Here is a 57,671-nt window from a genome sequence, read left to right as displayed (position 1 = left end):
GGTTGATTGATACGGAGAAGGTTGCGGCCGTTGGAGCTGTTCAGAGTCAGGAGACAACTAGCGTAGCCGCTGTTCAAGCCGTTTACCAAAATGATTTGGACCTGCTTAAATCCAAACAGGCCCGTGAGATTGGTGGAACTGCATACCAGACCATTCTCGGTTTTCCGTGCCCACCGTCCTTGGAGGTAAAGGCGTGGGATGCAAAGGACAATACAAACGGAGTTCCTGATGGATTCACTTTTGCTCGTGCGTCAAGCGCAACACAGGTTAATGCCGTTGGTCAGATTGAGACAGTTGCCAACGATGTTTTGCGCCATGATTATGGCCCTGAAACGGGAGAGTACAAGGGCTTTTTGATTGAGGAACAGCGGACGAATTTGCTTACTTATTCGGAGCAATTTGACAATGCCGCGTGGTCTAAAGTCGATGCATCAATTTTAACTGACGCCGTGGTTGCTCCAGATGGGTCATCATCCGGTGTCAAGTTAGTAGAAAACACAAATACAAGCGTCCATTATTGCAGGCAGGACGCAACTGCCGTTAGTGGAAATTACTATACCTCTTCGTTGTTTGCAAAAGCGGGAGAGCGTGACCACTTGATCATCATCATGTCGTCCTCTGGATTCGGAACAAACGTAAAAGCTGTTTTTGATTTGGTTAACGTAACAGCAACCGTGGAAGTAGCGGGAACGAATACCAGTGCTAACATAAAATCAGATGGAAATGGTTGGTTCCGTTGCTGGGTTACATCTCAAGCTACCGCATCGGCTGGTTTTATACATAGATACGATCTGAACAACGGAGAGACAAACACGTATAAAGGGGACGGCGTATCTGGGATCTATCTTTGGGGCGCACAATTCGAACAAGGATCTTTCCCCACATCATACATTCCCACCACAACCGCAGCAGCTACACGGGGGGATTATACTCTGAGTATTGCCACTGCTGACTTCCCTTACAATCAGAATGAAGGGACTATTTTTGTTGAGTTTATAGCTGACGTACCTCCCAATGGTAGAATTGTATCTTTCTCTTTAGGGGGTGATTTAATTGAGTTGAGAACGTGGGGGGATGGGGGCTTACGTGGTTCTATATATAAGTCTGGAGCTTACGAGGTAAACCTCTCCGCAGGCTTACAGACTTCGGAGACAGTGAAGATTTCTTTTGGATTTAGCCAAAACGATGTTGCTCTTGTGCGAGACGGGCAGTTGAAAGCGGAAGACCTATCTGCATCAATTCCCGTTATGTCGTCTTTAACCGTAGGCAGCCGAAATACAGGATACCAATATATAAATAGCAACATTAGACGAGTGTTATATTTCCCTCGCCGACTCTCAAACGAACAACTTCAAGCTCTTACGAGGTAAGCCATGAACTACACAGACCATTATCTTAAATTTACCGATGAAGCGGAAATGCTGACCGTCTATCAGCTTCCAACTGACGAAAGCGAAGGCATTACCTACCCCGGCTGCTCAGTCGATGTCGTGGGCATGATTGTCCATACCCCGGCAGAGATTGACGAGGACGGAAATGTCATTACCGAAGCAGTTTTTTCCGAAGGCTGGCACGTAAATGTGCGCAGTGAGGGGGAGTTGCCCGAAGCTTTGAAGCCGTTTGAAATTCCATCCCCTGAAACTCCCGCGAGGGTTTGGCTATGATTATCGTTCCCCTCTTCCGTGGAACTCAACCTCGAATTTCTCCAAAGCTTTTAGACAGCACAAACTCTCAGACTGCCATGAACTGCAATCTGAAGCGTGGGATACTCTCTCCGCTCATGGACTTGCAGGGGCAGGCTCCGAATCCAATCCCTAAGGCCGGGAATCTGCGTAGTATCTACAAGCTCCGTTCCGGTGATTGGCTTTACTGGCCCCATGTGGTGGACATTTGCGAAGCTGCGGCAACGGACAGTAACAGCCGTATTCATTTTACTGGCGACGCTTATCCTAAGCAGACTGACGCTGCGATGGCGACTTCCGGTTCTGTTTCCACATATCCGACTAAAACCAGACGGCTTGGTTTACCAAAACCTGATCAGCCGCTTACAGTGCAGCTTGCTCCGGCTTCTGTTGATGAAGATGCCGAGATCGAGCGGTCTACATCATACGTTTATACTTATGTGACAGACTGGGATGAGGAATCAGAACCTTCTGACCCCACAGGCTCAATTGACGTCAAAACAGCTCAGGAATGTGTACTGACTAATTTCCGTTTGCCTACATTGGACGGGGTAACGGTTAAGTCATTTCGCATCTACAGACTGAATGCAGGTGATGACTCTGCTGAATCTCAGCTTGTGCCATATTCAAACGAGACAGCAGACATGCCTTCAAGTGCTGATACCTTCACTGACAACGTGGCCGACTCCGATCTTTCCGGAGAAGTGCTGCCTACCGAGAATTGGAACCGTCCCAAGGATGATGTTTCCGGGCTGATTCATACCGGGAACGGCATGTTCTTCTGCTTCCGTGGCAAGGATATTTACGTTTCCGAGTCATTTGTTGCTTACGCTTTCCCGTGGAATCTTGCTTTGAACGTTCCGCATGATGTGGTTGCTCTGGGCTATTTTGATCAGACTGTGGTGGTGCTGACCAAAGGTCATGCCCACCTGATAAACGGTGTTGACCCTGAGTCTTTGTCTATCGATAAGCTTTCCTACAACGAGGCCTGCGTATCTAAACGTTCCGTGGTCAACTCTCCTGCAGGTGTGATCTATGCCTCACCGGATGGACTGGTGCTGATAGGTCCTAACGGTATGTCCATGCTTACCAGCTCTCTCTACACTAAAGAACAGTGGCGGGATCTTAACCCTGAAAAACTGATTGGGTTTTATCAGGACGGTCAGTACATCGCCTTTTTTGAAGGAACCGGGACCGGAATCATTTTTGACTTTGAGATGCAGGATATCGTTAATGTGTCCCTGACCGGAAAGCAGGTCTACGGCGGTCATGTGGATACTGAGGACGATGCCTTGTATTTGCTGACCTATGACACCACATACCGCATTGAGAAATGGGAAGGTTCAAGTTCTACTTTAAGTTTTGTATGGAAGTCGAAAGACTTCTTTTCCTCACGTCCGGTAAATATGGGTGCGGCCCGGATTATGGGCGAACAGTCCGAAGCAAGTCCGGTGCAGTTCAAGACCTATCTGGATGGTGAGCTGGTTGATTCTTGCGTCATCACTGATGATGAACCGTTCCGCTTATCTGCGGGCATGAAGGGACGTGACTGGGAATTTCAGCTTGAAGGCACTGCCGAAGTATTTGAAGTGCGTATGGCTCCCGGCATAGCGGAGTTGCAGTATGGCAACTAAAGGAAAGAAGTCCACCAACCTGCCTGCTGTTCCAGCTGGCGTGGACAAGCAGACCCGTGATTTCCTGACAGCTCTCAAAGAAACGGTGGAAACTATGCAGGGCAAGAGGCGCAACTCCTTTATGGATTCCGTGGTTACTTTTCGTGATTTACAGAGCATGGGCCTGAAGGTTTCAAACAAGGTCGGCACTGAGGCTGATTATGATTTCACCCGTTTTTTACGCTCTGATAATCCCCCGAATCCCCCGCGTAATCTGGTGGTTGAACAACAGATTTTTGCTAATAAGCTCACATGGGAGAATCCATCTGACAAGGACTTGTCCCATATTGAGGTCTGGTGTTCAGTTGGTTCTGATTCTCTGTCTGATTCTGAGCGGATCGCAGTCGTAACCAAGCCTGTTGCTGAATACACTCATTCCGGGCTTAATACTCGCACCTCTCATTACTACTGGATTAGGTCTTTCAACTGGGCTGGCAAATATTCTGTATGGGCTCCAAAGCAGGGCGGATATTTGGTCGAAGCCTCTCTTGATACAGCTCGTGAAGAGTCTCTGCATGTTTTGCAGAACAGCATTACCGAGGGGCAATTGTATGGCGATCTGAATAGCCGAATTGATCTTGTTGATGGTCCAGAATCTTTGCCTGGATCAGTAAATGCGCGTGTTAAAACAGAGGAAACAGCCCGTACTGATGCCGATGGTGCGTTGGCAGCACAAGTCCAAATAGTGCAGGCCAATGTTGACGACAACACCGCTGCTATACAAACCGAAGCGACAGCAAGAGCTGATGCCGATGGGGCGTTGGCTGCCGAGTATTATATAAAGACTGATGTGAATGGCTATATTGCCGGGTTTGGTGTTGCTAATGACGGGGCGACTTCAGAAGCTGTCTTTCTTGTTGATAAATTTGCGGTGATAACACCGGGCCAGACTCCGAAAGTTCCGTTTGTCATTGCTCCGCTTGACGGAGTGCCTACAGTCGGCATTGACGGCAATATGATTGTTGACGGTTCTATTTCAGCAAGAACTCTGGATGCTGAAATAATTACCGGAGCTTTCCTAGCTGCTTCCGCTCAGATTCAGTTGGGCCTTAACGGTCTGCTGCGTATGCAGGAAGGTGCAAAGCTTTTTGCCGGAGCCGGGAACTTGTTGCTGGATACATCCGGCAATAAAACTCGCTTAATGATAGGACAGGACGGTGCTTTGGACGTTGACGGTAACGTTGCTGCCGAAATGGATTACATGGTCCTGTTTGGCGGGGATATACAGTTTTATCGCTGGCTGGATAATGACCACCGTATGTACAAGGCGCTCAAGCGCTGGGAAACCGGATGGGCTAATAACGGTGAGTGGGTTGAAATCCCCGGATACTGGTTAGCCCCACCTAAAATACAGCTTAGTCCGCGTAATCTCACTTGCTATGACCATGCGTCACCAACCGTAAATCAAGCTTTAAATACCAATGTTACAGAGATTGATTTAATAGAAGGGTATAACAACAGATATAAATTTAAAGCCAATGCCAGACTCGTTATCGCTGCGGGATCGTCAGATTTTAATGTGGGGCTTTCCGATCTGGTTACAACCGATGATGATTTTGCAAGAACCTCAGCTTATACCACTCCGAACTATTGCACTGCCGCATCAATAAAATGTTATGTGCGAAGTAAAAAACCAACCGAAATAATAAACACATATCACAAAAGAAATGTTCTGATTGAAATTTATGTAGATAATGAGAAGAAATCAGAACAGCTGGTTGAAATAGGCGAGACTCTTGGTCCTAAAGAAGTCATAACTTTTATTTCAGGTCTGAACTCAGGTATTCATAAAATATATTTAAAGGCTACAGCCAGTGATTCCGAGGGAACTTTTGTTACTGCGGACGGTTTGAAGTATGATGAAAGGACCATCAGCGGGTACACTGAATACACTGATCCAGAAGCACATGCCTCTGCTTCTGCCAACTCCTATCCTTCAGGATCTGATTCCGACAGTGACTATGACAGATTCCCTGTTCCCTATCCTTCAGCCGGGGATGGATGGGAACGTGTAAAAGCTTTTTATACTTTCACCTATTCAAAAAGAACAACAGCGACCGATCTTGCCAGTGCAAGTGCTGGATTTTCTTTGAGGGGCGGCCTTTCTGATGGGCAAAACATTGTTGACACTGTTGAGATTACACCGCCTGTAAGTTCTGCAAAAGTATCGGCCTCTGCTTCTGCTTCGGCTCATAAACCTGAAGAATATGGGTCTGCATATGCTTCCATACAAGTCCATTCCATAAGTGTCTCTATGACGGTCAGAAAACCAAAGGCCTCAAATGATATGGCTGAAACAGAAATAATTTTTGATTCAGCCACATTGACTCTTACCGGTGCAAACCCTCTTGCAGAGGGAACCGTAAACTATATTGCCATAGGAGAATAATCCTTATGCCTGAAAATAAATTGGCACTTATTGCCTATTTTGAAAGTGACGGCGTGCGGAACATGCCCGACTCATATGTCGAGAATCTGTACCTCAGGGCGGAGGAAGAGGGGCTTACTCGTATTACTTTCATGGATGGCAGTCTGAATGATTCCCGGCTGTTTCTGGAAGATATGAAGCATGGCTCACATCTCTTTGTCATTGCCTCAGGCCCTGAAGTTGCCGGGTTCTGCTGGGTTAATCATGTTCAGCAGAAAAGTGCATATTTTCATTTTTGCTTTTTCAGAAAGTTTTGGGGCCATAAGGCTGAGGAAATAGCAAAATTTGCTTTGAATTATATTCTGAACATTGAAGACGGCCACGGAGGATATTTGTTCGACATGCTTATAGGCAATACGCCGTTAAAGAACAGGGCTGCCTGTAGAAGAATAAGGAAAGCCCCTTTTCTGCATGTTACAGGGGAACTTCCCTTTGGATATTTTGAAGCAAAGACGGGTAGATCTATTCCATCTCTGTTTTCTTATGTAACCCGTGAAACTTTAAACTAGGAGGATGATATGGGCGGAGGCGGCGGTGAACAAAAAATTGATTATGCATATAATAGGCGTATGGCCCAAGTTGCCGAAAGACAACAGGATATTGCTGATTACTACACTGATTTCTGGAAAGAAAATAATGCTCCATTGGAGCAGCAGAAGATAGCGGCGAATATGCAGTTGCTTCCTAAAATGACTGAATCAGAAGAAAGCTCTCTGGATTTACAGACAGCTCAAAATAAAGCCGGATTGGGCCTTCTGCCACAGCAGACGGAAGCGCAAAGGAGTTCTTACGAGTTGCAGGCAGCGCAGAATGAAGCAGGTTTAGGTCTTTTGCCAAAACAGACTGAGCTTGCCGGGGCTCAATTGGATAGCAGACTGGGGCTTTTACCTAAGACAACTAAGGCAGCAGATAAGTTTCTTAATCAATCTTTAACTGGTGTGAACGTTGCTGATCGCATGGGGCAGGCCACTGCTTCTGTTGCACATCAATACAAGGATGCGGCTGCTTCCACTGCCCGGCAGATGGGGCGCATGGGCAGCAATCCCTCGTCTGCACGCATGTTAAATACAATGGGCAATATGAATATGCAAAGGGCTAAAGCAACAGCATTTGGTAAAGAGACCGCACGCAGAAATGCTGAAGATGAAAATTATAACAGATTGTCACAGGCTACAAGTTTTGGACTTGGGCTAACATCATAGGAGGTCGCTATGCCGGGACTCGGACTTTTCCCTACTGAAGATGTGTCAGAGAAAGCTATGCAGGGTTACGAAGGTGCATCCAGAAGCTATGCAGCCATGCAGAAAAAGCAATATGCGCCGCCTAAAACTGCTGGAGGGGCTTTGGGAGCAGCTGCCGGATTGGGAATAGCCGGCGGGAGCCTTGGAGTCGGAATGGGAGGAATGATTCCGGGGGCAGCGGCAGGAGCAGCAGGAGCGGCAGGAGCAGCAGGAGCAGCAGGAGCAGCAGGAGCGGCAGGAGCAGCAGGAGCGGCAGGGACAGCAGGAGCGGCAGGAGCAGCGGGAGCAGCGGGAGCCGCAGGAGCAGCAGGGACAGCAGGAGCAGCAGGAGCAGCGGGAGCAGCGGGAGCCGCAGGAGCAGCAGGGACAGCAGGAGCAGCGGGAGCCGCAGGAGCCGGAGCTGGTGCCGCCGCAGGATCATGGGCCGGACCTATCGGGGCCGTGGCTGGAGCAACTATCGGGCTGGCAGCTTATCTTTTATCATAATCAGGAGTTTTTAGATGCCGGATAAATGGGGAAGACCTACTTTTGATGATGGGATGAAATATGCCAGCCAAGGCATGGGCCTTCTGAATCAGATGAATAGAAATCAGATGTATTCAGAGCAGCTGGGCAGGCTTCAGGAAGAAAACGAAAACCGCAGGCAGATAGGATTAGGATTGCAGGCTCTACAAAATGGTCAAGAAATTCCTGAGAATGTAGCCCCTATAAACAGAGTAAATGCCAAGGGTCTTTATTCGCAGTCACTTGGGTATGACAGCCAAGCAGAAGCTTTAAAGCGTCAAAAGAAAGAGATGGAAGATTACCAAAATGCTTTTCAGCAGACATGGAATTCGGCCCAGACTGGTGGAACTGATTCTGTCATCATCAGGCCGGGAATGTCCTTGTCAGCTGTTCAGGGGATGAATGAAGCTTTTTCTCAATACAAAAAGACTAAAGATGGAGCTGTTGCCGCAAAGGAATCCAATAACAGATTTATAGCACAGAATGCTGCTGAATTTACCCCGATGGCTAGGAATGCACTTAACTTTTATTCATCAGGGAATAAAGATCAGTGGCAGGTGTGGGCGCGAGAATCGGCAAAAAAACTTGGGCTCCCATATCAACTTGGGAAGTATGAAGAAGGTAAAGGGTTTCAACTGTTATTCAGGTCAGATAAAACAGGGGATTTCTCTGCTACTGGTGATTATTTAAGTGATGATAAAGCAGCGTCTATGCTGAACCGGACATTATCCGGCGATGTTGCAGCTTTTGATGTGAACGGCCAGAAAGTACCTGTGAATAAGAATCTTGCCGGATTTCTGCTTTCTGCCAGAAAAGCCACCGGAAGAACAAATGAAAAAAATATAGCAGACAGCTCAACCCATAAGCATTTTATAGATGAAAAGGGTAAAAGGCTGACTCTTGTTCCTCAAAGCCCCTTGAATGATCCTGAGTCTAAACCAAACTATCTGGTATTTTCAGATGAAGGACTTTTGGAAACAGTTACAGATTTAAAACAAACGGCTAAAACCAGAGGTTGGAAACTGGAAAATATAACAAGAGAAGGGCAGCTTCAGTCCCTGGCAAATGCAAAACAGGCAGGAGCTACATCCAGAGCGAAAGAACAGCTTTATGAGAAGCAAAGGAAAATCGCCGGGGCTAAAAAGCCAATTAAAATTTCACTTGGGGATCAGCAGACTGTTTATAACAAGTTGGCTTCATCATTAAATCCTAAGTTAAAGGTGGATCTAATTACCGGCAATGCGCCTTCTGACCCTACCATGGAAAAGCTGACTAAAGCCGTGCTTCATGAAATGCAGAGTGGGATTCCATTTTTGCAAGCCAGAGATATGGCTCTTGATGAAATTAAAAGATCCGGACAGCCGGAACCGGCAAAGGGCCACCCTGCAAATGGAAGAGTCAGCGGTCCTGATACAAAAAGTTATAATTTTGGTAATCGTGTAGATGGAACGAAGAAAGGACTTGGCTATTTCGGACCATTGAAAACTCCTGATGGGAAGGTTGCAACTGAGCTATCAATAGGTGTGGATTTTGATGGTAGAGAAGTCGAAATTCCGTCTATTGTGCCAACACTAACTAGAGATGAAATAAATCATCTAATTAGCGGTGGAGATGTAACGGATGAAATTGCAAAGAAAGCTATAGATTACGCTAAACAAAGGATGAAGCAGGGGAAAAGTCCCTTCGCCGAAGACGGTGAGCAGGGATCTTTACCCTCTATACGGGAAAAGCAAAATAAGGGGCTCCAAACAGCTAAAAAACACGCTCCTTTTTTAGGAGGTTTAAGTGCCCTTTGATAGCAGTACTCCTTACGGAACAGAAGATTCATTGAAATATATGGGAGGTCGCTAATGGCTGTTGCTGATGTTTTGTCTCCACAGGATATTGATTTATTATATGATAATTTATTTACAGTCAGAAATAATCCTGAAACTCAAAAATTGCAGGAAGATGATGTCTCTGCGGCTGGAGCAGTATGGGACGGTTTAAAACGTATCCCCGGCGGGATCGTAGACTCTGTGGGAGAAGTGTGGAGAGGTGGAGAAGATGAGTATGAGGATAGGCTTAAAAGGTCGCAAGAACCTCAGGATGAATATTTAGAAAAATACGGCAACAGTAATAAAGAAGTAGGTCTAGGACTCAAAGTTAAAGACTTTGCCGGAGCAATGAATAGCTTGCCCTACTCATTGCTGAATTCTGGCGTTGGGTTGGCCACTGGAGCAGGGACAAGTTTCGTGGCTGGTCCGGGAGCTGGATGGGTGGCTGGAACCAGTTCTGCAGGGGTAACTGCTTACAGAGGAACAAAAGAGCAGTTTGTCCAAGACTACTTTAACGCTCTTAATAATGACTATATTCAGAAAACCGGCAAGAATATTTCTAAAGGCTCGTGGGTAGAAGCTAGAAAAAAATTGGAAGATAAGGCTTCAGAGTACGGACTTTGGGAAGCTTTACCGGAGGCAATAGGCGGTGCTGTTGGTGTAGCTACCGTCATTGGTAAACTTAACAAATTTTTACCCAAAGGTTTAGTGAGCAGACTTGCAGCGCAATGGGGGCTGTCTCAGGGAGAAGAACAGCTCACAGAAACCATTACAGGCTACGGTCAAGGTAAAGTTGAGGCCGAGACAGGATTAAGGGAGGAGGCTCCTACGGTTTCTGAAGCTTTTAAAGCTCAGGCTCCATCAACTTTTCTTATGACAAATATAATGGGAGGCGGGACCAAGGCCGGACATAAAGTTGTTGACCTCTTAAGAGGGGAAAATCTTAACGCTGAGTCTGAATATGATGATAATCCTAGCGACCTTGAAAGTAGCCTTGCGGGAGATTTTGAGGATGATCAGTCTGCAAAAGAGTCCGAAGAGACTTCTAAGGCTGATGATTACTATGATGAGGATAAAGTAAACAAAAGGTATGATGAAAATATTTATAATGCTAGAGAGGAAGGAGCTGCCCCTTTTGATTCTGCCGAGGATGTCTTTGGGATGGACAGTCCTGAAGTCACTCCAAATAAAGGCAAGCTACAGCCTGAATTAGCCGGACGTATTCCCGCTAATGCGTTGCCTCTAGGTAAAAATAATATCCCTCAGCCATCAGAACAAACAGCTTATGATGTTATCCCATCTGGAGATGGTGAGAATTTTGAAGCTATCCCTAGAGGAGAGGCCCCTCTGGAGCTTCCGCAAGCTGAAAATACATATCCTCCAATCGAAATGGACTCACCAAGGAATACCAATCCTATTCCTGCTTATGGGCAAGATCCGAATTTTGATATGGTTTATACTCCTGACTTCGAGACAGTTCCTGATTCAGATAGGAAAGACCTACCTGTCCTGTATGATCCGCGCAAAACAAATTTACCCGTTCCAGTGAATGTTATGTCCAATGGCAGGCCTTATTCCAAGAAAGGAATTGACGCACGGATTAAGAGTTTCAGTAAGCAAGGTCGCAATGTTGAAGCGGTACAGTTAGACAATGAGGGGAAAAAATGGGGTTGGAAGGAACAGGATCAACCATCATCTAAAAATCAAGAGATAAAGGACATTCCGCAGTCGGGAGTTGAACACTCTTCTTCATTTCAAAGACAGCAAGGTGAAACTTCTCCCTCTTCAGAATTAATTCTAAGTGCTTCCGGGCAGCCTTTTAAAGCAAAAGGGGTTAAAGCCGCAGCCATAAACCGTAGTCGACGGACGGGTAAACAGTATGAGCCTGTTGAATTTGCTCCCGGTAAATGGGGATTGCGCGAAGTTAAGGATGAAGATCCCAAATCTCCTAATAGTCCACGACTTGAGCCTAGTGCCCCATTGGATAGTGGTGAATTAAAACCTAGAGGACGTTCTGATTTTGAAGAGCGAAAAGAAAACAGAATTGAAAGACTTCAGTCCAGAGCTGCTAAGGCGAGTGAAAGATCTCATCAACTCTATGAGGACTCTGATTTAAGTGAAGAAAAATCAGGTATCCCATTTGGACAACCTATTCTTGTAGGACATCATTCTGAAAAGGCTCACAGAAGAGCTTTGGAGCGTGCTCATAGAAAGATGGACCAATCAATTGAAGAAGATAAGAAGGCAAAAGCTTACGCTCAAAAAGCAGCCGCAGCAGAAAAAAATAATGCAATTTCTTCTGATGATCCTGAAGCTTTAGTAAAATTGAAAGATAAAATTTCTGAGCTCGAAAAACATCATGAAATGATGAAAGCAGCTAATAAGGTTTTAAGAAGCAAAAAACTAACTGAAGGTGAAAAAATTGAAAAACTTGTTGCTCAAGGCTTTAAAGAAAAAGTTGTTAAAGAGCTTTTAAAGCCTGATTATCTCGGTAGAGTAGGTTTTGCTCCATTTTCTCTTCAAAATAACTCAGCAAATATACGTAGAAATAAGCAGAGACTTGCTTATCTGCAAAGACAAGATGCAATACCCGGTAGTGAATCTACCTTTGAAGGTGGTAAGATTGTTGATAGCGTTGAAGAAAATAGAGTCCAAATCTTTTTTGATGGAAAACCATCTCAGGAGATGCGAACTAATTTGAAAAAATCTGGTTTCCGTTGGGCTCCTAAAGTGAAAGCATGGCAGAGGATGCGTAATGCCAATGCGTTAAGAGTTGCTAAAGATGTGGTTGGAATTAAAGAGCCAGATTTAAAAGTTCGGGATAATGAAAAGACGTTAGATTCTAGTGGAAAAGATATTCAGTCATCATTAGAGTCTTCCAAAAAAGAGGAAATACTTGATGAGTCAGAAAAAACTAAAAGAGATGCAGAAGCTGTCCCAGTTCTGGGAGAACGCAACAGCAGAGGAAGGGGCTCAGGAGATGATAAGGTTGAGGAAAGCAAGCGAAGCGGAGCGGCAGAAGAAAGAAGCAGAGAGGAAGATAAAAACAGCTACAGACGTCACCAAGGCTCCTCAGTAGAGGACTCAGCTAATTTAAAAACTGAATTTTCATTTTCCAATAAAAAAAACAATGGCATGCCGTTAGCACAAATAGAGCCTGCGATTGCTGAACTGGAAAAAAAAGCAATAAATTCTGGAAAGACAGTTGTTGTTCAGTCTGTTGAGGATCTGCCTGAACACATCCAGGAAGCGTATAAATCACAGGGAAATGGAGATATTGAAGCCGCCTATTCTGGAGGCATTACATATTTTGTTGCTGACAATATTAGCTCACCTAAGCGCGCTGTTGAATTATGGATGCACGAACAAGGTTTGCACCATGGTATCAGAAATTTCTTTTCTCCAAAGGAAATGAAGAGATTATTAAATCATGTTCATTTAAGTGCAGCCCATTCTTTAGGTTATAAAGATATTGTTAATATGTATGGATTAGATATGTCGAAGGAGGGTGATCGGCATATTGCATCTGAAGAGTATCTTGCCCGTATTGCTGAGAAGGTCGGGGCAGGTGAGTCGTTACAGGGCAGAGATAAAACTATCTGGCGTAAGCTGATTGATATGTTTAAGAAATTCTTTAAACAATTGCGCTTCAGTAAGTCTGCTGACCTTAGCTATGCAGATATTGAAAAGATTGTCTCTGATATTGTCTCACATACAATACACGGACAGAAATCCTCAGAACATTTTGAGACTGAACCGGCTGTAGCCTTTTCCAAAAAAGATGCTAAGGATTCTGTCAAGCCGGAGTCCTCTAAAGAGGATGTAAGATTGTCACTTCGGAAAGCCTCGTCCAAAGAAATGATAGATTCATTAAATGATCCCAAAGTTCGTAATTTTATTAACATTAAGGACTTGGGATTGCTGCAGGAAGTGGGAGATTTACCTCATTGGATATCAAAAAGTTTTCCTGAATTTAAAAAAATATATGAACGGCAATTAGCAAGGATGGATGAAAGATCTTCCATGTTCAGCGATAGCTTGAAAGAAGTTAAAGACTTTTTTTCTGGTATATCTGATTCAGAATTGAAGGAAGTTTCACAACTGATTTGGGCTCTTGATGGGAAAAATCTTAAGGAAGTAAAAGCTTCAAAATTCCTTGAGGTAAAAGATGATAAGGGTCGACCTGTTAGAGAAAATGGCCGGGTAATATTAAAATCTAATCCTGAACATTATGAAGAACTTAATAAATGGCTGAAAAAGAAACCTGTTTCTGGAAAAGCTAGAAAGGCTTTCCTTGATATCAGAAAATCTTTGGATAACGATTTTCTGAGAGCCTATGACGCAATGCGTCAAATGTCAGAAATTGATGACAACACAATTGATGAATTCCGCAAACAGATTAATCACGTCCAGAACTATTTCCCACATCACCGTTATGGAAACTATTATGTTGCCGTATATGGCAAAGGCAAGGATGGTAAAAGGGAATGTATATATCGTGAACATTATGATGCAAAGACAACACTGCAAGCAAATAAAATCGGAGATGCAAAGCTCAGGGCTTTAAAGAAAAAATATCCTGACGCACTTAATTGGGATAAGGGAAAGAATAAAAAACTTCCTGATGAAGTCTATGGCGTTCCGATTGATACCAATGCCCTTGAGCAAATCGTAACCAGTGCTGCTTCTTCAATTGCCGATCCTGAGAGGGCAGGAGAAATTAGGACTCAATTATCTCAAGCCGTCTCTGACGTTCTGAAAACTAGGGGATGGGGCAGCCATGCTATTGGACGGCAAGGTATTCCCGGACATGAAAAAGCTGATATTCGTAAAGTGCTTTACGACTATAAGGCCGGGCTAACCGGTTGGCTGACCAAGATGGAAGCGTCAAGGGATTTTACAAAAGCTGTGGGTGAGATTGACGCTAGAAAAAATCCTAAATTATATAAATACGCTTTGACCTACGTGCGTAATATGCTGCGCAATTCAGATTCAATTGATAGAGCCGTAGGGAATTTTAAAGCTTTAGCCTTTGCCTGGTACCTTGGGGGAAATGTAAAAACTGCCGCGCTTAACCTTACCCAGAATATCATCACCGGGGCTCCAAGACTGGGTATGGAAACCGGTGCTAGTGGGGTTAAAGTTTTGAAAGCCGCAGGTGATAGCTTAGTGGCAGGCTTAACAAAGGATAAAAATTTGAAGTCAGACGAACAACGTTTGATGAATGATATGTATAAAGAAGGAGTCATCACTGAGGCTTTCCTTGATGAAATAAAAGGGCAGGTTTCAGGCATGTCCGGTTCAAGGTATTGGAACCAGGCTCTTAAGTGGCTTGGCGTGCCGATGGCTGTAGCTGAACGGTTTAACCGCGCTATGTTGGCATTAGCAGCATATAGGGCTGCAAGAAATGGGCAGATAACCAGAGCCTCAACATTGAAATCTTTAGGACTAAAACGTGGAGAAAAAGCTTCGTATGAGATGGCTAAAAAATTTGCTGAGATAGTAGTTCGTGATGCTCACTTCGTTTATGGTAAAGCAAATATGCCTCAGGCCATGCGGGATTCATCCTTTGGCAGGGTTTTTCTGTCTACGAGTTATACATTCCGTACATTCAGCCACAATTTAATTAGACTTTGGAGTTGGATGTTGAAGTCACAAGGTAAGGCAGGAGCGAAGGCATTCACCAAAAGCCTTGCTTCAACTGCCGTGCTTGGTGGAGTAACCGCATTACCGTTCTATTATTCACTGATGGCTGTTTTCCAATCTCTCACTGGAAATGATGATGACTGGACAGAGGAAATACGTAAATCTCTTCCTGAAAACGATACCATGAGAGATATAGTTTGTTACGGAGTTCCATCCGTTGCAGGTGTTAACCTCGGAGGATCGTTAAGTATGGAAGTCCCGTTAGCAAAAGAAATACAGCCGGGACAAACTCCTTCATCAATCGTGAGAGAGAACTTAGGAGAAATACTAGGAATACCTTACGACTTGATTGTAGAGAAGCAGTCTAAGGCCTCACAGGCTGTCGACGCTGGAGATAAAATGCGAGCCATAGAAGCCGTTGCTCCAACGGTCCTAAAGAATGTAATGGCTGCATATAGACTATTCACAGAAGGGCAAACTTCAGTTTCCGGTAAGCCAATTAATGAACCTGGGAAATATGGTCCTAGAAAACTTTCATTCGTTGAAGCGATTACCAAAGGTATGGGGTTTCAGCCGATTGCGAATACAAAAAATTGGGATCAGTATAGAGCTAGAAGAATTTCTTCCAATATGAGGTCTTCGAGACTAGCAAGCTTTTCTAGCAGGCTTGCTAGGGCTGTAAGAGAAAATAAAACGGATTCAGTTTATTCTATTTATGCTGAAATTAATAAATGGAATCAGGCTGCAATTCAGAACAGAAAACCATGGCTGTTAATTATGCCTGAAGACATTAAGCGTGGAGTAATGTCCAGAATGAAAAATTCAGGAATTGGTAAGCGTCAAGCATACAGGTATTTAGAACAGCGAGAAGCGTGGTAAAAATTGACAAATGAAAGCAAATATTGCCTAAAGTTATAGTCAATACTTTTGTATAAGATTTGTGGTTTCAAACATCCCCCGACGACTGAGCCGGGGGATGTTCCTACCTGATGAGTTGTCCATTATCGTCAATTACACCTTTAAGAGATTGGATTATTTTAATTCTATTACCTTCTATTTCGGAATGAAAAGCAGGGCTATAGTAGACAGCGCAAACAATTCCGCTCTGAAAATTAACCCAAACATCGCCATAGCTCCATCCAGTTGTGATAGACTTTATTATAGTTAAAGGCTTCCCTGCTAACTCTTTGACTTCATCTTCAGTCATACCAATTTCAATAAGCTGTGCAGCATTTCGGCTTTTGAATTTAATCCGTTTCATTATTATTGTTTTTTTTGGTCTGAAGCTCATCAATCTCTTGAAAGGCAACATTCCTGTCTTTCCTTAGCTGATTTGCCTCAACGACATTGGCTTTGCCCAATTTTTGCTGTAGTCCGGCTATCATTTTTTCCAAAGCCGCCAATCTATCCTGCTGCTCAACAATCTTCTTTCTAGCTGTGCTGTCCTTCTGAATGTCATTCAGTCTCTTTTTGATATCATCATAATCCAACACGGCTTTAACTGTCATAACTACAACCATGGACCCGGAATCGTTAAATCGCCATTCCTCCCCAGCGTTCTCAATTTTGATCAGTGCCGCAGTGTAGCTATTGATTTCATCTTTGGTCAGTCTGCCCATGTTAGCCTGTGTGTGGCTCATAACCAGCGTTTCGGCTTTTTCCAGCATCTTGCGTTTAGCTTCTAGGAAGCACATGGTGCGAGCATCATTCTTGGAGTCATTGTCACCGAGAACGTAGGTGTGGGTTTCTGTCACTACCTGCGGGGCCGCAAGGGTGGTGGCAGGCAAAACGATCAAGCAAAATATAATGGCGATTAGTTTCTTCGTGATCATCTCTTTCTCTTTTTTTTAAGCCAGCTATGGGCTAGTTGCTGGGCTATAGCAACTTGAGCAGGGGGGAGCGATGCAGAAATTTCTTTTAGAGCTTGTGCTGCTGCTTTGTGGCCTTGTGAAGCAGCTAGATTCGCCCACATGCAGGCTTTGATATTGTCTTTTTGAACCCCTAGTCCTTTGTAATAAAGAACAGCCAGTCCAAACTGAGAACTAGGATGCTCTTGCTCAGCTGCCATGCTAAACAAAACTTTCGCTTGCCTGTAGTTTTGCGGCACCCCCTTACCTATAAGGTAAGCATTCCCTAGTTCAAACAGACCCCACAAATTACCATGCTTTGCTGCTTTTCTAAAATAAGCACAAGCTGTTTTGGGATTTTGAAATCCTGTACCCTCATGCCAGTAAAGGTATCCGAGATAAAGGTTTGCCTCTACACTGCCTAGTTCTGATGCTTTGCTTAGCCACATTAAAGACTTTGTATAATTTTTTTTTACTCCTATCCCCTTAAAGTACATCGTAGCCAACATTACTTGACCTTCAGTGTAGCCTTGTCTTGCAGATTCCAAAAACCACTTTTCGGCCTCTGGATAATCAACAGAAACATTGTAAGTTTTTATCTCGCCTAAATACAATTTACCCATATAGCACTGGGCAAATGCATTGCCACTTTCGGCAACCTTCTTTTTTCCTTCAAGCGAAAGGATTAGCCAGTCATAAGAATCCCATGCATATACTTTTTTATGATGTTGTACTTCTTTGGAGTAAGCATTTTTAGGAGCAACAACGATAGCAAGGAGGATGATTGCCAGTATGGGGAGGAGTAGTTTTTTCATGAAATGCGCCTATAAAAATTTCATCTTAAGCCGGTGCCAAAGTGATGTTTTTTCGGTTTCGGTAGATCCTCGTGAAAACATAACCCGACCACCCATATCCTGATAATCCACCGCGTAGCGCAGAACAAAAGCCGACAGTGCCTCGGCGGCCTTGTCTGCATATGCTTCGACTACGAGGGGGGATTCATGCTTATGAGCTGACGCTTGAAGTTCATGCAGTCGATTGAATATTTCTAAAAAATCAGCACGAAGGTCCTCGGCTGTTGGTTCCGTTGCTGAGAGGTTGGCTACTTTAAATCCACATTCTTTCCCTATTGAGTTTAACGCTATACGGACGACCTCTCTCCCTTCTTTCTCGCCTGCTTCGGCAATCTCGCGGAGCATGGTGGTTACAGTATCAACAGGATTGCGACTGGAGTCGTCGAACACGGCAGGAGCTTTGGCCCAGCGGCAAATCTGGGCGTGCTCAACATTGAATATCCGACACAGACTGGAGGTAGAGAGAAGCCCACGCGCAAACGCGAATATCTCCCATGACTTAGAAGGCAACGAAGGATCACTCTTTGGGGCGACACTGTTTTCTTTGAACTCATCTTGCTTCACCTTCCAGTTTAGCCCCTCAATGCGCCCACCTCTTATAATTAAAAAACGGACTCCGCTCTCTTTTGCCATACCTGCGATAGGAGTGACGTTTTGCGTTAGTCTCATTAATTCAACTGCCTCATCGACTGACAGGTTGCCTTTAGACTTTCCAGAGGCACGTAGGTTTGGGTCTAGCTTGCCATACAGAGTTGGGGTCTTAACTCCAATCTTGTCTGCCATTTCTTCTGCCGAAACAGAACAATCTTTATTCAAAAAAGCATTTTGAAAGTATTTTGTCACCTTCTTAGAGGTCATAATCCACCTCCTACATTATGACTGATTGGATGTATCACATGAAATATCCTTCTAGCAAATTAAGCAAGGAGGACTATTATGAACAGATTCATTGTAGCGTATGACATAGTGGGGGCCAGTATGCCTAGAGGGTTGCCGTCGGCTATGGGGCTTCAAGTAGAGAGGCGGGACAAACTGCTTAAAGAGGTAAAATCTCTCCCGCACAGTAAACTCAGCGAGTCATGTTATTTGGTTGAGTTTGAGAGTATAGACGTATTGTTTAATGTCCTTAGAAAACATACTCAGACGGGCGATTCTTTGGATGTCTTCGACGTAACAAACTCCGCACGCAGGGGCACTCAGTCTCCAACTGCGAAGAAGCATGGCTTAGGGCTTGGGATATAGGGCAAACCTCAGAAAGGGGGAACTTCTCTCTTTCTGAGGTTTGGTTGTTGACAATCTGTAGCGACAGAGCTACAAAAGGTCATGGCAAACGGAAAAATTAACATTTCTATGAAACTGGATAAAGATACGCACAAGAGATACAAACTTTACTGCGTTGAGCACGACACAACCTTCAAAGAAATATTCATGGAGGAAATGGAAAGACGGATCAAAAAAGCCGAGGAAAAGAAGAAAGAAAAATAGTTCCAAATTAAAACGGCCCGCCAAGGTGTACCACCACCGAGACGAGCCTAACCTTTAACAACCTTACACAGGAGGTTGTCATGGCTGAGAAGTCTATAACTGCATCAACTGATGCCGTCAAATCCCGTAATGCTGCTTACGAAATCATGGAAGCGGCAGAATCCCTTGAAGCCCTCGCTCAACTTTGTGAAACGGACGAAGGCAAAGGAACCTCTATTCCCCGCATTCACCACGCCTTGAAGCTTTTGGCAGTGGACATCAATACGAATGCAACTCTTATCTATCAGCAACTTATCAGAGAGGGGGAATAGTCATGTCAGAACTCACACAAGTATTTTCACACGAGAAGTTTGGTCAGGTGAGGACCTTCTTGAATGATGGTGAGCTTTATTTTGCTGGTAAGGACGTTGCCACTTCATTGGGCTACAAGAATACCGCCGATGCAATAGGCAAGCATTGCAAGGCTTCAACCACTATCGCAAAACGCGATGGTGGTTTCCTGACCATCATCCCCGAACGCGACGTCTACCGCTTAATTATGCGTTCCAAGCTCCCCGCAGCGGAGAAGTTTGAGGAATGGGTAGTCGGCGAAGTCCTCCCCAGTATCCGTAAGCATAACGCTTATATGACTCCAGATAAGCTGGAAGAAGTCTTGCTTAATCCTGACATTTTGATCCAACTAGCCACTTCTTTAAAGGACGAGCAGGAAAGAAGGCGTAATGCTGAAATGAAGATTGAAGCTGATCGTCTTAAGGTTGTCTTTGCCGAATCCATTGAGGTGTCCGAAACTACCATCCTGATCGGTGAACTAGCCAAACTGATTAAACAGTCTACTCAGTACGACATAGGCCAGAAGCGGCTATTCGCTTGGATGCGTAAAAATGGATATCTAATTAAAGGTGGCAGTGAATATAACATGCCTACTCAACTAAGTATGAACCTAGGCCTCTTTGTAATTAAGGAAGGAACAAGGGCTGGAACCAAGGGGACACACATTACAAAGACTACCAAGGTAACCGGCAAGGGGCAGCTTTACTTTATAAAGAAGTTTCACGACAAGATGAACGCTAAGCGTAATGCTGCATCTTCTCTTGAAGGATACAAAAATTGTCAGGAGGTGGCGTAATGGATAGAAAATCTTACGGGGTTTATGTCTCTGATATGTTATGTGCCGCATGCGCATTAGATATAATTATAAATAGGCTTTTTGCAGAAGAAAGAAATGGAGAGGCTTTTTTGTTGGAAAAAATAAAAGCTTCTGTAAATGTGGGAGCAGATGCGTTTGAAAATTTGATAGACGCTTGCAATAAACAGAAAGAGGCTTGTTAATTTTGCGATAAGGAGTGTTAACCCACAAATTACAATCTTCCCCTCAGTTTGAATCCCTCTGAGGGGAAGATTTTTTCAAAAGAATGAGCGGATAATATCAAATATTTTTTCCATTAAGTTTCTTTTTTTACTCGACGCTTTTTCAATTATTATTGAGGCTGCGACATACCGCTCTTTGTAGCTTTCTGTCAGAGCATAGATTTCTCCAGAATTAGGAACAAGTTCCACCACTGCCGGTTGGTTTGTTACGGGCAGTTTTTTGTTTTTCTCTCCCACCATAGCTCGCATCATCTGGCATATTTCATAACCTGAGGCTGTGAGCTCGTCTAATTTTTCAAACAATTTTTCTTCCTCCCGCGTGAGCTGTATTCCTTGATACATTTTTGTCCCTCCTTTGATCTAAAAAATAGACTTCCATATAAGGGTAAGAAGCCCTTTCAGATACAATGAAAATATGTATAATCATAAATATTAATGAGCTTTATAATTGTCAACAATACTAAATAGTTGACATGAAGGGCACTCACTCACAATTTTTTATATGAATGAGAAAGAATAAAATGGAAGCAATTAAACAGTATGTAAATTTACAACAACACCCTACGATGATTGTTAATTTGAGGGGAGAACTCCTTTTTTTAAATAAAGCTACGGATAAAATATGTCATGGAGCTTTAAGCGTTTATGATATTTTTTGCGAAAAAAGTGAGCTAATAATTTCTAAATTGTTAATGGTTAAAGAAAAAAAACAACAAATTAAATTTGAAATAAATTTATTTTGTAATAGTTTGGTTTCATTTATGGCTGAAATAACCCCAATAGGAGATGAAAATTATATAATACAACTGATACCAGCGATGGCCTTCAAAAAATTGGAAGACTTAATATTTAATAATATATCCAGATTCCCCTCTGACTCGCGATGGGTTCTGGATATGAATTTTAAAACCATCTCATTCACGGCCGATCCGGATTCTTTCTTTTATGGACAAGACCCTGGTTTTGACATTCTTGACGCAGTTGAAAGCAACAATGATAAAAGCGATGTGTTGGAGGGGCTGAGAAGAGCCAAAGCTCAAGAGGGAGTTACGCATAAAATAAAGGTTGAGGTTAAGCGTAAGCATGGGTTGGCGAAGATTGAAGCCAGTATTCAGTATCTAACTGATACCTTTTTTGGATCTCGATACTTAATTGTGAGTAGGCCTATCATTACAAACAGGGCGAAGGACATCCTTGACCGAACTTCCGAGGTCGTAGGAGCAGACTCCGATGAAAGACTCGCAGAGTATTTAGGGATAACTCCTGGTAGACTGAATAAGCTTAGAAAGAGGGACGATCTCCCTGCTGAACTGAAGTGCAGAATTATAGAGGATTTTAAAATAACTTACTGGTGGCTAGTCCATGGGCTTGGTAAACAGAAATTTGTGGAAGAGTGATGTGTGGGAGAAGTAAACTGAGAGTTAGAATTATTTCATAGCTCTCAGTTCATCTAAATGATCTGCCCACGCCTGCATCATCTTTACTCGTATATCTAGATATTTAGCATGATTGTAGGCTGCTCTGACTTCGTTTTGCTCAACATGAGCCAATTGCAATTCTATTGCATCTGGATTCCATCCCATTTCATTTAGTCTAGTACTTGCCATCGATCTAAAGCTATGGCCTGTAAAATCTTCTTTTCTATATCCAAGAGAGCGAAGGGCTGCATTAATGGTGTTTTCGCTCATAGGCTTAGCACTGGTTCTGACTCCAGGGAAAACGTATCTTCCAGTTCCAGTATAGGGATAAATATCCTTAAGGAGCTGTACTGCTTGTCTTGCAAGCGGTACAATCAGATCATTATTTCTTTTCATTTTGCTTGCAGGAATGCGCCATTCTTTATTAGCTAAATCAATGTCACACCATTCAGCCTGCCGTAGATTACCCGGTCTAACAAATACTAATGGTGCAAGTTGCAAAGCACATTTAGTTACAAAATGACCTGAATATCCTTCAATAGCTCTTAAAAGCTCTCCGATTTCTTTTGGACTTGTAATGGTAGGAAAGTGCTCTGATCTGGCAGGTGGGATAGCTCCGGTTAAGTCTGCTGCTGGATCTCTTTCAGCTCGGCCTGTCGCTATGGCATATCGAAAAACTCTGCTTACAATTCCTCTGATTCTATGAGCTGTTTCAATTGCACCACGACTCTCAACACGCCTTAGAGCCTCTAAGATATCTGGAGCTGTTATGGAATCAATAGGTTCGCTTCCCAACCATGGGAAAATGTTATTCTCAAGTCTTGAAAGGATAGTGGCTGCATGTCCTTCAGTCCAAGTCTGGTAATATTTCTGATGCCATTCTGTGGCTATGACTTGGAAAGAATTAGATTCTAAATTTTTCTGGGATATTTCTTTTCTGACTAGAGCAGGATCAGTTCCACTTGAAAGGATTTCTCGCATGCTTCTAGTTTTATCTCTAGCGGTTTTAAGAGACGTGTCCGGGTAAGTGCCTAAGGAAAGCATCTTTTCTTTGCCTTCAAAATAATAACGGAACCGCCATCTCTTAGATCCTTTAGGAGGTATTTGTATATACAATCCTTGCCCATCAGAGAGTCTGTATGATTTCTCTCTAGGCTTTGCCGCATCAATTGTTTTAATCGTTAACATATTAGTGGCCTACGGATATTTATGGGTAACTTTTTTTGCTAGAACCATTGTTACCCGCAAAGTTACCCATAAAAAATGCTGGATGTCAACGGATTGGACCGGACACCATAGGACTATAAAGTGGCTTTTTATCTTGTATTTTCTGGGAGATATGGACAGATACGGATGGATATGGATGGGAGAATGGTGGAGGCGGGGGGAATCGAACCCCCGTCCGAGAATGCTCCACCAAGGCTTCTACAGGTTTAGTTCAAGTATTGTATCTCGCCCGAATGAAAGCCCCTGAACAGGCAACATTCGGACCAGCGCGTGCTGGGTTCTTACCTCCTTCTGGACGTGCAACAGAAGAATGGCCAGCCTGATGGGTTTGTTGTCATATTTCTTATCAGACATCAGAACTATGACACGGCAAGCTTAATTAAGCTGCCATTGCGTAATCGTAATTGTCGTTGGCAATTATGATTGTGCCGCTTTTTACGAGGCCAGCGGCGCCTCGACCTGCAACCTTGGCTTCTTTCATTCCCGTCGAAACCAGTGCGCCCCCATTTCAAAGAACTATCTAAAGAATAGTCAGTTTCAAAGCTTTGGCAATGATTTAAAAAGAATAAATATGCCATAAAGCTAAGAACAGAAGAGGAAGTCAATATACCACTTTATTAAGGAAAGCAAGAATCTTCAGTATGAAATTATTTCCAATCGTTCTCATTACCACCGCATAGATGGCTGCACAAATCTCCGGCTTTAGGGATGAATCCACCTTTTCTAATCTCACCGCTTACAGAATTTTTACAAACATAACCCATGTCATAATTGCAAATCCAGCTGCTTAATATCGATTGATCCTGATAACATTTGATTTCTGCTGTTCCAAAATCAATTCTTTCATCTTTGCAGATTGTGCTGTTGTCTGTCCTGATAACTATGTCTGATAAAGCTACAGATGGAGCAGACAGCATTACCATAATAAAAAGTACAGCAGGGTATATTTTAGGATTTATCATCTAACACTCTTTATTTATATGTTTTCTAGACTGAATTTGGTTATAAAATATCATTTGCTAATTATTTTTTCTCATAATGATTATATAATTTCAATGTAGATATTTATTTCTTCACCTCTGTGTAAGCTAGTGTTAAATGATTTTAACAGCTTGGTTAAAAGGAGATTAAAATGAGTATTTTCAAATTTTTGGAATGGAATGGAAAGGCTTATATTTATGATAACAATCAGGAAAGGCTTTTTGAGATGGGCTGTGAAGCGAGCTTAGATGTTCCTGATGATATAGTAGAGCTGGTTTTGAATGAAGGAACTGAGGTTGATAAAGATAAAGCATGGCAAATTTCAGGTCTTGATAAATTTGATCCTTCTTAACAGTTATTACTATTTTGTTGTAACATAAGTCTCATTGTGATTCTGAGATATCTGTTTAAGGCTCATTAGCTCAATAAAAGCATTAACGCAGTCAGGACACAGATGGCTGCATGATTCAGATTTAACTATTTCCATTGCACTTTGATGAGATTTTGCCTTGCGGTATGGTCTGTTTGTAGCTAGCGCATCATATACATCAGCAACAGCAATTATTTTAGCAGATAAAGGTATTTCGTTACCACGCAATCCGTACGGATAACCACTGCCATCCATTTTTTCGTGGTGATACAATACTCCGGGAATAATATCTTCCAAACTTGGGATAGGTTTTAAAATTTCTGCCCCGAATACCGGATGTTTTTTAATTATATCATATTCTTCCGCAGTAAGTCCTCCGGGTTTAAGCAGCACATCATCACGAATTCCTATTTTACCAAGATCATGGAGTCTTGCTGATATTTCAAGGCGTTCCAGTTCTTCCGTATTAAAACCCATTATTCTGGCTATTCCTATAGACAATTGTGCTACACCCTCAGAATGTCCTCTAGTGTAGGCATCTCGAGCCTCAAGCGCCTGAATAAGGCTGGTTATACTGCTTAACAGCAAATTCCTTTCCATATTCAGTGCAAGTTTCTGTTGCAGCAGCAGTTGGAAGTGATCGCTCAAAAGTTTTTCGGCGGTAATTACAAGCTGAGTGATATTAAAAGGTTTTACCAGAAAGGCAGAAGCTCCGTGGTGTAGTAATTCCCGCATTGTCCGCTTGTCTGCACCAGTGCTCATTATTACGAAAGGAATACCTGATAATTCTGAGTTAGATTGAGCTTTAGAGCAGAAATCAATTCCGCTCATACCGGGCATATTTATATCTGAAAAAATAAGGTTTGGTTTTAATTCCTCGGCCAGTTTATACCCGTCAATGCCATTTTTTGCTGTAACAACTTGAAATCCGGCTTCAGAAAGTGAGCTGCTGACAATACTCAGGATATATTTTGAATCATCAACTACAAGGATAAGCTTATCCCTGAGCATCATAGATTTATCCAGCACGTCCTCAATATATGGTAAGAGTTCAGTGCTTGCGTTGTTTTTCGTTACATAAGCTGCTGCTCCGACCTCAAAACCTTTTTCAATATCTTCATCACTTTCATTTGTTGAAAGTATTATTACGGGAACAGATTTTATAAGTGGATCTTTTTTGATTTTCCGGCAAAGGGTATATCCATCCATTCGCGGCATATTTATGTCGGTGACTATAAGGTCAAAATGCTCTTTCTGTATTTTTTCAAGACCGGATTCCCCATTGTCAGCGAGCTCCACAAAAATATTTCTATTCGTCAGTTGTTTGCTAAGGACCATTCTGACGGTTTTGCTGTCGTCAACTATGAGAACTTTTGGCTTTTGGTTTTGCGTCATTTTAGGCAGCGTAAGAGAAGTTACAATTTATGTTGAGAATAATTTATTATATGAATCACCGTGTCAATACATTAATACCCCATGTTTTCTTTAAAGTTAAAATTTGGTAAAATTTTAATCAAACATAATATATTATAAATAAGATTCATATTGAACGTAAAAAAAGGTTGAGACTTATTTTTTAGTCTCAACCTTTTTATTTTATTATATTTTATACTTATTAAGCATAAAAAAATTATTAATAAGACATCATCTGTGTCCAGAGAACAGCTCCAAGTTCTACGTCTTTGCCTTCAATTTTATAATCAGCATCATTAAGTGCGGCAAAACCCCACCAGCCTGATTTAGGACATGCAAATGTAAAAACTCCGTTATCATCGCAGATTACTTCCTGAGTAACCATGCATTCAAAGGGAGCAGTCAGCTTTTTGTCTTTATTATAGTATTCAACTTCAACTCTGCATCCGGGAACCGGTTTTCCATCCAAGAGAACCTGTCCCTGAAAGACATTACCGGCATAGTTGCCCCATGGTCTTGTAAGGGGAACAATTTCTGTCTTTACTCCAACTGGTTTGTTCCAGTCTTCGCCTTCATTAAAAGCAGAAATAACTGTTTTAGTATAATGAATGATGTAGTTGTCTTCAGCTGGTTCCGGATATGCTTTTGGTTCCATTACAAAAACATACATTCCCGGTCTTTTAAAATTATAGCTGGTTGTAAATGCTTCATGGCCCATAACTTTAGTTGATTTTAAAGTTGAAAGCAGGTCAGTTACTTTGCCGTCATGATAGACAGAAAATTTTTGCGGAGTAGCCAGATTCATACCATTTCCCTCAAAAGGGTGGGCAAAGCTTAAAGTTAAATTTGTTGTTTTATGGTCAGGAAGAATAACAGATGAATCCGGTATAACCATACCAAAGTGAGCAAAAGCAAGACTTGCAGAAAAAACAATCATGGCTGAAAGCGCGATTGTTAATTTAAATTTCCTCATCAAAATTTCTCCAGTTGTTAAAAGGTTATTTTTTCCTGGAAGCAACAAAAGCGGCAATGCCGAACAATCCAAGGATATAGCCAATACCACCGATGATATCTGTCATGCCTGGACCTGTTTCTTGTTGGGAAATAAGAATACTTTTTATTGCATCCAGTTCATTTTCTATTTTTTGTAAACGGGGTTGAAGATAGTTTTTTTGAGTTTCTGTCAGTTCAGATGTGGATTCTGGTGCTTTTGCAATTGTTGTTGAAGATGCTGATGGTTCTTTTTTATCTAGAGAAGGGTTTATCTCTGAAGCTTTTAAAATCCATTTATTTCTATGACCCTGTGAAGCATTTAATACGATTTTTAAACCGGTATGGTTTTTTAAAGTTTCTTTAGGAATAGGAAAGTTGAAATTTCCTTCGTCATCGGTCTTGCCGGTTAATATTTGCTTACCGCTCTCAAGTTCGAAAACAGTTATCTTGCCCTGATGGACTCGATTTTTTTTACTGAAATAGCTCTCGGAGTAGATCGTATCACCTTCCACATAAGCAAAAAGATTTACTCTGTGTGCTGAGGCTGTGGAAATTTGAAATCCGATAAGACAAATTGTGAAAAGAAGTAGTTTAAAAATGTATAAAGGTTTCATCAGTCATCCTTTTAAGATTACATTGTATAAAAATGTAACAAATTGTGTTACTATATAGAGATGTGTAATATCTTTTGACTTGAAAATTGTCAAACCGATTTGCTGAAAATGTGAGCCAAAGCCAGCCTTAACTAGATAAAATTAAGTGCTTTTTTATGGAACAGGATAAAAGGAGGATATGTAATCAAATTTAGGTTTGATCCTTAAAATTGCAGCTGCTCACTAAGGATTTAAAAAAGGCTGAATAGGTTATATCAGCAGTTATGAATATGGTTCGTTCAGTTGATATTTTATCGGAAGCTGGTATTCAAATTGTGAAGGGAGCTCACTCGAATGTATAACCGGCAGTAAACAGTGTGCTTATTTGTCCTGAAGGATCATCTTTTTTAATTCCTAATGTTTTAAGATACCTTGAGTCTACACCAAGAGTAAAACCGGAATCAAATTTATAAAGAAATCCTGCACCACCGCCGACAACGGGAGCTCCGTCAGAGAGCCTGAATGGTGTGCTCGGTGTACTGAAAAAGGTGTAACCACCATGAATGCCTACATAGGGAATAAAGTTTGGATCACTATAGAAACGATAGAGCAGGGAGCCTGTGAGCGTATAGTTCATGAAGGATTTGGATTTGTAATCGTAAGAGGTCCCGTTTGTGGAATTGCCGATAGATCCTTCTTTACCGGATGATTCAGCAATAGTGAAATCCGAGCCGAATCCGAGTCCTGAGGGGAAGAACTGTTTATATGTAAATCCACCCATAACTCCAAGTTCGGAGTAGGGTACCTTAGGGTTTCCATGAGTCAGATATTGGGGACCGACCCCGCCGCCGATATATATTTCATCATTTTTTTTGTGTTTGAAAAAACCATTATGTTCGCTGACAGGCTCATTGTTTTTAGTTGTTTTCGTTTCAATTGAAGTTTCTGAATTATCAGGTTTAACTGTTTCAACTGGTTCTGTTGTTATTTCCTGATTTGCGTGGTCCTCAGAAGTTTGTTTTTCGATTGTATAAGATTCTGAATAGTTATTTGCCGCACGCTGTGATGCTTTAACAGGATTACTATGATGAACAGGCCACAACCCCAGAGGCGATTCAGGCTGAATGTCTCTGGTATGGATTATGGTTTCCGGTTTCCTTTCGCTCTTGGAATTGGAAGCACTCAATTCAATGGCATTGCTTGAATTGGATTCATTTCCAGTTTGAATCTGATCGGAATTTATTGTTTTATCCGCTACGAAACGTTCATTGACTTCTGATGAGTTGCTGTCAGCAGATATATTTTTCTGGGGAGCAGGATTTAGAGCTTCACCAAGTGGTTCACCGTGTATTTTTATATAAGCAAGTATTCCTCCGGATAAAGTTCTGCCGGTTTCTTCAACTTCCACATCTTTCATCAAAACCAGAGAACTTATTTTCAGAGTAGACTCAGGGGTATTGCTGCCCCCCTGAGATTTTTCCAGAGTAACAACCAAGGGGCTTTTATCTTTTAGAATAACAAATGAATCAGGGCTGTTAACAGCAATAACTTTACCCTGCCAAGCATAGGCGCATGATATTGGAATTAAAATATATACCAGAATAAACAGTATTTTTTTCATTAACATCCGTCCGAAAATTTTACAGAAATAAGTAATATTAATTTCTTATCGTCATTTATCTCAGATTCTTAATGCAAAGTGGAATAAAATAAAGTTATTCTGTACAGATTATTATTTCCAACCTATGGGTTCATATCCTTTATCTTGAAGGCATCTGTTTACATATCTTCTGAAAAGAGCATCCCCGCTGTCGTCAAAAGCTCCGCTGGCTGCACCTCCAGCACCTCCGCCAAGGGCTCCGGCTGCAGTTGAAGTTCCCGGGCTACCGGTAATTATACCTATCCCCAGACCGACGGCTCCACCGATTACGCTACCTTTTATACCTGATTTTAATGAAGTTTTTCCCCTTGAAGATTCTCCGATATTTGTTTTTCCCTGTTCGATACAGTAATTAATGTCTTTGTCCCGTTGTTCGGGGCTGGTATTATTATAGTGGGCGTTATGATAAAGAACAGGTTTTTTTTGAGCACATCCTGCGCTAAAAATTAATATGGCCGCTAGCATAACAATATATGGGATTCGCATTAAGTTCTCCTATAATTTGAATTTTGCAAAAAAGGCTGGCACTCCAACTTAGCAGTTAATTAGGTGCAGCAAGAAGGATATTCTAGGTGTTTCAAGGGTAACAATTTAAATATTATTGAATAAAATCTGTTATTTTTACAATTGTTTAAAAAAATATTTAACCAAGATCAAATTTAAAAATTATTTCTTATCATTATCTTTTCAGCAATAGCTAAAGTTCGTTATCATCTTACTTAATTTATTAAAATAGTTATGTATGAAGCTAGCATACATTTTTGAGCATAAAAACTAAAATAAAATCAATACGCCAAATAAGGATAGCAAACTATTCAATAAAAAATTGAATTTAGCAATTTTATACAAGTTTTAAATTTGATCAATATTTAATATCAGGCATGAACAGAGGTTGAGAATGGTTTCAAAACAACAGAATAGCTTTGAATTCAAAAAAGCGGAAAGTCCTATTGGCATGACTGTTCTGAATGCTGTGATGACGGATTTTTCCTATAGCGAACATGCACATGAGGAGATTGCCGTAGGGGTTACTTTGAGCGGTATTCAGGAATTCACATGTAATGGTTCATTATTCAGAAGCCACCCGGGTGACATCTTAATTTTCAACCCCGGTGATGTTCACAACGGTCATCCTGGTGATAATGATGCTCTGAAATATACCATGTTGTATCTTGATCGTAGAGATTTTTATGCTCTTGCGGCCAGTACAGTGGATAAAAAACAACCTTGTTTCAGGATGCCGGAAACCAATTTCAGGGACAATGTTTTAAAGAAAATGATTCTTGAAATGTCCGGCCTTGTTTCTCCGGAAACTAGTTCCGGTCTGGAGTATGAGCAATTACAGTATGAAATTGCGAAGCATTTTAGCAGAAGACTTGGAATTTTCATTCCAGATGCTTTTATTGAAAACAAAGATTCTTTATTATTGCGGGCCAGAGATTATATTCTGGATAATATAACAAGGGATATTTCGATAGAAGAACTGTGCAGCCTTGTGAATATTTCCAAGTTTCATTTTATCCGGCTCTTCCGCAGCCAGTTCGGCATGACTCCGCATAAATACATTCTCAACCAGAAAATAAATATGGTCCGTCAGGCTCTTAAAACCGGTGCTCCGCCATCAATGGTCGCTCAGGATTTCGGTTTTTTTGATGCCAGCCACATGAATCGTCATTTCAAGCGGACTTATGGAATAACTCCAAAACAATATCAAAGGCAGCTTTTCAAGCGGGAATAGTTTGATGTTTAAGATTATTATTTTTTGTTTAAGTATAATGTACACCCCCGGACCGGTTAACCTCTTAAGTATCTCACGGGGAATTCAACAAAAGTATACAGCTCATATTCCTTTCTGTATCGGAGTTGGCGCAGCATTGTTGTTCTGGTTTATGTTGACCGGATACGCCGGTACGGCTGTTATCAGTAAAAGTTTTTTACCCGTACTTACTTTTTTTGGTGTTCTGTTCATTCTCTATCTGGCGTTTAAGCTGATGTCTTCAAAGGTAGATAATATTTCTGAAGGTCAGCCTGCAACCAACCTGAAAATGCGTGACGGTTTTTTGATGCAGTTGTTGAATCCTAAGTCTTTTATGGTTGTTCTTCCGGTCACAACTGTTCAGTTTCCAGCTGCCGGAATTACCGGGTGGACCATAGCTCTGTGGTCTGTCATGCTGGCCGTACTAGGCTTTGGAGCTCCACTCGTTTATGCTGTTTTCGGAGAAGGAATATCAAAACATATTGAAAGAATATCCTGGTTTAAATATCTCAACATCATTATGGGAATTATGTTGCTGTGTTTAGCTATTGATATGGCTTATGAAGATATTTTTCTGGTTCTTAAATAGTAAGTTCAAATTAGGATATTTCAGGCAGTTTGAATCATTTTTGATCAAGCTGCCTTTTTTTGTGTCAAAAGAATGAGATCATAAAATGCGCTGAGTTAGTTTTTAGGGCTTTGCGAGTGTCAGATATAAAAAATCAATTTAAAGAGGTCAGAGGTCGTCCTGAGGGGCAAGAACTGTAACGACAGGGAAATTCCGATACCCACATTTTAAAAAATAGAATTGAATCCGGATTGACTGGCAATAGTTAAAGCCTGAACCTTCGCTGTTCACTCTGATTTTTAGTAAGTGCAATGTTGCGGTTTGTAAAATTTAGAGAATTGTTCTTTGAGCTGAGGGAACAAGTATTTGAAGCAATACTTAGGAATTTAATGAATCGAACCGGAGATTACTGACTCAATATATCTAAGAGATTAGGAAGGTTTGGTGGTCATTCTTTTATGGATAAAAAATAATCCGTGAAACTTAAAGTTTCACGGATTATCTTAATTACCTTGGTAGCGAGGGAGGGAATTGAACCCCCGACACTGCGGATATGAGCCGCATGCTCTAACCAACTGAGCTACCTCGCCGCGTTTCGGTTTTTGCCGTCCGAACGAGGGAGGTATTTATACGTTCGGTGTATGCTTGGCAAGTAAAAAATGAACTTTTTTTTAATTTTTTTTAAAATAACTCCATATTGCAGTGGGTTGAATGTACCTCTAGGCCGCTTTTTAAAAGGGCTCAGCTCCAAAATAATAAAATAAGAGGAGAAAGTGCCAATCTGTACCATGCAAACGGATTTAAGGTTATTTTTCCGAGTAAAAATATAAAAGCCTTTACCGCAAGCCATGCTGAAAAAAATGAAACAATAAAACCTGTTGCCAGAAAGGGGATGTCTGCGGAACTGAAAAGTGAGTAGCTTTTCAACATATCATATCCGGTAGCAGCAAACATAATAGGAACAGCAGCAATAAATGAATATTCAGCGGCCAGTTTCCTTTTGGCCCCTAGAATCATTCCCCCCATAATTGTTGACGCTGATCTTGAAAATCCCGGCCATAGAGCCAGACATTGAAAAAAACCAATTCCTAAAGCAAGTTTTGGAGTCATTTCATCAAGTGTAAAACATGATGGTTTCTTCTGAATTTTTTCAACTATGAGGATCATAATCGCTCCGACTCCAAGAGCCCACGCAACACTTTTGGGGTTGAAAAGCATCTCTTTTATATAATCATGGGTAATAAGTCCGAGAACTGATGCCGGAAGGCTGGTCAAAAAAAGCAGATACAATCCGCGAAGACCAGAAAATTTCTGTCTGCAATTAGGTCTGATAAGCCCCCAGAATCTTGGCCAGTACATGATAACTACAGCAAGTATGGCTCCAAGTTGGATTACAACTTCAAATGTTGCCGCCTTTTCGCCTGTATAGCCCAGAAGATTGCCGGTGATGATCAGGTGACCGGTGCTCGATACCGGCAGAAATTCAGTCAGGCCTTCAACAATTCCAAGAATTCCAGCTGTTATAAGTGACGCCATATAAATATCCTTATGTTTCAGGATTTCAGGTAATAATTATACTAATTCCTTTACGGGGTAGACCTTCACTGTCGAACTGGGTATGTCAGAGTGCTTCAAGTTGCAAGGGTTTTCAAGCTGGTGTAGAGAATTAAGTGATTACCAGTAACAAATTTAAAGGATTAATATATGAGTACAATAACTTCACAATCGGAACTGACTAAAAAGGCCATAAACTGGATTACCGAAGAATTTCAAAATACTGGGAAACCATGGAATGAACTTATTGAAAAGGCTTCAATGAATTTTAATCTTTCTCCTAAAGATGTTGAGTTCGTGAAACGTTTTTTTAGGGGCAATGAAACTTTTGACCCATGTAATACCAGTAGATCATAATATTCAGGTCAAAAATTGAAGCTCCTACATAGACAGATATTTAAAGAGCTTGCCGGGATTTTTACTATAAGCCTCTCGGGGTTTATGGGACTCATTCTGATAGGCAGGATTCTTCAGTTCAGAGAGCTTTTCATGACTCAGAGTCTTACGGCTCTGGAGATGGGAAAGCTGTTTCTTTATTTATGCCCTTTTTTCCTGTTGGTTCTTACTCCGATAGCGACCATGCTGAGTATCTTTCTGACTTTTTTAAGGATGAGTTCAGACAATGAAATCACTGCTCTTAAGTCCGGAGGGCTGAGTCTTTACAGGATGATTCCTGCGCCTCTTGTTTTTTGCATATTATGTACTCTGGCGGACGTATTTTTTTCCATGTACGGTCTTTCATGGGGAACTGAAAATTTTAGAAAAGCCCTTGTTGATTTTGCTAAAACAAAGAGCCAGCTCGCAATTCAGCCCGGTGTCTTCAATACCGATTTTCCCGGACTTGTTTTTTATGCTGACAAAGTGGATAAGGATACTTCCCGCATGCACTCTGTTTTTGTTCGCGATTCAACAAGAAAAGGAATAACCGCAACCATTGTGGCACCTTTTGGTGAAATTCTTACAGATGCTAAAAATGGGAGACTGATGATTCATCTGGAAGACGGGCGCATTTATCAGCAGCAGAAAGAGCAGTTAAGTGTCCTTAAATTCAGAAACTATAATGTCAGAATCCCTCTCTCAGACCTCTTGCAGGGCTATAGCGTTGATGAACCCAGACCCAAAGAAATGGGGTGGGATAAGTTGCTCAGCGTTCAGCGGCAGGGGCTCTCCAGTGGCCATGACGGGAGATTTTTACGTAAAGTTTCGGTTGAAATTCAAAAGCGTATGTCACTTCCTGTCGCATGTCTTGTGCTGGGAATGTTTGCAATGCCTATTGCCTGTATTTTTAGAGGATTGAAGCAGCAATACGGGCTTATTATTTCCATGGGACTTTTTTTGGTATATTACACAATGCTTTCGCTTGGCATAAGTCTTGGCGAAAGTGGAAGTGTCAGCCCTGTGATAGGGTTGTGGGTTCCTAATATTGTTTTTGCTGCGGCAGCGGTTGTTTTTCTACGGCTGGCCGTCAGAGAAACAACATTAAGAGTCAAAATCCGTTTGCCAAAACTTAGGAGACGGACGGCATGATATCAAAATTGCTGCCCGGCAAGCTTGCCACATACGTGATGAAACAGAACCTGATACTCATGTGTATCTGCCTTGGAGTCGGTACGGGTATATATCTGCTTTCAGATCTTTTTGACCGTCTGGATGATTTTATCGGCGCAGGTCTTGGGTTTGGAATTATCCTGAAGTATTTTATAGTCAAACTTCCGCTTATAATTTCACAAATTCTTCCTGCGGTATTTTTAATATCTTTAATTGTTCAACTTGGTGTAATGGCGCGTAACCGCGAGTTGCTTGCGCTTAGAACCGGTGGCCTTTCTCTGGGGTGGTTCGTACGTTTTTTTATAATTTACGCTATCCTCTGGAGCTTTGGACAGCTTCTTTTTTCACAGGTTATAGGTGTATATGGTGAGCAGGAGGCTTTTAGAATCTGGAAGGAAGATGTAAGAAAAAGTCAGCTGGATAAGCGAGTTCTCCATAATATCTGGTTTAGAGACGGTAACTTTGTCGTTGATGCTAAAGAGGTTATGCCTTTTGGTAATAAGGCAAAAGATGTAACTGTTTATGAGTTTGGTGAGGATTCAAGGCTTATAAAGAAGGTTACAACCGCAAAATGGGCTCAGGTGAATAAATATGGCTGGCAGCTGGAAAATGCGGTGCAAAAAAGTCCTGACAGATTTACAACTTCCGTCCAGCCTTTTGTCACTCTGCCTATTAAACTTGATCTGAGTGTCTTCAAAGCTGTTGATCCCGGTGCAGACCCTGCCCAGCTTCCCTTATGGCAGCTTAGCAGGATGATAAATCAGCTTGAAAAATCTGGCTCAAACGTGGAAAAGTTGCGCACCTCATGGCACTCCAAGTGGTCCTATGCTTTCTCGTTGCTGACAATGGCATTGGTCTCACTGGCTCTGGTAACATGGAGCGAGAACATATATGCTAATATCGGGCTTGGTCTTGCTTTGACGTTTACCTATTACGCTTGCTTTATGATTGGAGTTTCAGCCGGCCAGGAAGGAGTTTTACCTCCCATGCTGGCCGCCTGGTCTGGAAATATAGCTATAGGTCTGCTGGCATCAATAAGGATAGCATGGGTTCTTGTCCCTGAATCCTTATTTGGTCTCTTTAAAAAGAGATAATGCCGGTCCGGCTATCATTCTTCATCTGTTTTAGCTGATTCTTCATAAGTTGGAAGAGCTGTTTTTAAAAACAGGTTTAGAAGGGCAGTCCGGTTCATTCCTGATTTACTGGAAACACAAATTGGCTTTATTTTTATTATTTCCTGCCATTGTTTCTGTACTTTGGCTCTGTCTCTTTGCTTGCATTTATCGGATTTTGTCATAACCGGGATAACCGGTATATTGCAGTGCATAAAATAGGAAACCATTTCCATATCGTTTTTTTGCGGAGTTAGCCTGCTGTCCAGTAAAACAGCGGCCGCAGCAATATGGTGATTGTTTTCCAGATATTTATCAATAAGAGCAGCCCATTTGGCTCTTTCAGCCTTGGAGCATTTGGCGTAGCCGTAGCCTGGAAGGTCTACAATATAATAGCCCTCAGGTTCTGCTAAATAATAATTCAAACTGCGGGTTTTACCCGGGGTTGAACTGATTTTAGCAAGGCTTTTTCTACCGGCAAGACAGTTAATGAGGGAAGATTTTCCAACATTGGATCTTCCTGCTAGAATTATCTGTGGTATGGTCAGTTCTTCAAGCTGTGAAGTCTCATAAACTGTGCTGGTCAAAGTAAGTGTATGTGTCATAATAATTATCCATTTATTGTTTTTGTCGGGCGTGTGACAGTTCCCTTTTTCGGCCTTGCAGTCAAGAAAAAGACCTGCACTCATTTTATAGGCTTATAACATCTTACAAACGGAAATTAAAATGTATAATTTTCTCGTGCTGAATGGACCCAATCTTGGTCACATAGGTAAAAGGCAGCCGGAAATATACGGCTCTGATACTCTTGAAGATCTTCCTGAAATTTTAAAAAACATGATGGGAGATAATGCTTCCGAGATAAGCCTTGATTATTTTCAGGCCAATTCTGAAGGAGCTATTATAGACAGACTGGAGCAGGCCCGTGAAAAAAAGGTTGATGGTATTGCATTCAATGCCGGAGCATATACGCATACAAGTCTTGCAATTGCAGACAGTCTCGCATGGATAAAAATACCATGCGTTGAAGTTCATATCAGCAATGTCATGGCCCGGACTGAAGATCCAATAAGGCAGCAGAGCCTTATTGGAAAACAGTGTATAGGAGTCATTGCCGGATTTGGAATTCTGAGTTATGCCTTGGCCGTTCAGGCTCTGTATCAGCGTTTGAAACAGAAATAGCCCTGAACATATCACTATAGCGGAGGAAAAATGATAGCTACTAAAGATTTTAAAGTTGGACTTAAAATTGAAATAGACGGAAAACCGTTTGATATTACTGAATATCAGCATGTAAAGCCCGGAAAGGGCGGTGCTTTTGTACGTACAAAACTTAAAAATATGCTCACCGGTCGCGTTGTTGACCGTACTTTCCGTTCCGGCGAAAAAGTTGAAAAGCCTGATATGGAAAGCAAAGATATGCAGTATCTATATAAAGATGGAACTGATTATGTGCTCATGGATCTTGAAACATATGACCAGTTAAATGTTGCAGCAGATGTTTTCAGCACTATCGGTGGATTTCTTAAAGAAGGCGAAAGTCATAAAGCATTGCTGTACAATGGCGAGGTTATAGACCTTGAACTTCCTGCTTCTGTTGTGCTTGAAGTCAGCAAGACTGATCCCGGTATTCAGGGCGACAGAGTAAGTAATGCAACTAAACCGGCAACACTTGAAACCGGTCTGAATATCAATGTTCCGCTTTTCATTAATGAAGGCGACAAAATCAAAGTTGACACCAGATCTGGTGAATATATCTCCAGAGAAAGTTAAGCTGCTTTTTTGATTGAATCATCCGGGAAGATTTTTTCTTCCCGGATGTAAATGAGGCTGTTGTTTCTTCCAGTGATACTTTAAGTTTTGTTGACTGCCGATTTATTTAGAGTGTTTTGGATTTGTGATTAATTTTTATATAGTTTCAACTGGATACGGTCTCATATGAAAACGGAGGGTGCGCAACTGCCTCGCGATAATTTTGCAAAAGAGATGCTTGGTCTGCTTAAACTTTTTGTAGCGGTTTTTCTCTTTATCAGCATGTATTCCTACAACACTGGTGATCCGACTTTCAATCAGGCGGTGAGCAGCAGTTGGAAGGTAAAAAACCTCATAGGTCCCATAGGTTCTTATGCTGCCGGTTTTTTAGTTGAATTTTTCGGCCTTGGTGCTTGGCTGTTTCCATTTTATTTCCTTTATATAGGTTTATGCAGCTTCATAACCAGAATCAGAATGCCTTGGTGGCGCTGGCTTGGTGTGGTTCTGCTTTATGTTTGTATTCTTGCCTGGGCTTCACATCCATGGTTTTCAGAATTACAGTCAGGTTTTTCAATCAGTCAGGGCGGCTTTATCGGAGGCCTCTTCTCAAAATGGTCCTTTCTATATCTTAAACCTGTCGGAGCTTTTCTTTTTTGGCTGTTCATAACTTTGTCCGGAGTTCAGCTTACTTTGAATTTAAGCTGGGTTGCGATCACTAAAAGATTACGGACTGTTTTACTTGATATCTGGTATAAAAATACGGAACGAATAGACCGTAAGGTGAAAAGAGTAAAAGCAGACAGAGAAATTCGTAAACAAAATAAAGCTGCCGAAAAGGATTTTGAAGAAAAAGAAGATAAAAAAGTTATTAAGCTGGAATCAAAAAGAAAGAAAAAAAAGAATGAAGAAGAGGACGAAGACGTAGTCCTCCTGCTGGAGCCCTTTAAAGACGGGCCGTCCGCTAAAGCAAAAGAAAAGACTGAGCCTGCCAAACCTAAAAAAAAGAAAGCCCCTACTTTTGCTGATTTTCCAGTACTTGATATGCTTACCGAACCTAAGGTTACTGGTGTACCAGTTGATGAAAAACAGCTTTCAGCTAAAGCAGACAGTTTGGTTGCATGCCTTAAGGATTTTAATATTGATGGCGAAATGCAGAGGGTTATTCCCGGTCCTGTCGTCACAATGTTTGAGTTTAAGCCCGCTCCAGGAGTTAAAGTTAGCAAAATAGCAGGATTAACAGACGACATAGCGTTGGCTCTTATGGCTACAGCTGTGCGTATTGAAGCTCCCATTCCCGGCAAGGATTCAGTCGGTATTGAAATTCCAAATGAGCAGCGTCAGATTGTTTATCTTAGGGAAATATTTGAAGATAAAAGTTTCAGCGAAGCCAAGTCTCCATTGACTCTGGCCATTGGTAAAGACATTCAGGGAAAGCCTGTTTCTGCTGATCTTGCAAAAATGCCTCATTTATTGGTTGCTGGAGCTACCGGAGCAGGTAAAAGTGTTTGTCTTAACGGCATGCTGATGAGTTTTCTCTATAAAGCTTCTCCAGATCAGGTTAAACTTTTACTTATAGATCCCAAGCGGATCGAGCTTGCTGTTTATGCTGATCTGCCTCATCTGGTTCATCCGGTTGTTACTGATATGTCAATGGCCAAAAGTGCTCTGGAATGGGCCGTGGCAGAGATGGATAAACGTTATGAGAATATGGCCCGTCTTGGTGTCAGAAATATTCAATCATATAACGAAAAACTCGAGAAGAAAGGCCAGACTCTTCCTGAAAATCTTTCAGATCTTGAAATGATGCCTTATCTTGTCATCGTGGTAGATGAGCTTGCTGACCTGATGATGACTGCCGGCAAGGATGTTGAATTCAGTATTGTCCGTCTTGCACAGCTTGCAAGGGCAGCTGGAATACACATAATAATCGCGACCCAGAGACCTTCAGTTGATGTTGTTACCGGTCTGATTAAGGCAAACTTTCCCACTAGAATCTCATTTCAGGTTACTTCCAAACATGATTCAAGAACTATTCTTGATATGGTTGGGGCTGAAAAACTGCTGGGTCGAGGGGATATGCTCTTTAAACCCAGTGGATCAAAGCTTCGCAGACTGCACGGCGCTCTGGTTGAGGATGATGAAATTCAGGCTGTTGTTGAATTCTGGAAAGAAAGAATTCCACAGCAGTTTGACGTTGATTTCAGCGACTGGAAAGATAATTCCCAGAGCGGTGGAGCTGACGGTGTTGTCGGTGAATCTGATGATCCGGTATATAATGAAGCTGTCGAATTTGTAATGGGACAGGGCAAGGCTTCTATTTCTTTACTGCAAAGACGCTTTCGTATCGGTTTTAACCGTGCGGCAAGGTTTATTGAGCAGATGGAGCAGGATGGAATTCTTGGACCTCAGGAAGGCAGTAAACCAAGGACGGTTCTTGTTAACAAGGATTAGTGCTTAGTAATTGTATTTTGTTAAATATGATGTGTAAAAAGCGGAATCAGCAACACTTAATGTGTGAGAACGATTCCGCTTTTTTTATCAGATTTGTAAATTGTTCAATTGCTCAGAATGCTTTTCTCCGATCTTTAATAATTATATTCTTGCAAATATTTTTATAGTTGTTAGTTCTGATATTAAGTAAACTTTTTGAAGGAGTTATTAATGCCGTTTAAAATCAGCATAACTATAGTTTCAATTCTGATGCTTGTCTCTACAGCCTTTGCTGCTGATAGTGGGCTTACATCTAAAATTCAAAATAAGTATGATTCAATTCAATCTTTCAGTGCGGATTTCATACAAACATTGACTACAGCAGCCAGTGGAGAACAGGAAATTCGGAAGGGGTCAATACTTTTCAAACAGCCTAGTCTGCTACGCTGGGATACTGTTTCCCCTGAAAAAGAGCTGTTGATGGTAGGAAAATCTTATGTGTGGGATTATTATCCTGAAGATCAGCTTGCGATGAAATATCACGCTGAACAGGTGTTTAATTCCAAAACCATGATTAAATTTATTTCCGGTCAGGCTAATTTAGCTGAGGATTTCGTTATTGAGAATCAGGGCGATGATCACGGTCTGATCAAATTAAAGCTGATTCCAAAAGAGCCGGAACCGGGACTTGTTCTTGGGTATGTCTGGGTTGATTCTGAATCATCCATGCTAATGAAAGTTCTTTCAGTAGATTTCTACGGTAACGGTAATGAGGTTGATCTTTCAAATATTAACCTTGAACCCAAGGTTTCAGATTCTGATTTTGAATTTACTCCTCCAGAAGGAGTGAATATTGAAGATAATACAGCTGATAATTAATCTTTAAAAATTGATGTTTAAAAACCCCCGGACAGCTGACCGGGGGTTTTTTTATGAAAATTTATTTATCCATTTCAAGAGCTTTTTTCAATGCATTGACTTCAGGAGTTCCAAGTTTACGCCATTTAGCAGGCGGAAGATCTCCAAGATTAACAGTGCCATGACTTATTCTTTTCAGTTTTAGAACTTTCAGCCCAAGGTCTCTGAACATTCTTCTGATCTGCCTGTTAACCCCCTGTCTAAGAACCATTCTTACTCTACTGCTATTTTTATCAGATTTGTTGGCTTTGATTTTAACAGGAGCCAGCTTGTCACCTTCTTTCAATTTCATACCATTTTCCATTCTCTGGACCATAGCAGGGGTGACAATTCCGTTTACGACCACGTCATAGACTTTGGGCTGATGCCAGCGAGGATGGATCATCCTGTTGCAAAGCTCACCATCAGTCGTCAGCAGCAGCAGGCCCTCGGAGAAAAAGTCCAGCCTCCCGATAGGGAATGGTCTGCGTTTCAAAATAGTTGGGGGTAGGAGATCCATAACCGTAGGACGGTTTTGAGGATCATTTGCTGTAGTAACAATTCTAACAGGTTTGTTTATGGCAATGTAAATATGCGCTTCTTCAGAATGATATTTAACCAGCTTGCCATTAACTTCAACTCTGTCAACAAGTGGGGTTACCTGTATTCCAGGTGAATCTGCAGTGTTGCCGTTAATTTTAACGCGACCTTGTTTAACAAGATCATCAGCTCCACGTCTTGAAGTCAGACCTGAAGCGGCAATATATTTATTCAGCCTTACTGTTTCGCGTTCATTCGTCATAAAATTAAGCCTCCTGTCCGCAGTGTCGGTCTTATAAATATGTTTTAGAAAAAATTTAAAACAGATTCATTATCAAGCCTGCGGAAATGGCATATTTTCGGGAACAGGTTTTTTCCTGCTCCCGAAGGAAGGCTTGATTATACTTTAATTACTTTGGTTGCAAGCTGAAGTGAGGTAACAACATCCAGCATATTTGTGGTTTCACCGGCCTGTTTCTTGTCCAGAAGTTTAAAATGATCCAGACATGTTCCGCAGACAAGTATTGAAACACCTGATTTCTCAAGATCCTGAAGTTTTTCAAGACAGGGATTTCCTTCTGTGGCCAGTTTTACAGCAGAATTGACCATTACTATACGCCAGAGTGATTCACCAAGTTCAGGTAGAGTTGAGACGAAATTGAACATCAATTTGGAACCAAGAACATCGTCACCTGAACCAAGATTTTCAGAGGTGATAAAAACTACAGTTTTTGAACCTATGTTATCCAGTTCTTCCTGAGACATAATTGTGCATTCTTCACATTCAACACTGTTTGAAGAACCGTCTTTAGATGCTGTGAGCGTCCAAAGTCCATTGCCGCTGCTTATATTAACTTTATAACCTTTTGTTCCGACAAAACGGGATACATTCTCTTTTGCCGCTTCATTGTCCACCACCACAACAAAAGATTCAGGGTTGTCATTTTCGATTATCTGTTTGCATTTTAACACCGGCTGAGGGCAGGGCAGTCCCTGACATTCAAGCTTTATTGCCATTAGTTCCTCCAACTATCTAAATTTTTTATGAAATACATTTTTTGACGCATAAGAAATAAATATATCAGCAGGATAGTTTTTTTCAGATAGTAAATCAATCGCCACTTGCGTACTGGAGCAATGACAAGTAATGAACTAACGCAATCTTTTTCTAATAACAAAAAGGAGTTTAATTTTGCCAATGGGCGAAAAAAATAAATATCTCGATAACAAGCAACTGGCCAAGAGATGTCTTTCCTATTTTATGCCTTATAAATTCAAGGTATTGATAGCGTTTATTTCAATGACTTTTGTCGCAGGAGCAACCGCGGCAACGGCTTATCTTATCCAGCCGGCTATGGATGATATCTTTATCAACAAAGATAGAGACGCTTTGATACTGATTCCTGTAGCTTTTGTCGGGGTCATGCTTATCAAGGGCATTTTTAGATTTTTGCAGATTTATTTAATGAATACAACCGGGCTTAAAGTTCTTGAAACTTTAAGAAATGAACTTTTTTCAAAAATAATCAGTTTGCCAATGCCTTTTTTTGAAGAAAGTCAGGTCGGTATGCTCATGTCACGGATATTAAATGATGTGACCCTCATTAGAGAGAGCCTGCCTTCATTTATAATGATGCTTCGTGAATCAATCACAATTATCGGATTGGTCGGGCTGGTTTTTTACAGAGATCCTTATCTTGCTTTCTGGTCTGTTCTGGTTCTTCCTCTGGCCATTTATCCATTTATATATTTTGGTAAAAAGCTTCGTAAATTAGGAAGAAAAAATCAGGGTAAAATCTCTGACATCAACTCATTGCTGCAGGAATCTTTCAGTGGAATAAAAGTTATCAAAGCATTCGCCAATGAGAATAAAGAAAAGAATAAATTTGCTAATGAGAATCACAGGCTTGTAAGCATTGCAATCAAACAGATTCTTAATAGTGAACTTTCATCCCGCGTAATGGAACTTGTTGGAGCATTAGGCGTTGGACTGGTCCTCTGGTATGGTGGTCTTAAAGTTATTGGTGGAGAATCCACTCCGGGAACATTTTTTTCATTTATTACCGCTTTGATCATGCTCTATGAGCCAGTAAAAAAGATAAATACGGCTAATATGACAATTCAGAATGCCTTTGCAGGTGCGGAAAGAGTTTTTCAAATCCTTGATAGTTCAAATGTTAAGGTTGAGAGCGGGGGAGATAAAGAATTCTGTGCCCCGTTCAAAAAGCTTGAACTTAAAAATTTAAGATTTTGTTATCCCGGAGCGAAAGAAGAAGCCCTTAAAGGAATTAATCTTACGGTTAATGCCGGACAGAAAATTGCTATTGTCGGTCCCAGCGGCTCTGGTAAAACCACTCTGGTGAACTTGATTCCACGTTTTTATGATCAAAATGAGGGTCAAATCCTTCTAAATGGTCTGCCAAACAGTGAATATAAATTGCAAAGTTTAAGATTGAATATTGGTATGGTTTCACAGGAAAATTTTCTCTTTAACAGTTCAGTAAGAGACAATATCGCCTACGTCCAGCAGTCTTCACCATTTGAAGAGGTTGTAACTGCTGCCAAGACGGCTTTTGCCCATGACTTCATTAAAGAGCTTCCCGAAGGGTATGATACAATTGTAGGAGAAAGAGGAGTCAGACTCTCCGGAGGGCAGAAACAGAGACTTACAATTGCAAGAGCTTTAATGAAAAATCCTTCGCTTCTTATTCTCGATGAAGCTACAAGCGCTCTTGATACTGAGTCTGAACGTATCGTGCAGATGGCACTTGAAAATCTTATGAAGGATCGTACCAGCATTGTTATTGCGCATCGGCTTTCAACAGTTTTATCAGCGGATGTGATTCTGGTTATGCAGCATGGAGAAATAATTTCCAGCGGACGGCACAAGGATCTTCTTAACTCTTGTCCCTTGTACAGCAAGTTGTATAAAATGCAGTTTGAAGAAGATTAATAACCGTATGGAGCTTATGTGAAGATTAATATAAAGGCTGAAACAGTTGGTGTTCCTGCAGCTTTTTTGTATAGATCATGGATTCGGTCGCTGCGTTTTGATGAAGAAGGTTTTGATCAGATTATGGAACTTCCATCTCAGGGAAAACGAGTCATGGTTGCAATCTGGCATAATGAACTTTTTTCATTAACCGGTTATGGAATGAAAAGAAAAGTTCCTATTGTTACCATGGCCAGTGACAGCAAAGACGGGCAATACATAACTGAAGTTCTGGAACGCATCGGTTACAAGGTTGCCAGAGGGTCTTCCACTCGTGGTGGCGTCAAGGCAATGATGAATATGGTTCGGATAATGAAAAAAGAAAACCGTGTAGCCGTGATCACCGTTGATGGACCCAAAGGTCCGCGTCATAAGTTTAAGCACGGTATTCTTGCCATAGCTAAAAAAACAGGAGCTGTTATTCTGCCTGCACGGGCTGTACATGACTCGGCTTTTGTTTTTAAAAAATCATGGGATAATTTCGAGGTCCCGAAACCTTTTTCTCATGTAAAGATAAAAATAGGCCAGCCCTACATGGTTCAGTCTGAAAAACAGGATGAAGCCGGTTTTCTGGCGGAAGCTGAAATACTTGAAAAAAAGTTGGAAGAGTTGACTGATTAGCTTCTGGCTGAATATGATTTTAAATAAAAATGGAGATTACAACCGAGTTGTAATCTCCATTTTTATTAGTATTTGTTAAAACTTAGCTAAGTTTTTTGCGGGCTGTTGCTTCTTTATAGAAGGGGAGCTCTGCTTTTTCAGCTTCAAGTTCTTTTTTTGATGCCTGAACAATAAATTTTTCAGCATCTGCAAATTCTTTTTTAATGTAGGCAAGTGCTATGCTGTAACCAAGTGAAGGGCCGAAAGAGCCGCTGGTTACAACTCCAACTTCTTTTCCATCAAGCAAAACTTTGTCGCCGTGGCGGGCAGCTCTGCGTCCGGGGATTTTAAGAGGAACCTGCATTTCATTAACATCAGTAAAAGCATCATCAGGAAGCAGAAAGCCGTATCCACCTTCACGGGGATTGTGTTCGGTATCAAGATCCTGACCATAAAGCGGAAGTCCCATTTCCAGACGCAGTGTGTCACGAGCTCCAAGTCCTACCGGAATAACCCGTTCATCAGCTACAATTTTTTTCCAGAGACTTTCAGCATGTTCAGCAGGAAGATAAAGTTCATATCCCAGTTCCCCGGTATATCCGGTACGGCTGATGATAAGCTCATAGCCGTCAAATTCAGCTTCTTCGAAGTTGAAATACTTAAGATGGGTAAAATCACGTCCGAAGACATTCTGCATAACTTCGAGTGATTCAGGGCCTTGGAGGTCTATTTTAGCTGTTTCGTCAGAAACATTTTTAAATTCAAGTTCTTCAGGAAGATGGTTTTTAATCCAGTTGAAGTCAGATTCTTCGCAGGCTCCGTTTACAACCAGCATGTATTTGTCTTCGCCAAGACAATAAACAATGAGGTCATCAAGAACTCCGCCCTGATCATTGGGAAGAAAGCCGTAGCGGCATTTTCCGGCTGCAAGGGTGTCAAGGTTCTGAGTTACAACTTTATTGAGGGCATCTTTAGCTCCCTTTCCGGAAAGTTTAAACTCACCCATGTGAGAGATATCAAATACACCGGCCTTTGAGCGGGTGTGTTTATGTTCAGCAACGATTCCACTGTATTGAACAGGCATTTCAAACCCTGCAAAAGGAACGAGTTTCGCTCCGTTGTTGCGATGCCACTCAGTCAATGGCGTAGTACGTAATTCAGCCAAGTTATCCTCCGTATAAAGAGATAAATTCTCTGGTTTCCGACAGATGTTCTTTTGATTAAAAAATGATCGATCAGACCATTCCACTGATAACAATTCCGTCATCAGCAGGTTTGCGGCTTTTTCGGATAGATCTGAATTCATCAAGAAGAACAACAAGTCTTCCGTAGTATTTTTTTATTTCCAACCCGTAGGGGGTCAGCTCATCATCAGCCTTTGAAATATAGTTTCTTCTTACATAAGAGTCGTTCAGGACTTTATCACCAATATTTAATGCTGTAGCAACAAGTCTGTCGAAATAATTAACTATTTCAAATTTAAGATCATTCATTATGCGAGTCATCAGTTTGAGCATTTCAAGGTATGAAACTTTAGACCCTTTGTATTTTCTTTTTTTCAGATCTTCCAGAGTCTTTAACTTTCTGGCCTGCTGGATATAACTATATTTCGACCATACTTCCTGATACAGCTCCGAAAGTTCATTAAATGGCTCATAGTTATCAGGCGCAAGCAGATAGCTGTCCAGAACTTTTACCACCCCTGAATAAAATTCGTGTGAATAGCCAATAATCCTTCGCTGGTGTTTTGAAAGCCATGCAAAAAGAAATTTCAGTCTTTTTTCATGCGTGTCTGTATCCTGAATAAGCTCATTGCGTTTGTACATGATAGCTCCGGCATACTCTCCGCGTACAATATCGTTGAGAAGCAGAGTCATACTTGAAGCATCTTTTATTACATTTAATTTATTAATTATTTCTCCGGTAATAGGGTGAATAATCTCCTGCCGGTAAACTGAAAGGGCGCGATCTTCACGAACATTGTCCGGATTGAACTTATGCTGACGGTATTTTACTTTTAGAATTACAACTCGTTTTTTCTCGTCTACGAAAAATCCGCCATCTTTTAGAGTCTTTATGGCCTGTTTGTTTTCTGCAGCAATCTGCACAAGGGCAATTTTCTCAACCCTCGGGTAGTGTTTGGCTTTAGGATGCGAAAAAAGTGAAGTTATGGTCCGGTCTGATTGTCCCAGAACGCGAACCATGAATTTTTCACCCATCCGGAAAAGTCTTCTGGCAAACAGGGCTGACGAAGTCCTTCTTTCGGAAACTATAGGAAATCCATGCAGTTCCATTAAAAAAGTATAAACGAAAAGTCTGTTGTATTCATACAGCAGATTATCTCCGGGGCGAAATTTTCTTATTCTGATTCCGAAGCGTTTAAGTTCGGTATCAAGATCACAGGGGAGAGAACCGAATATCCCGGATAGATAAAATTTTCCTGAATTATCAAGAGCCATGACATGGGCTCTTTCTATTTCCATGATGTACGGCACAAGTTCCGGGTAGTGCTCAATTTCCGTAATATCTGTTGAGTTGAATTTATCCAGAAATTCTTTCTGGGTACGTTTAGGAAGTCTGCTTTCAAATGTTTCAAGATTGGTGCTTATTATAGACTCATGCAGGGGGCATGCTTCGGTCATTCCGGCTTCATCAAGAAGCCGCGGATTATGAAGCATATCAAATTGAAATATTTCCTGAAAATAATTGATGGGCCTTTCCAGGGCAACCATACTGAAGCCTGGAAGATTTTTGTGCTCATAAAGATCAAGCTCAAAAGACGGAAGAAGTTCTCTGTCTTCTACAAGAGGATAATTATTTTTTAATTCACAATAAGGTTTCAGCAGGCAGTTTTTGATATGGACATGATCAAGGTAAGTTTTCAGACCATCAATATTAGTGCAGTCGTAAGGAGATGAAGATTTACCATCTTCATCTGAGTTTATTCCCTGATATTTTGAGAAGGCTTCCTTCCACATGGGTTAGTCCGAATGGGAATAAATGGTTAAAAAAGTTGAAAATAACGATTATAGTGATAAAATCGTGCAATTTTCGGCTGATCACTGCCTAAAATAATCAATTTGACTGATTAATTACTATCCTGATCAGTAATTAATTACAATGAAAATTTTCTAGATTTTTTGTAGAAAAAAAGTAAAATAAAGTCTTTCTGATGCCATTTGCAAGAAAATTTAGGTAAATAATCACTAAATAATCAAATCAGTCTGTTTTACACCAGAATTCCAGATTTCTTTTTTGTTAAAATTTTATAATGATTTGATATTATTAGTTAGTTTGATATTGTCTTGTTTGATAACAGTAAGACATGATATTGACCCTTTTTCTTCTTTCCAATAAGAATGGAAAGGATTTTGGCTTAGCTTCCTTCAAGAAGCCGGCCTGTTAAATAATTTCAAGGAAATTTAGTATGTCAGCCAACAAAACCTGTGTTAATATTGATATTAACAATTCAGGATGCCCCTGCACTAATCTTCGGTGTCCTAAACATGGTGTATGCTGCGAATGCATAGCCCATCACAAAAACAAGGATCAGCTTCCTGCTTGTTACTTCACTGCTGAACAGGAAAAAACTTACGACAGATCAATTGATTACTTTATAAAATGCAGGACCAGATAAAAAAATGCCGAGGAACGAAGCTTTAATCAATATTTTAAGCATAATATGTAACGTGTTTGAGGCACACAGTGTTGTGCTTTTTCTGCCGGATGGACAGCACGGTTATTGTGTTGCCCAGTCTTTCAGTCTTGGTGACGAAGTTCTGCCGCAAGGCAGCCCGGTTCAGAAAAAAAGTTTAACCGGTATTGTTATCGGTAAAAATGAACCTCTGTTCATTAATAACATGGATAGAAAAGGTGCAACTGCCTTAGGTTATTACAGTTCACGCGAAGACGGAAAAATAAAGGCTTTCATGGGAACTCCTCTTGATAATTCAATGGGGGCTCTCTGTCTGGATAGTAAAAGAACTTACTCTTTCAGTACAAAGGATCTTAAAATTTTATCCCAGTTTGCCAGACTGATTACGCTTACACTTTCATGTATTCATTCAATGGATGCCGAGGGTAAAAGAAATGAGTATTTTGTGACCCTGAAGCTGGTTCACAATCTGCGCAAGCGCCAACCGAAGTGGCATGCATTTCTAGAAAATTTTCTGGAAATGATTTCAACGACTTCAACCTTCTCCCATTGCAGTCTGACTGTTATGGACCAGAGGGGATCTTCGTATTTTATTGAAGGCTCAAACCGACCGCTTTTCCGTAAGGCCCCTAAAGATGATGAAGGATTTCCCATAGGCAGTGGACTTGTCGGATGGGTATACAAAAATCAGGAGCCTATATATATTGATGGCACAAGTCCCGGTCAGGCCTCGTCCTCAATATTCGGGGGTACAGCTCCTACTTATGATTTTACCGGTGTTATTTGTATTCCGCTTGTGTTTCAAAGAAAGGCCAGAGGTGTTCTGGTGTTTGCAAACGAAGAACCCGTTAATATTACTGACGATCTGAAAGATTTTCTTGCTATGGTTTCTGAATATCTTACCCAGTTTCTTGAGAATCTGTTTTTGAGGAGCAGGTTGGCAGAAGCAAGATCCGCTTTACAGAAAATAACTCCTTCATCAGAGAAACCGGTTCTGATAAACGATAATTAACCTTATATAAGAGGCAATTGATATGTGGGCTCGCTTAATGAGTTTTTTCGGCAAAGATCTAGCAATGGATCTTGGCACAGCCAATACTCTTCTTTACACTCCTAAAGATGGAATTGTTCTTAATGAGCCTTCTGTTGTGGCTCTCGATGCCAGAGATGATTCTGTCATTGCCGTAGGCAAGGAGGCGAAAGAGTACCTTGGCCGTACTCCCGAAAGAATCAGAGCTATAAGACCGATGAAAGATGGTGTCATTGCAGACTTTGAAGTCACCAAAAAAATGATTTCATTCTTCATCAGTAAAGTTATCAGTAAGAAGAATCTTATTAAGCCGCGGATTGTAATTTGTGTTCCGACCGGAATAACTCAGGTTGAGAAAAGGGCAGTTATAGAATCAGGACATCAGGCAGGAGCCAGAGAAGTCCGCCTTATTGAAGAGCCTATGGCTGCGGCTATCGGAGCAGGGCTTAACATCCACCTGCCTGAGGGTAACATGGTTGTCGACATCGGTGGTGGTACAACAGAAGTAGCTGTGATCACATTATCATCAATTGCCCATAGCCAATCTGTACGAGTTGCCGGGGACGAAATGAACGATGCGATCAGACGCTATATTCAGGATGAATTTAAATTATTGATTGGCGAAAATATGGCTGAGCAGGCCAAGATAAAGATAGGTTCTGCCATAGAATTACCAGAGCGGTTGACCATGACTGTCTCCGGAAAAAATATTATTGATGGAACTCCTAAAGCTATTGAAATCCACGACGGGCATATACGTGAAGCAATAGCCGAGCCTGTGAAAGCTATCGTCCTTTCGGTCAGAACCGCTCTTGAAAATACTCAACCTGAACTTGTCAGCGATATTGCTACAAACGGTTTGCTTCTGGCCGGTGGCGGGGCTTTGCTTAAAGGCCTTGATCAGCTGGTAAATCGGGAAAGTACGCTTAGAGTCGTTATTGATGAAGACCCGCTGACCACAGTTGTTAGAGGAACAGGTCTTTCTCTGGAAGGCAAAGATTTTCAGAAAGTTTATATCAATTAATTCCCTTAGTTATTAGAACAAGTTGAACTTTGTTTAGGGTAGAATTGTTCTAATCATTAAGTGTTTAATGGCGGAGCCTGACTGCTTAAAACAGTTAAGCACCGCCTTTTTAGTATTTTGATGACACCTATATTTAGTAGATGATTTTAAATTATTACAGGTAGTACAATGGATATAGTAGAACTTAAAGCTGTACTTGAAGAAACAAGTAAAGCAGTGCTCGAAGCCGGTAAAATAATATCTGAAAACTGGAAGAAACCTAAACAGATAAAAATGAAAGGCCGGATAGATATCGTTACTGATACTGATCTTGCTGTTGAAAAATTTTTAAAAGATAGACTTTCTGTAATTCTACCGGAATCAGATTTTCTGGCAGAAGAAACTTCGGGTTCGGCTCGTCCGGGTAAACTAACATGGATCATTGATCCTGTTGACGGGACAACAAATTTCACACATGGCCTGCCGATGGTAGCTACCTCTGTTGCTCTTTGGGCAGATGATAAAATTGTTCTCGGAGTGGTTAATCTGCCTATTTTAGGCGAAATTTTTACTGCCGTGAGAGGTGGTGGAACAAGATTGAACGGGGTCAGGGTTTCAACCACTGAAACTGGAGATCTTGAAAAATCTCTTATTGCTACAGGCTTTCCCTATGACATTGACAACTATGCCGAAGCTGTGACGAAAAGATTATACAAAGTGCTCCTTGCTACCCGTGGCATAAGGAGGCCCGGAGCCGCAGCTATGGATCTGGCTTACCTGTCCTGTGGCCGTTATGATGGTTTTTATGAAAACGGGCTTAAACCCTGGGATACAGCTGCGGGCTGGCTTTTGGTTGAAGAGGCTGGAGGATGCGTGACTGATTTTGAAGGGAATCCTTATAATTTATATTCACCTTCAATACTTGCATCCAACACCCAGCTTCATGAAAAGTTATCAGGGTTAATAAACGAGGAATAATTTAAAACTACAGAACTGGCATAAGACTTATTTGAAGTATGCTTCAGGGCGTAATAAGGTGCAGATCGAGCGATAATCAAAACAATGTGTTTATAACTATTTTAAAAATAAAATTATTTGAACAGGAGTCCCTGATCATTCAGAAAAACAAGGGCAGGAGCCAGCAATTCCCTGAATTCCGATATCAGCCAGTTAAGCTCGCTTTTTGAATAAAAATATCCACTTTCGACTTCCTCAGGATTAGGGTTGGGAATGGTCGTCATTTTTTCGTGAATAAAAACTTTGATGAACTCATTTCCTGTGGAAGGGGATGCCTCAAATTTAGCGATTTCAGTTATTTTATCGGTCTTAATGCCAAGCTCATTCCATAGTTCATTTATAGCCGTCTTTTCAAAAGACTGCCCGAAAAAAACGTGTCCGCTTGCAGATACATCCCAGCGCCCGGGATATAACTTTTTGTTCTGGCTGCGCTTCTGAAGGTAGATTTTCCCTTCAGGTGAATATGCCAGAACTATTACTGAGCGGTGCATGAGTGACTGCCTGTGGGCTTCCAGCACATTGACCACCGCCAGAGGTCTGTTTTGAGAGTCTACAACTTCCACGCTTTGGGGGAGGATTTCGTTTTTAATTTTTCCTGACCGTGATCTTGGCATGTTGTTTTCTTTCAATTAAGGGTAGTTAAGTGTAAAAGAAGTCGTATACGACTGTGGCTGTCCTATTCGTTTGTCTAGCATTTAAATTTGAAAGCTGGAATATGAAATCTGTACATGATATAAAAAATCAATATTATGTGGAAAAGATGGGTCCTGATGATCTCAGCGCTCTTATGGAGTTGGAATCTTTATGTTTTAACTACCACTGGAGTGAAAAACAATTCAAGCTGGGGCTTGAACGTGGGGCCTTTCACGTTTTAGGAGTCAGGGACGGTGATAAAATTTCCGGGTATCTGGCATATTCTATACTGCTGGATGAAATGGAAATACTTAATCTCGGGGTCCGTCCGGAAAGCCGGAGGAAAGGTATTGGTTTGAAACTTATGTTGACGCTCTTGCAAAAATGCCGTGACATGGGCATACAAAAAGGGCTGCTTGATGTAAAAAAATCTAATACTCCTGCCATCAGGTTATATGAAAGTCTCGGATTTAAAAAAACTGGGGTCAGAAAAAAATATTATCCGGATACTAAAGAAGACGCTATTCTTTACAATCTGGATTTAAACGAAAGCTGAATATAACTTCAACTCAAAAAACGGAGTGATTATGCTCTACATAGATCAGGTAGATATTGAAGGTAAAACCCTGCTTATACGCGTAGATTTTAATGTTCCTTTAAACGGGGACATAATTACTGATGATAATAGAATCAAAGCCGCTGTTCCAACACTGAAATACAGCCTTGAAAAAGGGGCCGCGGTTATAGTTATGGCTCATCTGGGCAAGCCCAAGGGGAAAGTGGTTGATGAACTTTCGCTTGCGCCTATTGCAGCGAGACTCGGCGAACTGCTTGGAATGGATGTTCCGCTCGCACCGGACTGCATTGGCCCCGAAGTAGAAAAAATGGCCTCGAATTTAAAACCGGGCCAGATAATGATGTTGCAGAATCTTCGCTTCCATGCTGAAGAACAGGGCAAAACTCCGGAAGACAGAGGTGATTTCGGAAAAAAACTTGCGGCTCTTGCCGATATATATGTTAATGATGCATTTGGTGTTGCCCACCGTCCTAACGCTTCTGTTGTTGATGTTCCTTATGCAGCTAAAGAATGCTGCATTGGATTTCTGCTGAAGAAAGAATGGGAAGTACTGGGAGAGTATTTAAAACATCCTGAACGTCCTTATCTTGCTATTTCAGGCGGAGCTAAAGTTTCCAGCAAACTTGGTATCCTTACCAACCTTATAGGCAAAGTGGATCATTTTATTATAGGTGGCGCAATGGCCAATACTTTTATGCTCGCTAAGGGTCAAAGTATCGGTAAATCATTATGTGAACCTGATCTTGTGGATACGGCTAAAGAAATTCTGGATAAGGCTGAAGCTGCAGGAACCAAGCTGCATCTTCCAGTTGATTTTGTGTGGGGGCTGGATACAGACAAACCTGCCGGAGTGTGCGGTGAAGATAACGTCCCCGAAGATGCCATGCTTCTGGATATAGGACCGGACACAATTAAAAATTTTATCGAAGTTATTTCTTCGTCTAAAACAATTGTCTGGAATGGACCCATGGGGCTTTTTGAAAATCCGGAGTTTGCCGAAGGTTCAATGGCTGTCTGCAAGGCAATGTCGGAAAACGTCGGCACAACTATTGTCGGCGGGGGAGATACAGATGCAGTTGTTCACAAGGCAAATCTGCAGAATTCGTTCTCTTTTATTTCAACCGGAGGCGGATCTTTTCTCGAATTTCTTGAAGGAAAAGAACTTCCTGCATTTAAAGCTTTGAAGGAGAATATGTAGTGACTAAAAAACTAATGGCCGCGAACTGGAAAATGTTTAAGACCAGAAGTGAAGCTGAAAAAACAGCTCAGACATTGCTCTCTAAAATTGAAGGAAAAGTTCCTGCAGACAGGGAAGTGCTCATAGCCGCTCCGTTTACAGCCCTATCTTCTGTTGATTCTGTTCTTGGCAGTCAGGACTGGTTTCATTTGAGCGGAGAGAATATGTATCCTGCTAAAGAGGGAGCCTTTACAGGGGAAATTTCAGCGGATATGCTTAAAGACTGCGGTTGCGGATTTTGTCTCGCCGGGCATTCTGAACGCAGACATATAATGGGCGAATCCGATGAGTTTGTAGGTGAAAAAGTAACTTTCGGACTTGCTAATGATCTTTCAATGATTCTTTGCGTGGGTGAAACAATAGAAGAAAGAAAAGCGGGCAATGTTCAACAGGTAATAGACACTCAGTTGGAAAAAGGACTTGCCGGAGTAGAAGCTGATATTGTTCCTGATCGTATTGTAATCGCTTATGAACCTGTCTGGGCAATTGGTACAGGAGAAGTTGCTGGTCCTGAAGAAATTAAGGAAGCACATTTATTTGTCAGAAAAAAACTAGAAAATATTTTTCCTGATAAATTCAATGATATCAAAATCTTATATGGTGGAAGTGTAAAACCTGGTAATTGTGCCGAGATCATAGCACTTGACAATGTGGACGGTGTGTTGGTAGGAGGCGCGAGCTTGGACGGCGAAAGTTTCAGCCAGATTGTACTGGCATAGAACACGCCTTAGGTCCCAGTGAAAAAATAAAGGAAAAAAAGCTTTGCAAACGCTAGTAATTACTGTACACATTATCGCCTGCATCTTTCTGATCATTTTTGTTCTGTTGCAGAGCGGAAAGGAAGACATGGGTGTCATTTTCGGTGGGGGTAGCAGTTCTGTTTTCGGAAGTACCGGAGCAGGTGGAGTTCTCTCCAAGGTAACCGCATTTCTGGCGGCGATCTTTTTGATAACTTCTTTAAGCTACAATTACCTTTCAGGTAATAAGGTTGGAGATAAATCCGTAATGGATGAAACTGCTAATGCAGTTGCTCCGGCTCCCGAATTTGAAAAGCCTGTTATTCCTGCAAAGACTGATGAAGTTGCAAAGACTCCGGCTCCTGTTGAAGAAAAACAGGCTCCGGCAAAAAAAGCTGAATAAAGTTCTTTACAAAGTAAGTTCTTTAAAATATAGGACATAAGTCCTTTGCCGAGGTGGTGGAATTGGTAGACACGCTGTCTTGAGGGGGCAGTGGAAGAAATTCCGTGGGGGTTCGAATCCCCCCCTCGGCACCATAAAGACCTCATAAGAGCCGCAATTTAAAATTGCGGCTCTTTTTTTATATGCTGTCAAACTTACCATATCTGTCTGGTAGGTTTGATCAAAAAATTTGGCTGACTTTTGATTGCATATTGAACTATTAATTTCTTAAAATTTTACAGGTCTATAATTTATTAAATGATTATTTGACTTATAAACTTTTATTAAATATTTAAAACAAAACATTCGCTAAGAACGTACGCGTTAACGACATCCAACGCACTTGTCCAATAACAGTTGTTTTTGGAGAGTGCGTTTTTTTGCTCTCCAAAAATATTAGATTAGGAGGGCTTATGTTTCTAGATGACCTATCTAAAAAACGCCTGATTAAAATGGGTGTTTCTCTCTTTATTTCATACCTTTCTGTTGCAATGGCTTTACCTGTGATTTCTGTCTATGTCTGTCATGATTTAGGTTATGCTCACAGGCTTGGCGGACTGGCAGTAGGTATTTCCTTTTTTTCCACTATCTTATCCCGGAAGTATGCAGGATTTTTCTCAGATACTGTAAGTCCAAAAAAGTGTACTATGCGGGGTTTGTTTTTATACACATCAGCCGCAGCCATTTGTCTGGTTTCAGCTTTAGCAATATTTCCTGCTAATATTGCTTATATCATTCTTATTGTCGGACGACTTATTTTAGGCTTTGGTGAAAGCATGGTCATGGTTGGTTTAACCAGTTGGCATTTTGCTGTTATCGGTCCAAAACATTCAGGAAAAATTTTATCTGTTGCCGGAATGGCCATGTATGGAGCTTTTGCTCTCGGGGGGCCATTAGGACTTGCCGTTTATTCGAAATTTGATTTTAAAATTTTGATGGGTCTTTCTCTTATTCTGCCGTTTATTGGTGGCTTATTTTTATTTAATTTGGCGGATCATAAAAACAAGGAACGGCTAAATAAGAATCAGTCATTTTTTAAGATAATACATAAAATATGGAAGCAGGGTATGGTTGTCAGCCTTCAAGGAGTTGGTTTTGCAGTCCTTGGAGCATTTGTTCTTCTTTATTTTAAAAGTAAAGGCTGGCCTTTTGCTGGCATGGGGCTAAGTTTGTTCGGTATCGGTTTTGTCTTGAGCCGTATTTTCTGGGGATCAATACCCGATAGATTTGGTGGAATAAATATTACCTGCTTTTCTTTAGTGATCGAGCTGATAGGGCAATTGTTATTATGGATGGGATCGAATCTGTCTTTAGCTCTCATAGGTTCTTTTTTTACAGGCCTGGGTTGCTCCATGATCTTTCCTGCTATGGGAGTAGAAGCAATAAAAAGAGTTCCTAGTGAATATAGGGCTACTGCTTTTGGAGGCTTTGCCGCTTTTCAAGATTTATCCTACGCTGTATCAGCACCTATAGCCGGAGTGTTGGTAGATTTTTTTGATTACTCAATTGTTTTTTTAATGGGGGCGATGGCAGCTGCTTTAGGAATTCTGTTTATATTGTCAATTTATTGGGAAGAGAAGGTCGAAAATAAATGTTTGGGCCAAAGAGTTTGATTTAGTTTTAGTTTATAATTTAAAATTTTGTCAGCGCAAATTTAGCTATGATTTGTGAAAAGATTACAAAAAAATATTAAACTTTTGTGTCAGAATCCTCATTAAGAATGGTTTTCAGTTCGGTATTTTTTGTATAATTTTGAGAAGGGCCTTAATTTGCTTAGTAGTTAGATTATTTTAATAAAAATTAAAAAAAAATAAAAAAACTGCTTGACCTTTTAAGCAAAATAGCGGAAAAGCTTCTTCGTGACGACGAGGTAACACTTTAAGTCACTCTTTGAAAAAAGGATGCCTAGAGTATCCGTTGAGCCGAGGTGGTGGAATTGGTAGACACGCTGTCTTGAGGGGGCAGTGGAAGAAATTCCGTGGGGGTTCGAATCCCCCCCTCGGCACCACAAAGACCTCATAAGAGCCGCAATTTTAAATTGTGGCTCTTTTTTTGTATGTAGAAAACCCCCCGCTATGCGGGGGGTTCCGTAAAGCTTACAGCTATGAATAAATCAGCAAAACTCCTTTTGATTTGTTAAATGAGTTCCGCGGTCTAGCAGCTGCGGTAGTAACAAATCAAAAGGAGGTCCCTTTGCGAGACACTGAAAGTTTAGCCCATACAAAATGGAACTGTAAATATCATATAGTCTTTGCTCCAAAATATCGTCGCCAAGTTTTCTACTATGAAACTAAAAGAGCAATAGGTGAAATTTTACGAAAGCTCTGTGAGTGGAAAGGCGTTGAGATAGTTGAGGCAGAATGTTGCCCTGATCATATCCATATGCTTGTA

The 57,671-nt window shown here is 41.3% G+C and carries 56 protein-coding genes, 3 tRNA genes and 1 other RNA gene (1 of these 60 running past the window's edge); 39 read left to right on the top strand and 21 right to left on the bottom strand.

Annotated elements, in window-relative coordinates; all coding sequences use genetic code 11:
* The 9 genes in view from G496_RS20515 to G496_RS20505 are tightly spaced (at most 54 nt apart) and all read left to right on the top strand, a layout consistent with a single transcriptional unit that may run on beyond the window.
* A protein-coding gene (locus tag G496_RS20515; RefSeq protein ID WP_051294905.1) for a phage head spike fiber domain-containing protein crosses the window boundary here: on the top strand, nt 1-1,370 show its 3' portion. Its footprint begins 673 nt before the window's first position; only the last 1,370 of its 2,043 coding nucleotides appear in the window; its start codon lies beyond the left edge, outside the window; the stop codon is at nt 1,368-1,370.
* A 3-nt stretch (nt 1,371-1,373) separates the two neighbouring features.
* Nucleotides 1,374-1,664: a hypothetical protein gene (locus tag G496_RS0107630; RefSeq protein ID WP_027178770.1), complete on the top strand. Its 291-nt coding sequence runs from the start codon at nt 1,374-1,376 to the stop codon at nt 1,662-1,664.
* Nucleotides 1,661-3,316, top strand: a complete 1,656-nt coding sequence (locus G496_RS0107625) for a hypothetical protein (protein ID WP_027178769.1) — start codon at nt 1,661-1,663, stop codon at nt 3,314-3,316. Before G496_RS0107630 ends, G496_RS0107625 begins: the two co-directional genes overlap by 4 nt.
* Nucleotides 3,306-5,744, top strand: coding sequence for a phage tail tip fiber protein (locus tag G496_RS0107620; protein WP_027178768.1), 2,439 nt, complete (start codon nt 3,306-3,308; stop codon nt 5,742-5,744). Before G496_RS0107625 ends, G496_RS0107620 begins: the two co-directional genes overlap by 11 nt.
* A 5-nt stretch (nt 5,745-5,749) precedes the next feature.
* Nucleotides 5,750-6,292: a hypothetical protein gene (locus G496_RS0107615; protein WP_027178767.1), complete on the top strand. Its 543-nt coding sequence runs from the start codon at nt 5,750-5,752 to the stop codon at nt 6,290-6,292.
* 9 nt (nt 6,293-6,301) lie between these two features.
* On the top strand, nt 6,302-6,985 hold the full coding sequence (locus G496_RS0107610) for a hypothetical protein (protein WP_027178766.1): 684 nt from the start codon (nt 6,302-6,304) through the stop codon (nt 6,983-6,985).
* A gap of 9 nt (nt 6,986-6,994) precedes the next feature.
* Entirely contained in the window at nt 6,995-7,510 is a 516-nt protein-coding gene (locus G496_RS21335; protein ID WP_027178765.1) for a hypothetical protein, read from the top strand.
* Nucleotides 7,511-7,524: 14 nt separating this feature from the next.
* Nucleotides 7,525-9,324 carry a hypothetical protein gene (locus G496_RS0107600; RefSeq protein WP_027178764.1) on the top strand — a complete coding sequence of 600 codons (1,800 nt, stop codon included), beginning with the start codon at nt 7,525-7,527 and terminating at the stop codon, nt 9,322-9,324.
* Nucleotides 9,325-9,378: 54 nt separating this feature from the next.
* Complete coding sequence (locus G496_RS20505; protein ID WP_051294904.1) at nt 9,379-15,870, top strand: PLxRFG domain-containing protein; 6,492 nt, start codon at nt 9,379-9,381, stop codon at nt 15,868-15,870.
* Between the two features lie 103 nt (nt 15,871-15,973).
* On the opposite strand, the gene G496_RS0107590 is transcribed toward G496_RS20505, so the two are convergent.
* Genes G496_RS0107590 through G496_RS0107575 form a run of 4 tightly spaced genes read right to left on the bottom strand, consistent with a single transcriptional unit; the run spans nt 15,974 to nt 18,550 of the window.
* Nucleotides 15,974-16,252 (bottom strand): hypothetical protein, encoded by a 279-nt coding sequence (locus tag G496_RS0107590; protein WP_027178763.1) that lies wholly within the window; start codon nt 16,250-16,252, stop codon nt 15,974-15,976.
* A complete protein-coding gene (locus tag G496_RS0107585) occupies nt 16,239-16,823 on the bottom strand; it encodes a hypothetical protein (RefSeq protein WP_027178762.1) in 585 nt (194 codons plus the stop codon). Before G496_RS0107585 ends, G496_RS0107590 begins: the two co-directional genes overlap by 14 nt.
* The gene (locus G496_RS19110) at nt 16,820-17,653 is read right to left on the bottom strand and encodes a tetratricopeptide repeat protein (protein WP_051294903.1); all 834 of its coding nucleotides are present in this window, start codon (nt 17,651-17,653) and stop codon (nt 16,820-16,822) included. The genes G496_RS0107585 and G496_RS19110 overlap by 4 nt, the downstream gene beginning before the upstream one ends.
* A gap of 9 nt (nt 17,654-17,662) precedes the next feature.
* Entirely contained in the window at nt 17,663-18,550 is an 888-nt protein-coding gene (locus G496_RS0107575) for a phage regulatory CII family protein (protein WP_027178761.1), read from the bottom strand.
* 78 nt (nt 18,551-18,628) lie between these two features.
* On the opposite strand from G496_RS0107575, the gene G496_RS0107570 reads away from it, so the two are divergent.
* The 5 genes from G496_RS0107570 (at nt 18,629) to G496_RS0107550 (ending at nt 20,506) form a co-directional block, all read left to right on the top strand.
* The gene (locus tag G496_RS0107570; RefSeq protein ID WP_027178760.1) at nt 18,629-18,934 is read left to right on the top strand and encodes a hypothetical protein; all 306 of its coding nucleotides are present in this window, start codon (nt 18,629-18,631) and stop codon (nt 18,932-18,934) included.
* Nucleotides 18,935-19,015: 81 nt separating this feature from the next.
* Nucleotides 19,016-19,177 carry a ribbon-helix-helix protein gene (locus tag G496_RS21275; RefSeq protein WP_169725742.1) on the top strand — a complete coding sequence of 54 codons (162 nt, stop codon included), beginning with the start codon at nt 19,016-19,018 and terminating at the stop codon, nt 19,175-19,177.
* A gap of 80 nt (nt 19,178-19,257) precedes the next feature.
* Complete coding sequence (locus G496_RS0107560) at nt 19,258-19,488, top strand: hypothetical protein (protein ID WP_027178759.1); 231 nt, start codon at nt 19,258-19,260, stop codon at nt 19,486-19,488.
* A 47-nt stretch (nt 19,489-19,535) separates the two neighbouring features.
* Entirely contained in the window at nt 19,536-20,303 is a 768-nt protein-coding gene (locus tag G496_RS19105; RefSeq protein ID WP_211233836.1) for a phage antirepressor KilAC domain-containing protein, read from the top strand.
* The gene (locus tag G496_RS0107550; RefSeq protein WP_027178758.1) at nt 20,303-20,506 is read left to right on the top strand and encodes a hypothetical protein; all 204 of its coding nucleotides are present in this window, start codon (nt 20,303-20,305) and stop codon (nt 20,504-20,506) included. Before G496_RS19105 ends, G496_RS0107550 begins: the two co-directional genes overlap by 1 nt.
* A gap of 75 nt (nt 20,507-20,581) precedes the next feature.
* Here the strand turns inward: G496_RS0107550 and G496_RS0107545 are convergent, their stop codons facing one another.
* Entirely contained in the window at nt 20,582-20,887 is a 306-nt protein-coding gene (locus G496_RS0107545) for a hypothetical protein (RefSeq protein ID WP_027178757.1), read from the bottom strand.
* A 179-nt stretch (nt 20,888-21,066) separates the two neighbouring features.
* Here G496_RS0107545 and G496_RS0107540 point away from each other — a divergent pair, with 179 nt between their 5' ends.
* On the top strand, nt 21,067-21,942 hold the full coding sequence (locus tag G496_RS0107540) for a hypothetical protein (RefSeq protein WP_027178756.1): 876 nt from the start codon (nt 21,067-21,069) through the stop codon (nt 21,940-21,942).
* A 30-nt stretch (nt 21,943-21,972) separates the two neighbouring features.
* Here G496_RS0107540 and G496_RS0107535 read toward each other — a convergent pair whose 3' ends face one another.
* From G496_RS0107535 to G496_RS0107525, 3 genes are all read right to left on the bottom strand, one after another.
* On the bottom strand, nt 21,973-23,151 hold the full coding sequence (locus G496_RS0107535) for a tyrosine-type recombinase/integrase (protein ID WP_027178755.1): 1,179 nt from the start codon (nt 23,149-23,151) through the stop codon (nt 21,973-21,975).
* 184 nt (nt 23,152-23,335) lie between these two features.
* Nucleotides 23,336-23,695: a transfer-messenger RNA gene (gene ssrA / locus G496_RS20865) on the bottom strand.
* A gap of 142 nt (nt 23,696-23,837) precedes the next feature.
* On the bottom strand, nt 23,838-24,152 hold the full coding sequence (locus G496_RS0107525) for a hypothetical protein (RefSeq protein WP_027178754.1): 315 nt from the start codon (nt 24,150-24,152) through the stop codon (nt 23,838-23,840).
* Between the two features lie 170 nt (nt 24,153-24,322).
* On the opposite strand from G496_RS0107525, the gene G496_RS0107520 reads away from it, so the two are divergent.
* Nucleotides 24,323-24,523: a hypothetical protein gene (locus G496_RS0107520; protein ID WP_034632713.1), complete on the top strand. Its 201-nt coding sequence runs from the start codon at nt 24,323-24,325 to the stop codon at nt 24,521-24,523.
* 9 nt (nt 24,524-24,532) lie between these two features.
* Here G496_RS0107520 and G496_RS19100 read toward each other — a convergent pair whose 3' ends face one another.
* From G496_RS19100 to G496_RS0107495, 5 genes are all read right to left on the bottom strand, one after another.
* Entirely contained in the window at nt 24,533-25,936 is a 1,404-nt protein-coding gene (locus G496_RS19100) for a response regulator (RefSeq protein WP_051294901.1), read from the bottom strand.
* Between the two features lie 238 nt (nt 25,937-26,174).
* Entirely contained in the window at nt 26,175-26,927 is a 753-nt protein-coding gene (locus G496_RS0107510) for a DUF4198 domain-containing protein (protein WP_027178752.1), read from the bottom strand.
* A 25-nt stretch (nt 26,928-26,952) separates the two neighbouring features.
* Nucleotides 26,953-27,561 carry a hypothetical protein gene (locus tag G496_RS0107505; protein ID WP_027178751.1) on the bottom strand — a complete coding sequence of 203 codons (609 nt, stop codon included), beginning with the start codon at nt 27,559-27,561 and terminating at the stop codon, nt 26,953-26,955.
* A 325-nt stretch (nt 27,562-27,886) separates the two neighbouring features.
* Nucleotides 27,887-29,161, bottom strand: a complete 1,275-nt coding sequence (locus G496_RS0107500) for a porin family protein (RefSeq protein ID WP_027178750.1) — start codon at nt 29,159-29,161, stop codon at nt 27,887-27,889.
* Nucleotides 29,162-29,272: 111 nt separating this feature from the next.
* Nucleotides 29,273-29,686 (bottom strand): hypothetical protein, encoded by a 414-nt coding sequence (locus tag G496_RS0107495; RefSeq protein ID WP_027178749.1) that lies wholly within the window; start codon nt 29,684-29,686, stop codon nt 29,273-29,275.
* A gap of 412 nt (nt 29,687-30,098) precedes the next feature.
* Between G496_RS0107495 and G496_RS0107490 the strand changes: the two genes are divergently transcribed.
* The gene (locus G496_RS0107490) at nt 30,099-30,938 is read left to right on the top strand and encodes an AraC family transcriptional regulator (protein WP_034632709.1); all 840 of its coding nucleotides are present in this window, start codon (nt 30,099-30,101) and stop codon (nt 30,936-30,938) included.
* A 4-nt stretch (nt 30,939-30,942) separates the two neighbouring features.
* On the top strand, nt 30,943-31,545 hold the full coding sequence (locus G496_RS0107485; RefSeq protein WP_027178747.1) for a LysE family translocator: 603 nt from the start codon (nt 30,943-30,945) through the stop codon (nt 31,543-31,545).
* Nucleotides 31,546-32,037: 492 nt separating this feature from the next.
* Here the strand turns inward: G496_RS0107485 and G496_RS0107480 are convergent.
* Together G496_RS0107480 and G496_RS0107475 are read right to left on the bottom strand one after the other, a co-directional pair.
* Nucleotides 32,038-32,114, bottom strand: a tRNA-Met gene (locus G496_RS0107480).
* Nucleotides 32,115-32,265: 151 nt separating this feature from the next.
* A complete protein-coding gene (locus G496_RS0107475) occupies nt 32,266-33,060 on the bottom strand; it encodes an undecaprenyl-diphosphate phosphatase (RefSeq protein ID WP_027178746.1) in 795 nt (264 codons plus the stop codon).
* A gap of 168 nt (nt 33,061-33,228) precedes the next feature.
* Between G496_RS0107475 and G496_RS0107470 the strand changes: the two genes are divergently transcribed.
* The 3 genes from G496_RS0107470 to G496_RS0107460 are packed head-to-tail and all read left to right on the top strand — an operon-like array spanning nt 33,229 to nt 35,720.
* Nucleotides 33,229-33,435, top strand: coding sequence for a hypothetical protein (locus G496_RS0107470; RefSeq protein ID WP_027178745.1), 207 nt, complete (start codon nt 33,229-33,231; stop codon nt 33,433-33,435).
* Nucleotides 33,436-33,450: 15 nt separating this feature from the next.
* Complete coding sequence (gene lptF / locus G496_RS0107465; RefSeq protein WP_027178744.1) at nt 33,451-34,605, top strand: LPS export ABC transporter permease LptF; 1,155 nt, start codon at nt 33,451-33,453, stop codon at nt 34,603-34,605.
* Nucleotides 34,602-35,720 (top strand): LptF/LptG family permease, encoded by a 1,119-nt coding sequence (locus G496_RS0107460; RefSeq protein ID WP_027178743.1) that lies wholly within the window; start codon nt 34,602-34,604, stop codon nt 35,718-35,720. Before lptF ends, G496_RS0107460 begins: the two co-directional genes overlap by 4 nt.
* A 14-nt stretch (nt 35,721-35,734) precedes the next feature.
* Here G496_RS0107460 and yihA read toward each other — a convergent pair whose 3' ends face one another.
* Entirely contained in the window at nt 35,735-36,343 is a 609-nt protein-coding gene (gene yihA, locus G496_RS0107455) for a ribosome biogenesis GTP-binding protein YihA/YsxC (protein ID WP_027178742.1), read from the bottom strand.
* A gap of 121 nt (nt 36,344-36,464) precedes the next feature.
* Here yihA and G496_RS0107450 point away from each other — a divergent pair, with 121 nt between their 5' ends.
* The 4 genes from G496_RS0107450 (at nt 36,465) to lolA (ending at nt 40,799) form a co-directional block, all read left to right on the top strand.
* Nucleotides 36,465-36,920: a type II 3-dehydroquinate dehydratase gene (locus G496_RS0107450; RefSeq protein WP_027178741.1), complete on the top strand. Its 456-nt coding sequence runs from the start codon at nt 36,465-36,467 to the stop codon at nt 36,918-36,920.
* A gap of 30 nt (nt 36,921-36,950) precedes the next feature.
* Nucleotides 36,951-37,511 (top strand): elongation factor P, encoded by a 561-nt coding sequence (efp, locus tag G496_RS0107445; protein WP_027178740.1) that lies wholly within the window; start codon nt 36,951-36,953, stop codon nt 37,509-37,511.
* A 165-nt stretch (nt 37,512-37,676) separates the two neighbouring features.
* Nucleotides 37,677-39,941, top strand: coding sequence for a DNA translocase FtsK (locus G496_RS0107440; RefSeq protein ID WP_084407517.1), 2,265 nt, complete (start codon nt 37,677-37,679; stop codon nt 39,939-39,941).
* Between the two features lie 210 nt (nt 39,942-40,151).
* Entirely contained in the window at nt 40,152-40,799 is a 648-nt protein-coding gene (gene lolA / locus G496_RS0107435; RefSeq protein WP_027178738.1) for an outer membrane lipoprotein periplasmic chaperone LolA, read from the top strand.
* Between the two features lie 61 nt (nt 40,800-40,860).
* Here lolA and G496_RS0107430 read toward each other — a convergent pair whose 3' ends face one another.
* Together G496_RS0107430 and yedF are read right to left on the bottom strand one after the other, a co-directional pair.
* Nucleotides 40,861-41,619, bottom strand: a complete 759-nt coding sequence (locus G496_RS0107430; RefSeq protein ID WP_027178737.1) for a pseudouridine synthase — start codon at nt 41,617-41,619, stop codon at nt 40,861-40,863.
* A 137-nt stretch (nt 41,620-41,756) separates the two neighbouring features.
* Complete coding sequence (gene yedF, locus G496_RS0107425) at nt 41,757-42,374, bottom strand: sulfurtransferase-like selenium metabolism protein YedF (protein WP_027178736.1); 618 nt, start codon at nt 42,372-42,374, stop codon at nt 41,757-41,759.
* A gap of 181 nt (nt 42,375-42,555) precedes the next feature.
* Between yedF and G496_RS0107420 the strand changes: the two genes are divergently transcribed.
* Both G496_RS0107420 and G496_RS0107415 read left to right on the top strand, forming a co-directional pair.
* Nucleotides 42,556-44,310: an ABC transporter ATP-binding protein gene (locus G496_RS0107420; protein WP_027178735.1), complete on the top strand. Its 1,755-nt coding sequence runs from the start codon at nt 42,556-42,558 to the stop codon at nt 44,308-44,310.
* 18 nt (nt 44,311-44,328) lie between these two features.
* Nucleotides 44,329-44,970 (top strand): lysophospholipid acyltransferase family protein, encoded by a 642-nt coding sequence (locus tag G496_RS0107415; RefSeq protein WP_051294899.1) that lies wholly within the window; start codon nt 44,329-44,331, stop codon nt 44,968-44,970.
* A gap of 82 nt (nt 44,971-45,052) precedes the next feature.
* Here G496_RS0107415 and gcvT read toward each other — a convergent pair whose 3' ends face one another.
* Complete coding sequence (gcvT, locus tag G496_RS0107410) at nt 45,053-46,114, bottom strand: glycine cleavage system aminomethyltransferase GcvT (protein WP_027178733.1); 1,062 nt, start codon at nt 46,112-46,114, stop codon at nt 45,053-45,055.
* Between the two features lie 70 nt (nt 46,115-46,184).
* The gene (locus G496_RS0107405) at nt 46,185-47,927 is read right to left on the bottom strand and encodes a hypothetical protein (RefSeq protein WP_027178732.1); all 1,743 of its coding nucleotides are present in this window, start codon (nt 47,925-47,927) and stop codon (nt 46,185-46,187) included.
* A 449-nt stretch (nt 47,928-48,376) separates the two neighbouring features.
* Here G496_RS0107405 and G496_RS0107400 point away from each other — a divergent pair, with 449 nt between their 5' ends.
* The 4 genes from G496_RS0107400 (at nt 48,377) to G496_RS0107385 (ending at nt 51,615) form a co-directional block, all read left to right on the top strand.
* Nucleotides 48,377-48,586, top strand: coding sequence for a DUF6485 family protein (locus G496_RS0107400; protein WP_051294898.1), 210 nt, complete (start codon nt 48,377-48,379; stop codon nt 48,584-48,586).
* A gap of 4 nt (nt 48,587-48,590) precedes the next feature.
* Nucleotides 48,591-49,616 carry a GAF domain-containing protein gene (locus tag G496_RS0107395; protein WP_027178730.1) on the top strand — a complete coding sequence of 342 codons (1,026 nt, stop codon included), beginning with the start codon at nt 48,591-48,593 and terminating at the stop codon, nt 49,614-49,616.
* A 22-nt stretch (nt 49,617-49,638) separates the two neighbouring features.
* Entirely contained in the window at nt 49,639-50,658 is a 1,020-nt protein-coding gene (gene mreB, locus G496_RS0107390; protein WP_027178729.1) for a rod shape-determining protein, read from the top strand.
* Between the two features lie 168 nt (nt 50,659-50,826).
* Nucleotides 50,827-51,615 (top strand): inositol monophosphatase family protein, encoded by a 789-nt coding sequence (locus tag G496_RS0107385; protein ID WP_027178728.1) that lies wholly within the window; start codon nt 50,827-50,829, stop codon nt 51,613-51,615.
* A gap of 113 nt (nt 51,616-51,728) precedes the next feature.
* Here G496_RS0107385 and G496_RS0107380 read toward each other — a convergent pair whose 3' ends face one another.
* Entirely contained in the window at nt 51,729-52,268 is a 540-nt protein-coding gene (locus G496_RS0107380) for an NUDIX hydrolase (RefSeq protein ID WP_034632704.1), read from the bottom strand.
* 101 nt (nt 52,269-52,369) lie between these two features.
* On the opposite strand from G496_RS0107380, the gene rimI reads away from it, so the two are divergent.
* The 8 genes from rimI to tnpA all read left to right on the top strand — a co-directional run.
* The gene (rimI, locus tag G496_RS0107375; protein ID WP_034632702.1) at nt 52,370-52,843 is read left to right on the top strand and encodes a ribosomal protein S18-alanine N-acetyltransferase; all 474 of its coding nucleotides are present in this window, start codon (nt 52,370-52,372) and stop codon (nt 52,841-52,843) included.
* Nucleotides 52,844-52,874: 31 nt separating this feature from the next.
* A complete protein-coding gene (locus tag G496_RS0107370; RefSeq protein ID WP_027178725.1) occupies nt 52,875-54,062 on the top strand; it encodes a phosphoglycerate kinase in 1,188 nt (395 codons plus the stop codon).
* Nucleotides 54,063-54,076: 14 nt separating this feature from the next.
* Nucleotides 54,077-54,820, top strand: a complete 744-nt coding sequence (gene tpiA / locus G496_RS0107365) for a triose-phosphate isomerase (protein ID WP_034632744.1) — start codon at nt 54,077-54,079, stop codon at nt 54,818-54,820.
* Nucleotides 54,821-54,863: 43 nt separating this feature from the next.
* Nucleotides 54,864-55,241, top strand: a complete 378-nt coding sequence (gene secG, locus G496_RS0107360; protein WP_027178723.1) for a preprotein translocase subunit SecG — start codon at nt 54,864-54,866, stop codon at nt 55,239-55,241.
* Nucleotides 55,242-55,288: 47 nt separating this feature from the next.
* A tRNA-Leu gene (locus tag G496_RS0107355) sits at nt 55,289-55,375 on the top strand.
* Between the two features lie 318 nt (nt 55,376-55,693).
* Nucleotides 55,694-56,893, top strand: coding sequence for an arabinose transporter (locus tag G496_RS0107350; protein ID WP_027178722.1), 1,200 nt, complete (start codon nt 55,694-55,696; stop codon nt 56,891-56,893).
* Nucleotides 56,894-57,201: 308 nt separating this feature from the next.
* Nucleotides 57,202-57,288, top strand: a tRNA-Leu gene (locus tag G496_RS0107345).
* A gap of 185 nt (nt 57,289-57,473) precedes the next feature.
* The coding region (gene tnpA, locus G496_RS0107340; protein ID WP_027178721.1) for an IS200/IS605 family transposase at nt 57,474-57,671 on the top strand (198 nt) is incomplete at its 3' end.

Origin of the sequence: Maridesulfovibrio bastinii DSM 16055, from assembly GCF_000429985.1 — a bacterium.
Taxonomy (GTDB): domain Bacteria; phylum Desulfobacterota; class Desulfovibrionia; order Desulfovibrionales; family Desulfovibrionaceae; genus Maridesulfovibrio; species Maridesulfovibrio bastinii.
The sequence above is the reverse complement of the archived record's forward strand: the minus strand, read 5'-3'. Positions and strand labels throughout refer to the sequence as shown.

Coding starts and splice junctions, on each gene's coding strand:
- G496_RS0107630 (WP_027178770.1), top strand. CDS start 1,374: ATGAACTACACAGACCATTATCTTAAATTTACCGATGAAGCGGAAATG.
- G496_RS0107625 (WP_027178769.1), top strand. CDS start 1,661: ATGATTATCGTTCCCCTCTTCCGTGGAACTCAACCTCGAATTTCTCCA.
- G496_RS0107620 (WP_027178768.1), top strand. CDS start 3,306: ATGGCAACTAAAGGAAAGAAGTCCACCAACCTGCCTGCTGTTCCAGCT.
- G496_RS0107615 (WP_027178767.1), top strand. CDS start 5,750: ATGCCTGAAAATAAATTGGCACTTATTGCCTATTTTGAAAGTGACGGC.
- G496_RS0107610 (WP_027178766.1), top strand. CDS start 6,302: ATGGGCGGAGGCGGCGGTGAACAAAAAATTGATTATGCATATAATAGG.
- G496_RS21335 (WP_027178765.1), top strand. CDS start 6,995: ATGCCGGGACTCGGACTTTTCCCTACTGAAGATGTGTCAGAGAAAGCT.
- G496_RS0107600 (WP_027178764.1), top strand. CDS start 7,525: ATGCCGGATAAATGGGGAAGACCTACTTTTGATGATGGGATGAAATAT.
- G496_RS20505 (WP_051294904.1), top strand. CDS start 9,379: ATGGCTGTTGCTGATGTTTTGTCTCCACAGGATATTGATTTATTATAT.
- G496_RS0107590 (WP_027178763.1), bottom strand. CDS start 16,252: ATGAAACGGATTAAATTCAAAAGCCGAAATGCTGCACAGCTTATTGAA.
- G496_RS0107585 (WP_027178762.1), bottom strand. CDS start 16,823: ATGATCACGAAGAAACTAATCGCCATTATATTTTGCTTGATCGTTTTG.
- G496_RS19110 (WP_051294903.1), bottom strand. CDS start 17,653: ATGAAAAAACTACTCCTCCCCATACTGGCAATCATCCTCCTTGCTATC.
- G496_RS0107575 (WP_027178761.1), bottom strand. CDS start 18,550: ATGACCTCTAAGAAGGTGACAAAATACTTTCAAAATGCTTTTTTGAAT.
- G496_RS0107570 (WP_027178760.1), top strand. CDS start 18,629: ATGAACAGATTCATTGTAGCGTATGACATAGTGGGGGCCAGTATGCCT.
- G496_RS21275 (WP_169725742.1), top strand. CDS start 19,016: ATGGCAAACGGAAAAATTAACATTTCTATGAAACTGGATAAAGATACG.
- G496_RS0107560 (WP_027178759.1), top strand. CDS start 19,258: ATGGCTGAGAAGTCTATAACTGCATCAACTGATGCCGTCAAATCCCGT.
- G496_RS0107550 (WP_027178758.1), top strand. CDS start 20,303: ATGGATAGAAAATCTTACGGGGTTTATGTCTCTGATATGTTATGTGCC.
- G496_RS0107545 (WP_027178757.1), bottom strand. CDS start 20,887: ATGTATCAAGGAATACAGCTCACGCGGGAGGAAGAAAAATTGTTTGAA.
- G496_RS0107540 (WP_027178756.1), top strand. CDS start 21,067: ATGGAAGCAATTAAACAGTATGTAAATTTACAACAACACCCTACGATG.
- G496_RS0107535 (WP_027178755.1), bottom strand. CDS start 23,151: ATGTTAACGATTAAAACAATTGATGCGGCAAAGCCTAGAGAGAAATCA.
- G496_RS0107525 (WP_027178754.1), bottom strand. CDS start 24,152: ATGATAAATCCTAAAATATACCCTGCTGTACTTTTTATTATGGTAATG.
- G496_RS0107520 (WP_034632713.1), top strand. CDS start 24,323: ATGAGTATTTTCAAATTTTTGGAATGGAATGGAAAGGCTTATATTTAT.
- G496_RS19100 (WP_051294901.1), bottom strand. CDS start 25,936: ATGACGCAAAACCAAAAGCCAAAAGTTCTCATAGTTGACGACAGCAAA.
- G496_RS0107510 (WP_027178752.1), bottom strand. CDS start 26,927: ATGAGGAAATTTAAATTAACAATCGCGCTTTCAGCCATGATTGTTTTT.
- G496_RS0107505 (WP_027178751.1), bottom strand. CDS start 27,561: ATGAAACCTTTATACATTTTTAAACTACTTCTTTTCACAATTTGTCTT.
- G496_RS0107500 (WP_027178750.1), bottom strand. CDS start 29,161: ATGAAAAAAATACTGTTTATTCTGGTATATATTTTAATTCCAATATCA.
- G496_RS0107495 (WP_027178749.1), bottom strand. CDS start 29,686: ATGCGAATCCCATATATTGTTATGCTAGCGGCCATATTAATTTTTAGC.
- G496_RS0107490 (WP_034632709.1), top strand. CDS start 30,099: ATGGTTTCAAAACAACAGAATAGCTTTGAATTCAAAAAAGCGGAAAGT.
- G496_RS0107485 (WP_027178747.1), top strand. CDS start 30,943: ATGTTTAAGATTATTATTTTTTGTTTAAGTATAATGTACACCCCCGGA.
- G496_RS0107475 (WP_027178746.1), bottom strand. CDS start 33,060: ATGGCGTCACTTATAACAGCTGGAATTCTTGGAATTGTTGAAGGCCTG.
- G496_RS0107470 (WP_027178745.1), top strand. CDS start 33,229: ATGAGTACAATAACTTCACAATCGGAACTGACTAAAAAGGCCATAAAC.
- G496_RS0107460 (WP_027178743.1), top strand. CDS start 34,602: ATGATATCAAAATTGCTGCCCGGCAAGCTTGCCACATACGTGATGAAA.
- yihA (WP_027178742.1), bottom strand. CDS start 36,343: ATGACACATACACTTACTTTGACCAGCACAGTTTATGAGACTTCACAG.
- G496_RS0107450 (WP_027178741.1), top strand. CDS start 36,465: ATGTATAATTTTCTCGTGCTGAATGGACCCAATCTTGGTCACATAGGT.
- efp (WP_027178740.1), top strand. CDS start 36,951: ATGATAGCTACTAAAGATTTTAAAGTTGGACTTAAAATTGAAATAGAC.
- G496_RS0107440 (WP_084407517.1), top strand. CDS start 37,677: ATGAAAACGGAGGGTGCGCAACTGCCTCGCGATAATTTTGCAAAAGAG.
- lolA (WP_027178738.1), top strand. CDS start 40,152: ATGCCGTTTAAAATCAGCATAACTATAGTTTCAATTCTGATGCTTGTC.
- G496_RS0107430 (WP_027178737.1), bottom strand. CDS start 41,619: ATGACGAATGAACGCGAAACAGTAAGGCTGAATAAATATATTGCCGCT.
- yedF (WP_027178736.1), bottom strand. CDS start 42,374: ATGGCAATAAAGCTTGAATGTCAGGGACTGCCCTGCCCTCAGCCGGTG.
- G496_RS0107420 (WP_027178735.1), top strand. CDS start 42,556: ATGGGCGAAAAAAATAAATATCTCGATAACAAGCAACTGGCCAAGAGA.
- G496_RS0107405 (WP_027178732.1), bottom strand. CDS start 47,927: ATGTGGAAGGAAGCCTTCTCAAAATATCAGGGAATAAACTCAGATGAA.
- G496_RS0107400 (WP_051294898.1), top strand. CDS start 48,377: ATGTCAGCCAACAAAACCTGTGTTAATATTGATATTAACAATTCAGGA.
- G496_RS0107395 (WP_027178730.1), top strand. CDS start 48,591: ATGCCGAGGAACGAAGCTTTAATCAATATTTTAAGCATAATATGTAAC.
- mreB (WP_027178729.1), top strand. CDS start 49,639: ATGTGGGCTCGCTTAATGAGTTTTTTCGGCAAAGATCTAGCAATGGAT.
- G496_RS0107385 (WP_027178728.1), top strand. CDS start 50,827: ATGGATATAGTAGAACTTAAAGCTGTACTTGAAGAAACAAGTAAAGCA.
- G496_RS0107380 (WP_034632704.1), bottom strand. CDS start 52,268: ATGCCAAGATCACGGTCAGGAAAAATTAAAAACGAAATCCTCCCCCAA.
- rimI (WP_034632702.1), top strand. CDS start 52,370: ATGAAATCTGTACATGATATAAAAAATCAATATTATGTGGAAAAGATG.
- G496_RS0107370 (WP_027178725.1), top strand. CDS start 52,875: ATGCTCTACATAGATCAGGTAGATATTGAAGGTAAAACCCTGCTTATA.
- tpiA (WP_034632744.1), top strand. CDS start 54,077: ATGGCCGCGAACTGGAAAATGTTTAAGACCAGAAGTGAAGCTGAAAAA.
- G496_RS0107350 (WP_027178722.1), top strand. CDS start 55,694: ATGTTTCTAGATGACCTATCTAAAAAACGCCTGATTAAAATGGGTGTT.